The organism is Pseudonocardia halophobica, from assembly GCF_050948485.1.
Taxonomy (GTDB): Bacteria; Actinomycetota; Actinomycetes; order Mycobacteriales; family Pseudonocardiaceae; genus Pseudonocardia; species Pseudonocardia halophobica.
Genome location: NZ_CP192046.1, coordinates 3,059,241 through 3,116,911, shown reverse-complemented (window position 1 = coordinate 3,116,911; position 57,671 = coordinate 3,059,241). Strand labels below are relative to the sequence as shown.

General features: G+C 74.6%; 47 protein-coding genes, 1 pseudogene and 1 riboswitch (2 of these 49 cut by a window edge). Of the genes and pseudogenes, 24 read left to right on the top strand and 24 right to left on the bottom strand.

Annotation, left to right across the window (positions count from 1 at the left end):
• From ACQP04_RS15000 to ACQP04_RS14990, 3 genes are all read right to left on the bottom strand, one after another.
• Window positions 1–204 carry the 5' portion of a hypothetical protein gene (locus ACQP04_RS15000; RefSeq protein WP_433507645.1) on the bottom strand. It extends 1,617 nt beyond the left edge of the window, so only the first 204 of its 1,821 coding nucleotides appear in the window; the start codon lies at window positions 202–204; its stop codon lies beyond the left edge, outside the window.
• 7 nt (window positions 205–211) lie between these two features.
• The gene (locus ACQP04_RS14995) at window positions 212–541 is read right to left on the bottom strand and encodes a hypothetical protein (RefSeq protein ID WP_433507644.1); all 330 of its coding nucleotides are present in this window, start codon (window positions 539–541) and stop codon (window positions 212–214) included.
• 334 nt (window positions 542–875) lie between these two features.
• Window positions 876–962, bottom strand: coding sequence for a putative leader peptide (locus ACQP04_RS14990; protein WP_358212644.1), 87 nt, complete (start codon window positions 960–962; stop codon window positions 876–878).
• A gap of 487 nt (window positions 963–1,449) precedes the next feature.
• Window positions 1,450–1,563: riboswitch (SAM riboswitch) on the top strand.
• A 56-nt stretch (window positions 1,564–1,619) separates the two neighbouring features.
• Between ACQP04_RS14990 and ACQP04_RS14985 the strand changes: the two genes are divergently transcribed.
• Window positions 1,620–3,089 (top strand): aminotransferase class V-fold PLP-dependent enzyme, encoded by a 1,470-nt coding sequence (locus ACQP04_RS14985; protein WP_433507643.1) that lies wholly within the window; start codon window positions 1,620–1,622, stop codon window positions 3,087–3,089.
• Window positions 3,090–3,257: 168 nt separating this feature from the next.
• On the top strand, window positions 3,258–5,522 hold the full coding sequence (treS, locus tag ACQP04_RS14980; RefSeq protein WP_433507642.1) for a maltose alpha-D-glucosyltransferase: 2,265 nt from the start codon (window positions 3,258–3,260) through the stop codon (window positions 5,520–5,522).
• 423 nt (window positions 5,523–5,945) lie between these two features.
• On the opposite strand, the gene ACQP04_RS14975 is transcribed toward treS, so the two are convergent.
• The 5 genes from ACQP04_RS14975 to ACQP04_RS14955 all read right to left on the bottom strand — a co-directional run bounded on the left by ACQP04_RS14975 (window position 5,946) and on the right by ACQP04_RS14955 (window position 11,665).
• On the bottom strand, window positions 5,946–6,962 hold the full coding sequence (locus tag ACQP04_RS14975) for a ribose-phosphate diphosphokinase (protein ID WP_433507641.1): 1,017 nt from the start codon (window positions 6,960–6,962) through the stop codon (window positions 5,946–5,948).
• A gap of 23 nt (window positions 6,963–6,985) precedes the next feature.
• Window positions 6,986–7,936 carry a PfkB family carbohydrate kinase gene (locus ACQP04_RS14970; RefSeq protein WP_433507640.1) on the bottom strand — a complete coding sequence of 317 codons (951 nt, stop codon included), beginning with the start codon at window positions 7,934–7,936 and terminating at the stop codon, window positions 6,986–6,988.
• 17 nt (window positions 7,937–7,953) lie between these two features.
• The gene (locus tag ACQP04_RS14965) at window positions 7,954–8,358 is read right to left on the bottom strand and encodes an SRPBCC family protein (RefSeq protein ID WP_433507639.1); all 405 of its coding nucleotides are present in this window, start codon (window positions 8,356–8,358) and stop codon (window positions 7,954–7,956) included.
• 77 nt (window positions 8,359–8,435) lie between these two features.
• Window positions 8,436–10,055 carry a class I adenylate-forming enzyme family protein gene (locus tag ACQP04_RS14960; RefSeq protein WP_433507638.1) on the bottom strand — a complete coding sequence of 540 codons (1,620 nt, stop codon included), beginning with the start codon at window positions 10,053–10,055 and terminating at the stop codon, window positions 8,436–8,438.
• The gene (locus ACQP04_RS14955) at window positions 10,052–11,665 is read right to left on the bottom strand and encodes an FAD-dependent oxidoreductase (RefSeq protein WP_433507637.1); all 1,614 of its coding nucleotides are present in this window, start codon (window positions 11,663–11,665) and stop codon (window positions 10,052–10,054) included. The genes ACQP04_RS14960 and ACQP04_RS14955 overlap by 4 nt, the downstream gene beginning before the upstream one ends.
• A gap of 82 nt (window positions 11,666–11,747) precedes the next feature.
• Between ACQP04_RS14955 and ACQP04_RS14950 the strand changes: the two genes are divergently transcribed.
• From ACQP04_RS14950 to ACQP04_RS14940, 3 genes are read left to right on the top strand one after another with little or no spacing between them, the layout of a single operon-like run.
• Complete coding sequence (locus tag ACQP04_RS14950) at window positions 11,748–12,383, top strand: TetR family transcriptional regulator C-terminal domain-containing protein (RefSeq protein WP_433507636.1); 636 nt, start codon at window positions 11,748–11,750, stop codon at window positions 12,381–12,383.
• Window positions 12,384–12,392: 9 nt separating this feature from the next.
• Window positions 12,393–12,875: an HIT family protein gene (locus tag ACQP04_RS14945; protein ID WP_433507635.1), complete on the top strand. Its 483-nt coding sequence runs from the start codon at window positions 12,393–12,395 to the stop codon at window positions 12,873–12,875.
• A 22-nt stretch (window positions 12,876–12,897) separates the two neighbouring features.
• Window positions 12,898–14,892 (top strand): TPM domain-containing protein, encoded by a 1,995-nt coding sequence (locus tag ACQP04_RS14940; RefSeq protein ID WP_433507634.1) that lies wholly within the window; start codon window positions 12,898–12,900, stop codon window positions 14,890–14,892.
• A 172-nt stretch (window positions 14,893–15,064) separates the two neighbouring features.
• On the opposite strand, the gene ACQP04_RS14935 is transcribed toward ACQP04_RS14940, so the two are convergent.
• Window positions 15,065–15,718 carry a GntR family transcriptional regulator gene (locus ACQP04_RS14935; protein WP_037048022.1) on the bottom strand — a complete coding sequence of 218 codons (654 nt, stop codon included), beginning with the start codon at window positions 15,716–15,718 and terminating at the stop codon, window positions 15,065–15,067.
• 104 nt (window positions 15,719–15,822) lie between these two features.
• Here ACQP04_RS14935 and ACQP04_RS14930 point away from each other — a divergent pair, with 104 nt between their 5' ends.
• The 6 genes from ACQP04_RS14930 to ACQP04_RS14905 all read left to right on the top strand — a co-directional run bounded on the left by ACQP04_RS14930 (window position 15,823) and on the right by ACQP04_RS14905 (window position 23,791).
• Window positions 15,823–17,040 carry a sarcosine oxidase subunit beta family protein gene (locus ACQP04_RS14930; protein ID WP_433507633.1) on the top strand — a complete coding sequence of 406 codons (1,218 nt, stop codon included), beginning with the start codon at window positions 15,823–15,825 and terminating at the stop codon, window positions 17,038–17,040.
• A gap of 35 nt (window positions 17,041–17,075) precedes the next feature.
• Window positions 17,076–17,357: a sarcosine oxidase subunit delta gene (locus ACQP04_RS14925; protein ID WP_433502538.1), complete on the top strand. Its 282-nt coding sequence runs from the start codon at window positions 17,076–17,078 to the stop codon at window positions 17,355–17,357.
• Window positions 17,354–20,119, top strand: coding sequence for a 2Fe-2S iron-sulfur cluster-binding protein (locus tag ACQP04_RS14920; RefSeq protein ID WP_433507632.1), 2,766 nt, complete (start codon window positions 17,354–17,356; stop codon window positions 20,117–20,119). Before ACQP04_RS14925 ends, ACQP04_RS14920 begins: the two co-directional genes overlap by 4 nt.
• Entirely contained in the window at window positions 20,109–20,663 is a 555-nt protein-coding gene (locus tag ACQP04_RS14915; protein WP_433507631.1) for a sarcosine oxidase subunit gamma, read from the top strand. The genes ACQP04_RS14920 and ACQP04_RS14915 overlap by 11 nt, the downstream gene beginning before the upstream one ends.
• A gap of 19 nt (window positions 20,664–20,682) precedes the next feature.
• Entirely contained in the window at window positions 20,683–22,050 is a 1,368-nt protein-coding gene (locus ACQP04_RS14910; RefSeq protein ID WP_433508368.1) for an L-serine ammonia-lyase, read from the top strand.
• Between the two features lie 346 nt (window positions 22,051–22,396).
• Entirely contained in the window at window positions 22,397–23,791 is a 1,395-nt protein-coding gene (locus ACQP04_RS14905; protein ID WP_433507630.1) for an amidase, read from the top strand.
• 64 nt (window positions 23,792–23,855) lie between these two features.
• Here the strand turns inward: ACQP04_RS14905 and ACQP04_RS14900 are convergent, their stop codons facing one another.
• Window positions 23,856–24,902: an alcohol dehydrogenase catalytic domain-containing protein gene (locus tag ACQP04_RS14900; protein ID WP_433507629.1), complete on the bottom strand. Its 1,047-nt coding sequence runs from the start codon at window positions 24,900–24,902 to the stop codon at window positions 23,856–23,858.
• A 101-nt stretch (window positions 24,903–25,003) separates the two neighbouring features.
• A complete protein-coding gene (locus ACQP04_RS14895; RefSeq protein ID WP_433507628.1) occupies window positions 25,004–26,221 on the bottom strand; it encodes a CoA transferase in 1,218 nt (405 codons plus the stop codon).
• 112 nt (window positions 26,222–26,333) lie between these two features.
• On the opposite strand from ACQP04_RS14895, the gene ACQP04_RS14890 reads away from it, so the two are divergent.
• Both ACQP04_RS14890 and ACQP04_RS14885 read left to right on the top strand, forming a co-directional pair.
• The gene (locus tag ACQP04_RS14890; protein WP_433507627.1) at window positions 26,334–26,825 is read left to right on the top strand and encodes a nuclear transport factor 2 family protein; all 492 of its coding nucleotides are present in this window, start codon (window positions 26,334–26,336) and stop codon (window positions 26,823–26,825) included.
• Window positions 26,826–26,985: 160 nt separating this feature from the next.
• Window positions 26,986–28,701: a flavin-containing monooxygenase gene (locus ACQP04_RS14885; RefSeq protein WP_433507626.1), complete on the top strand. Its 1,716-nt coding sequence runs from the start codon at window positions 26,986–26,988 to the stop codon at window positions 28,699–28,701.
• Here the strand turns inward: ACQP04_RS14885 and ACQP04_RS14880 are convergent.
• Both ACQP04_RS14880 and ACQP04_RS14875 read right to left on the bottom strand, forming a co-directional pair.
• Window positions 28,698–29,636 (bottom strand): NADP-dependent oxidoreductase, encoded by a 939-nt coding sequence (locus ACQP04_RS14880; protein WP_433507625.1) that lies wholly within the window; start codon window positions 29,634–29,636, stop codon window positions 28,698–28,700. The two genes, ACQP04_RS14885 and ACQP04_RS14880, sit on opposite strands and share 4 nt — an antisense overlap.
• A gap of 63 nt (window positions 29,637–29,699) precedes the next feature.
• Window positions 29,700–30,605, bottom strand: a complete 906-nt coding sequence (locus ACQP04_RS14875; protein WP_433507624.1) for a TauD/TfdA dioxygenase family protein — start codon at window positions 30,603–30,605, stop codon at window positions 29,700–29,702.
• Between the two features lie 374 nt (window positions 30,606–30,979).
• On the opposite strand from ACQP04_RS14875, the gene ACQP04_RS14870 reads away from it, so the two are divergent.
• From ACQP04_RS14870 to ACQP04_RS14855, 4 genes are read left to right on the top strand one after another with little or no spacing between them, the layout of a single operon-like run.
• The gene (locus tag ACQP04_RS14870) at window positions 30,980–31,816 is read left to right on the top strand and encodes an LLM class flavin-dependent oxidoreductase (protein ID WP_433507623.1); all 837 of its coding nucleotides are present in this window, start codon (window positions 30,980–30,982) and stop codon (window positions 31,814–31,816) included.
• On the top strand, window positions 31,813–33,792 hold the full coding sequence (locus ACQP04_RS14865; protein WP_433507622.1) for a M13 family metallopeptidase: 1,980 nt from the start codon (window positions 31,813–31,815) through the stop codon (window positions 33,790–33,792). Before ACQP04_RS14870 ends, ACQP04_RS14865 begins: the two co-directional genes overlap by 4 nt.
• 7 nt (window positions 33,793–33,799) lie before the next feature.
• On the top strand, window positions 33,800–35,422 hold the full coding sequence (locus ACQP04_RS14860) for a site-specific DNA-methyltransferase (protein ID WP_433507621.1): 1,623 nt from the start codon (window positions 33,800–33,802) through the stop codon (window positions 35,420–35,422).
• Window positions 35,423–37,693: a DEAD/DEAH box helicase family protein gene (locus ACQP04_RS14855; RefSeq protein ID WP_433507620.1), complete on the top strand. Its 2,271-nt coding sequence runs from the start codon at window positions 35,423–35,425 to the stop codon at window positions 37,691–37,693.
• On the opposite strand, the gene ACQP04_RS14850 is transcribed toward ACQP04_RS14855, so the two are convergent.
• Both ACQP04_RS14850 and ACQP04_RS14845 read right to left on the bottom strand, forming a co-directional pair.
• On the bottom strand, window positions 37,665–38,639 hold the full coding sequence (locus tag ACQP04_RS14850) for an NADPH:quinone oxidoreductase family protein (RefSeq protein WP_433507619.1): 975 nt from the start codon (window positions 38,637–38,639) through the stop codon (window positions 37,665–37,667). The genes ACQP04_RS14855 and ACQP04_RS14850 overlap by 29 nt on opposite strands.
• A gap of 69 nt (window positions 38,640–38,708) precedes the next feature.
• Entirely contained in the window at window positions 38,709–39,194 is a 486-nt protein-coding gene (locus ACQP04_RS14845) for a peroxiredoxin (RefSeq protein WP_433507618.1), read from the bottom strand.
• A gap of 149 nt (window positions 39,195–39,343) precedes the next feature.
• On the opposite strand from ACQP04_RS14845, the gene ACQP04_RS14840 reads away from it, so the two are divergent.
• Window positions 39,344–39,817, top strand: coding sequence for a hypothetical protein (locus ACQP04_RS14840; protein WP_433507617.1), 474 nt, complete (start codon window positions 39,344–39,346; stop codon window positions 39,815–39,817).
• Between the two features lie 4 nt (window positions 39,818–39,821).
• Here the strand turns inward: ACQP04_RS14840 and ACQP04_RS14835 are convergent, their stop codons facing one another.
• Window positions 39,822–40,535, bottom strand: a complete 714-nt coding sequence (locus tag ACQP04_RS14835) for a DUF4253 domain-containing protein (RefSeq protein WP_433507616.1) — start codon at window positions 40,533–40,535, stop codon at window positions 39,822–39,824.
• Between the two features lie 224 nt (window positions 40,536–40,759).
• On the bottom strand, window positions 40,760–41,626 hold the full coding sequence (map, locus tag ACQP04_RS14830) for a type I methionyl aminopeptidase (RefSeq protein WP_433507615.1): 867 nt from the start codon (window positions 41,624–41,626) through the stop codon (window positions 40,760–40,762).
• A 267-nt stretch (window positions 41,627–41,893) separates the two neighbouring features.
• On the opposite strand from map, the gene ACQP04_RS14825 reads away from it, so the two are divergent.
• Complete coding sequence (locus tag ACQP04_RS14825) at window positions 41,894–43,183, top strand: DUF222 domain-containing protein (protein WP_433507614.1); 1,290 nt, start codon at window positions 41,894–41,896, stop codon at window positions 43,181–43,183.
• A 239-nt stretch (window positions 43,184–43,422) separates the two neighbouring features.
• Here ACQP04_RS14825 and ACQP04_RS14820 read toward each other — a convergent pair whose 3' ends face one another.
• The 3 genes from ACQP04_RS14820 to ACQP04_RS14810 are packed head-to-tail and all read right to left on the bottom strand — an operon-like array spanning window position 43,423 to window position 46,624.
• Entirely contained in the window at window positions 43,423–43,830 is a 408-nt protein-coding gene (locus ACQP04_RS14820) for an STAS domain-containing protein (protein WP_433507613.1), read from the bottom strand.
• Complete coding sequence (locus tag ACQP04_RS14815; RefSeq protein ID WP_433507612.1) at window positions 43,827–44,900, bottom strand: cobalamin B12-binding domain-containing protein; 1,074 nt, start codon at window positions 44,898–44,900, stop codon at window positions 43,827–43,829. The genes ACQP04_RS14820 and ACQP04_RS14815 overlap by 4 nt, the downstream gene beginning before the upstream one ends.
• Window positions 44,897–46,624, bottom strand: a complete 1,728-nt coding sequence (locus ACQP04_RS14810) for a PP2C family protein-serine/threonine phosphatase (protein WP_433507611.1) — start codon at window positions 46,622–46,624, stop codon at window positions 44,897–44,899. Before ACQP04_RS14810 ends, ACQP04_RS14815 begins: the two co-directional genes overlap by 4 nt.
• A gap of 91 nt (window positions 46,625–46,715) precedes the next feature.
• Here ACQP04_RS14810 and ACQP04_RS14805 point away from each other — a divergent pair, with 91 nt between their 5' ends.
• From ACQP04_RS14805 to ACQP04_RS14790, 4 genes are all read left to right on the top strand, one after another.
• A complete protein-coding gene (locus ACQP04_RS14805; protein ID WP_433507610.1) occupies window positions 46,716–47,645 on the top strand; it encodes an RluA family pseudouridine synthase in 930 nt (309 codons plus the stop codon).
• A gap of 266 nt (window positions 47,646–47,911) precedes the next feature.
• Window positions 47,912–48,598 (top strand): COG4315 family predicted lipoprotein, encoded by a 687-nt coding sequence (locus tag ACQP04_RS14800; RefSeq protein WP_433507609.1) that lies wholly within the window; start codon window positions 47,912–47,914, stop codon window positions 48,596–48,598.
• A gap of 96 nt (window positions 48,599–48,694) precedes the next feature.
• A complete protein-coding gene (locus ACQP04_RS14795) occupies window positions 48,695–50,467 on the top strand; it encodes an acyclic terpene utilization AtuA family protein (RefSeq protein WP_433507608.1) in 1,773 nt (590 codons plus the stop codon).
• On the top strand, window positions 50,464–51,966 hold the full coding sequence (locus ACQP04_RS14790) for a CoA transferase (RefSeq protein WP_433507607.1): 1,503 nt from the start codon (window positions 50,464–50,466) through the stop codon (window positions 51,964–51,966). Before ACQP04_RS14795 ends, ACQP04_RS14790 begins: the two co-directional genes overlap by 4 nt.
• A 61-nt stretch (window positions 51,967–52,027) precedes the next feature.
• Here the strand turns inward: ACQP04_RS14790 and ACQP04_RS14785 are convergent, their stop codons facing one another.
• The 4 genes and pseudogenes from ACQP04_RS14785 to ACQP04_RS14770 form a co-directional block, all read right to left on the bottom strand.
• Window positions 52,028–53,251: a cytochrome P450 family protein gene (locus ACQP04_RS14785; protein WP_433507606.1), complete on the bottom strand. Its 1,224-nt coding sequence runs from the start codon at window positions 53,249–53,251 to the stop codon at window positions 52,028–52,030.
• 119 nt (window positions 53,252–53,370) lie between these two features.
• A pseudogene (locus tag ACQP04_RS14780) lies at window positions 53,371–54,431 on the bottom strand (IS110 family transposase).
• Window positions 54,432–54,689: 258 nt separating this feature from the next.
• Window positions 54,690–56,300 carry a hypothetical protein gene (locus ACQP04_RS14775; protein WP_433507605.1) on the bottom strand — a complete coding sequence of 537 codons (1,611 nt, stop codon included), beginning with the start codon at window positions 56,298–56,300 and terminating at the stop codon, window positions 54,690–54,692.
• A 441-nt stretch (window positions 56,301–56,741) separates the two neighbouring features.
• Window positions 56,742–57,371 carry an L-threonylcarbamoyladenylate synthase gene (locus tag ACQP04_RS14770; RefSeq protein WP_433507604.1) on the bottom strand — a complete coding sequence of 210 codons (630 nt, stop codon included), beginning with the start codon at window positions 57,369–57,371 and terminating at the stop codon, window positions 56,742–56,744.
• An 88-nt stretch (window positions 57,372–57,459) separates the two neighbouring features.
• Between ACQP04_RS14770 and ACQP04_RS14765 the strand changes: the two genes are divergently transcribed.
• On the top strand, window positions 57,460–57,671 hold the beginning of the coding sequence (locus ACQP04_RS14765; RefSeq protein WP_433507603.1) for a mycothiol transferase. Its footprint extends 292 nt past the window's final position; the window shows 212 of its 504 coding nt (coding positions 1–212); the start codon lies at window positions 57,460–57,462; its stop codon lies off the right edge, out of view.

Sequence of the window (57,671 nt, the reverse complement as noted above, 5' to 3'; positions counted from 1 at the left end):
CGGTCGGGTGGAGGCGCCGCGCGAGTCCTCGGCGGCGTCGGTGTCGATGTTGTTCTCGACCCAGTAGTCCTTGCCGTCGGCCCCCTTCACGGCGGACTTGACGGTCTCGACGTCGGCATACGCGTCGCCGCCCGGCAGGGTGGTCACCCCGGCGACGACGCCCAGGGCCAGGAGCCCGAGCAGGATCTTCTTCGGTGCGCGCATCCCGGCCTCAGCTCGGCAGGAGTCGGCCGGGCGCGCCCACTGCCGACCGGGTCAGCCCGGCGATCGGGACGCCGGCGGGGGCGAGGTCGCGGCCCTGGTTCAGCAGGTCGCCCTGCTCGAACGCCGTGGACGACGGCTCCACGTACGGTGCCTCCGGCGCGGGGGCCGGCTCCTCGTCGTTGTGGGCCGTGAGCAGCGGCGCGAGGTCTAGCACCAGGTCCGGCGTGGCGGCCTGGGCCGGCCCGGTGAGGCCGACCACGGCGGCGGCCGCCAGGGTCGCGGACCCGGCGACCCGGGTCAGTGCCGACCGTGGTGGTCGGTATCGGTGTCGCGGCACGACAGTGTCTCCACTTCTTCTCGTCTGGGGAGCGGACGGCGGCGGACCGGCACCCGGGGACCAGCCGAGGGGTCCGATGTGGACGGACCTGCGACGGTGGGGCGGGCGGCGGTGGGCACGGCCTGGTGCACCGTCCGACGGACGGGCCGGGTCGGGTCGACGGGGTCGGTCCGACTGGGCCCGGTCCGGCGGCCCGGGTGGGCGGCACTCGTGCCGCGTGACGGCCGTGTCGGAGACGACGACCGGCGGGGACCGGACGGAGCCGGGCGGGCGGGGACGGGCGGTGCGCCGGAGCGAGGGTCGGCGAGGCGGTGGCCCGGGACGGGCCCGGGCCTCAGCTCACCGTCGCGCTACACAGCGCGCTCGCCACGCGACGCAGATCGACGTGACGTCGATAGGCGAAGCGGTCGGTGAGGCGCATGGCCGGAACTGTGTCATCCGGACGGAGCAGTGGAGATCACCGGGGTCGGACAGAGGGTCGTCCCACGGCCGTTCCGGACCCATTTCCGGTCCTTTCCCGTGGCCCAGGCCACTCGTTTCGGCGGTTCATCGGCGCCGGAACGGGTCCACGGCGACGTGTGACGGGGGCCGGATTGTTCACGCGATCGTGTCGACCTGGCCGGGAACCGATCACGTGTCAGCGGCTCGACCTGGCGGTTCTCCGACGCCCTCCCTCAACCGGGTGACGACGCCTCTCCCGTCGGCCATGGACGCAGAGTGACCAGCCGTCCCGGTTCGGAAAAAACGGGACGGAAATGCCGCGGAAATGGGCCGGGCCGCCCGAAGACCGGACATTCGACGCCGATCCGGAACGCGTGCGGCCGCAATGTCCGGTCATTCCGGCCGCGGTTTCCGCGGCCCGGATCACACTTGACCGTCCAGCGGATCGGCACCTACCGTCGTCGTCAGGTCAAGAGCGCCAGCGCCAAGCCCCGGCTCGCTGGCCGGCAACCCTCCTCCGCGGTGGGGTGCTCCGGGTGACGACCGGGCCGCCGCGGACCCGCGGCCGGCAAGCGCGGACCCTTCCGTCCGGCACCTCGTGCCGCACCGGGTCCAGAGTGATCCGGGAGGATCCACGATGTCCGACGTCCGCACCCAGGTCGACACTCGGGTCGACTCGGCGCCGCTCTGCACCGAGGTCCCGGGCTGCACGGCCGCCGAGGAGCCCACGCGCACCGCGACCGCCGCGACGACCCCGACCACCACCCTCACCACGACCCCGGCGCCGACGCCCCTGCCCGAGCTCGTCGGCACCGGGCTCCCGGTCCCGCTGGTCGACGGCCGCACCGTGCCGTACGCGAACCTCGACCTCGCCGCGAGCGCCCCCGCGCTGCGCGCGGTCGCCGACCACGTGGCCGAGCTCCTCCCCTACTACTCGAGCGTGCACCGCGGCGCCGGCTACGCCTCGCAGGTCTGCACCTCGGTCCTCGAGGGCGCCCGGGACACCGTGGCCCGGTTCGTCGGGGCGCGCGCCGACGACGTCGTCGTGTTCACCCGCAACACCACGGACGCGCTCAACCTGCTCGCCGGCGCCGTCCCCGGTGCCACGCTGTGCCTCGACGTCGAGCACCACGCCACGCTGCTCGCCTGGCGCGGCACCGACCACCGCGTGCTGCGGGCCCCGGACACCGTCGGCGAGACGCTCGATCTCCTGCGGGACGCGCTGACCGCCGAGCGGACCGCCCTGCTGGCGATCACCGGCGCCTCCAACGTCACCGGCGAGATCCTGCCGATCGACGAGATCTGCGCGATCGCGCACGCCGCCGGCACCCGGGTGGTGCTCGACGCCGCCCAGCTCGCCCCGCACCGCCGGGTCGACATCGCGGCGTCCGGTGTGGACTACGTGGTGCTGTCCGGGCACAAGCTCTACGCACCCTACGGCGCCGGCGCGCTGATCGGGCGGCGTGACTGGCTCGACGTCGCCACCCCGTACCTCGCCGGCGGCGGCGCGGTCCGGTCGGTCGGCGTCGAGGACCGCACCGCCGAGGTCAGCTGGGCCCCGGCGCCGCACCGGCACGAGGCCGGCACGCCGAACGTCCTCGGTGCCGCCGCCCTCGCCGCCGCCTGCCGCGCGCTGGACCCGGTGATCGACGAGATCGCCCCCGCCCACGAGCGCGCCCTGCTCGCGCGCCTGGTCAGCGGGCTGTCCGGGATCGCCGGCGTCCGTCCCCTGCGGATCTGGGCGGACGCGCCGGACCGGGTCGCGGTCGCGTCCTTCACGGTCACCGACGTCCCGGCCGGGCTCGTCGCCGCGGCGTTGTCCGCCGAGCACGGCATCGGGGTGCGCGACGGCCGCTTCTGCGCCCACCCGCTGCTCGCCCGCCTCGCCGGCGGCGCCGACGCGGTGCGCGTCAGCCTCGGCCTGAACACGACCGAGGAGGACGTCGACCGGCTGGTCGAGGCCGTCCGCACGGTCGCGACCGCGGGTCCGCAGTGGGACTACCGGGAGGTCGACGGCCGGTGGACCCCGACCCCGGACCCGCGCGACCTCGACCCGCTGCGGCTGGGCGCCGTGGCCGGGCCGGGCGGGGCGGCCTGCGGGCACTGATCCCGCCCGGCGGCAGGGTGCCCCGCCGCCGGGCGGCGGGACGCGCCGCTCGGCCTGTGCGGTCGGGTGGACGGGCGCATCGTCGGCGCGTCACCGTCGTGTCCCCGCACGGTCGGGTGGTACACCCACCCCGGGCGACGACCGGGTCGCGGCGAGCACGGAGAGTAGATGTCAGACGACGCAGCGCTGTCCGAGGGACAGGCCGGGGACGGTGCGGAGCAGCAGCCCCACGAGCCCAGTGAGATCACCTACGCGGAGCACCTCCATCCCGCGCGCCCACGGACCCTCCGCCATCGCGCCCGGGCCAAGTCGCCCGTCGTCCGGCGCTCGGTGGCGAAGGACGGCGCGGCGACCGGGGAGAACCCCGCCTACGTCTCCTGGCTGCTCAGCCAGTCGATGCTCGCCGACTCCAACGAGATCTCCCGGCAATTCTCCGGCCAGGGCACGATGTGGCAGAACCCCTTCGCCGACCCCGGCCCGCGCCAGGCCGTCGAGTCCGCGTCGGTGTGGTTCACGGCCTACCCGATCTCGCTGATCACCCGGCCCGGACAGTCCTTCCTGGCCTCGTTGGGCGACGAGGCGCTCTGGAACGCCTTCTGCACGATCGGCATCGAGGCGATCCACACCGGACCGGTCAAGCGCGCGGGCGGCATCTCGGGCTGGCAGTACACGTCCAGTGTCGACGGCCACTTCGACCGGATCGGCACGGAGATCGACCCCGCCTTCGGCACCGAGGCCGAGTTCCGCGCGATGTGCGGCATGGCCACGTGGTCCGGCGGCACGATCATCGACGACATCGTGCCCGGCCACACCGGCAAGGGCGCGGACTTCCGGCTCGCCGAGATGAAGTACGCCGACTACCCCGGCATCTACCACATGGTGGAGATCGAGGAGGAGGACTGGAACCTCCTGCCCGAGGTGCCGCCGGGCCGGGACTCGGTGAACCTCGACGTGCCCACCGAGGAGGCCCTGGAGAAGGCCGGGTACATCATCGGCCGGCTGCAGCGGGTGATCTTCTACGCCCCGGGCGTCAAGGAGACGAACTGGAGCGCGACCAAGCCGGTGGTCGGCGTCGACGGCGTGGCCCGGCGGTGGGTGTACCTGCACTACTTCAAGGACGGCCAGCCCTCGATCAACTGGCTCGACCCGTCCTTCGCCGGCATGCGGCTGGTCATCGGCGACGCCGTGCACTCGCTGGCAGACCTCGGGTCCGGCGCGCTGCGGCTCGACGCCAACGGCTTCCTCGGCGTCGAGAAGAGCGCCGAGGGCATGCCGGCCTGGTCCGAGGGGCACCCGCTCTCGTCCGCGGCCAACCACCTCATCGCCAGCATGGTGCGCAAGCTGGGCGGGTTCACCTTCCAGGAGCTGAACCTGACGATCGACGACATCCGCGCCACCTCCGAGGCCGGCCCGGACCTGTCCTACGACTTCGTCAACCGCCCCGCCTACCACCACGCGCTGGTCACCGGGGACACCGAGTTCCTGCGGCTGACCCAGCGGACCTCGCTCGAGCTGGGGGTCGACCCCGCCGGGCTGGTGCACGCGCTGCAGAACCACGACGAGCTGACCTACGAACTCGTGCACTGGGCCACGGGGCACCGCGACGACCTCTACCCCTTCGCCGGCGAGGAGCTCACCGGCGAGCAGCTCGCCGAGCGCGTGCGCGCGGACCTCACCGCCGCTCTGACCGGCGACGCCGCGCCGTACAACCGGGTGTTCACCACCAACGGCATCGCCTGCACCACGGCGACCGTCATCGCCGCGACGCTCGGGCTGTCCTCGCTCGACGCGATCACGGACGAGGACGTTCCCGAGATCATGCGGGTGCACCTGCTGCTGGCGATGTACAACGCCCTGCAGCCGGGCGTCTTCGCCCTCTCCGGCTGGGACCTGACGGGCATGCTCACCCTGCCGGCCGACGAGGTCGCCGAGCTGATCGCCGAGGGCGACACCCGCTGGATCCACCGCGCCGCGCACGACCTCATGGGCACCGCCCCGCAGGCGGTGAGGTCCGCGTCCGGGATGCCGCGCGGCCGTTCGCTCTACGGTCCCCTGCCCGAGCAGCTGGAGGACGAGCGCAGCTTCGCCCGGCAGCTGCAGGCGATCCTGGCCGTCCGGTCCCGCTACGGGATCGCCGTGGCGCGGCAGGTCGACATCCCGGACGTCTCGCACCGCGGCATGCTCGTGCTGGTCCACGAGCTCGACCCGGGCGAGGACGGCGGCCGCCGGATGCACGTCACGGTGCTGAACTTCGCCGCCGAGGCCGTGGTCGGCACCGTGCGCTCCGAGCACCTGGTGCCCGGCAGCCGGGTCATCGACATGTTCACCGACAAGGAGTGCGGCGTCGTCGACGACCTGCAGGCCTTCGTGGTGGAGCTCGAGCCGCACCAGGGGCACTCGCTGCTGCTGGAGGTCCCCGAAGACCCGCGCTGACGCGCCCGTGCGCGGCGGGTGGGTGCCACCCGCCGCGCGGTCAGGCCGCGGTCGTGCTGCGGAAGTAGTGCCCGTCCCCCAGGTCGTCGAGGAGACCGGGGTGCGTCGGCTCCCAGCCGGGCTCCGTGCGCGTCAGCTCGTTCGAGGCCGGGCAGTCGAGGGCGAAGAAGCCACCGAGCCAGCTGAAGTGCTAGGCGGACACCGGCACGACGGGCAGGTCGAGCCCGCGCCCGATGGCCTCGGCGATCCGCCAACCTCGAGCTGCAGGAGCGCGAGCTGATCAAGATGACCAGGCTGGCGACGGCCCTGACCGAAGGGCTGCGCGAGTCCGTCGAGCGGCTGCGCTCCCTCACGCGCTGACGCACCCGCGGCCGTGCGTGGGGCCCGAGCACCACTCCGCGCGCGGTGCGGCGGAGCCGCAGGTCAGAACGGGTGGTTCTTGCCCCCGAACACCTCGCTGACCGAGTCGTTGGTGAAGATCCGGCGGATCGAGTCGGCGAGCAGCGGCGCGCAGGACACCACGTGCACGGTGTCCGGGGCGCCCGGCCGCAGCGGGATCGTGTCGGTCACGACGATCCGCTCGAGGGGCGAGGCGGCGAGGTTCTCGTAGGCCTTCCCGCTGAACACCGCGTGCGTCGCCGCCGCGACCACCCGCTTCGCGCCCGCCCGGGCGACGGCCTCCCCGGCGGCGCGCAGCGTGCCCGCGGTGTCGATGATGTCGTCGACGATGATCGCCGTCCTGCCCCGGACGTCTCCGATCACCTGGCTGATCTGGGCGACCTGCTGCTGCGGCCGCTCCTTGTCGAGGATCGCCAGGCCCGCGCCCAGCCGCGTGGCGAACTGCTTGTTCAGCTTGACCCGCCCGGCGTCGGGCGCGACGACGACCAGGTCCTCCCCGGCCAGGCCCGCCGGCCCGGTGAAGTGGTCGGCCAGCATCATCAGCGCCGTCATGTGGTCGACCGGGACCTGGAAGAAGCCCTGCAGCTGCCCGGCGTGCAGGTCCATGGTCAGCACCCGGTCGACGCCGACGGCCTCCAGCGTCCGCGCCACGACGCGGGCCGAGATCGGCTCGCGCGCCGCCGACTTCTTGTCCTGCCGGGAGTAGCCGTACCAGGGCGTCACGGCGATCACGCGGTGCGCGCTGGCCCCGACGGCGGCGTCGATCATGACGAGCAGCTCGAGGAAGGCGTCGTTGGCGTTCACGCCGGTCGCGGCGTTGCCGCACATGGGCTGGACGAGGAAGACGTCCGCCCCGCGGATCGACTCCTCGAACCGGCAGTACACCTCGTCGTTGGAGAAGGTCCGGAGCGTGACGGGGCCGGGCGCGACCCCGAGCCGCGCGCCGATGGCATCGGCCAGCGCCGGGTTGGCCCGGCCGGAGAAGAGCATCAGCCGCGTGTCGTGGCCGAGGCGCAGCGAGGAGCCGTCCGAAGTAGTCACAACGGGGCGACGATAGTCCCGCGTCAGCCCCCGCGCCGCTCCGATCCGGCCAGCTCGTCCTCGATCCGCGGTGCGTGCGGCATGCCGCCGCGCGCCCCGCTCTCCGCGACCGACAGCGCGGCCGCCACCACCGCGCGCCGGACCGCCCGCGGCACCGTCTCCCCTGCCGCCAGACCGGCAGCCAGGACGCCGTTGAACGTGTCGCCGGCGCCGGTGGTGTCCCGGACCGCGGGCGCCGGATGGGCCGGGACGTGCTCGACACCGCCGCCGGGGTCGACGACGAGTGCCCCCTCGCCGCCCAGGGTCACCACGACCTCCGCGTTCGTCCGGCGGGCCAGCGCGGTCGCGCGCTCCTCGACCGAGCCGCCCGCGTCGCCGTCGGGCAGCAGGGCCGCCAGGTCCCGGATCTCGGTGGTGTTGGGGGTCAGCACCGGCCCGTGCCGCAGCAGCCGGCCGATCACCGGCAGCACGGGCGCCGGGTTCACGACGCACCGGATCCCTCGTGCCGCAGCGGTCTCGACCGCCGCGGCCACGGCCTCCTCGGGAATCTCCGTGCTGACCAGCACGCACCCGGCCCAGCCCGCCGATCCGGCGACGGCCGAACGCACGGCCTCCGGGTCGACGGCCATGTTGGCCCCGCCACCCACGGCGATCTGGTTCTCGCCGGCCGCGTCGACCACGATCAGCGCCACCCCGGTCGGCACGTCGTCCAGCACCGCGACCGCGCCGACGTCGATGCCCTCGGCACGCAGCTCGGCCACCGCACCGGACCCGACGTCGTCGGCGCCGACCGCTCCGACGTACCGGACCTCGGCGCCCGCGCGCGCCGCGGCCACCGCCGCGTTGGCGCCCTTGCCGCCGCCGAACCGCTCCACCCCGGGCCCGACCACGGTCTCGCCGGGGCCGGGCAGCCGCGGCGCCCGCACCACCATGTCGACGTTGACCGCGCCGACCACGAGGACTCGCGCGGGCACGGGCTCCGCGCGGCCGGTCACGGGCGGGAGAGCAGGCGGGCGAGGGTGTCGAGGTCGGCCTGCACCGCGGCGAGGTCCCGCTCCACGTCCACGTCGCTCATGTCGGGCCGTTGCCGGACCGTGAAGACGAGGTCGCAGCCGTCCTCGTTGGGCAGCACCCGGACCGGGTTGGAGACGACCTCCCCGCTGGGCAGCGTGACGTCGTGGTCGAGCACGCCGAACTCGTTGCGCGGGGCGAAAGTGATCTCCACCGTGCCCATCGGCGACTCGGTGATCCACCGCCCCTCGTGCAGCTCGACGCTCGACGAGGCGAGGCCGGCCGCCCACCGGGGCAGGTTGGTGGGGTCGGCGACGAAGGCGTAGACCTCGGCCGCGGGCGCCTCGATCCGGACGCCGAGGTGCCGGCTCGGGAGAGTGGACACGGGCATTCCTTCCGCTCGGGCCGCCCACCCTGCCACGCACCCCCGACAGGACCACCCGGCCGCCGCCGCGATCACCCCTACCCCACCCCCAGCTCCGCGGCCAGCTTCCGCCCCAACGCGACCTTCTGGATCTTGGTGGCCGACATCGGCCAGTCGTCGACGAACCGCAGGTACCGCGGCACCTTGAAGGAGGCGAGCGAGGCGCGGCAGTGGGCCAGCAGGTCGTCGGCCGTAGCCGTCGCGCCCGGCCGGAGCTCGACGAACGCCGCCGGCACCTCCGTCAGCCGCGGGTCCGGGACGCCGACGACGGCGACCACCGCCACGTCCGGGTGCCGCGCGAGCACGACCTCGACCTCCATCGAGGCGACGTTCTCCCCGCCGACCTTGATCATCTCCTTGATCCGGCCGCGGTAGCTCACCCGCCCGTCCGCGTCGACGAAGCCCAGGTCACCGGACCGGAACCAGCCGTCGGCAGCCGTGGTCCGGGCGGTCTTCTCCGGGTCGTTCCAGTAGCCGTCGAACAGCCCCGGCCCGCGCACGACGATCTCGCCCTGCGTCCCCGGCGGGAGGAGCTCGTCGTCGACGGGGTCCATCGCGGCCATCTCCATCCCGGGCAGCGGGCGGCCGTTGGTGCCGAGGCGGACGTCGTCGGGGTCGTCCGGCGAGGTGGTGGCGCCGATCCCGCCGACCTCGCTGCTGCCGTACGAGGTGAGCTGCACGGTCGACGGGGCCAGCGCCTGCAGGCGGCGGAGCGTCTCGGGCGGGCCGACGTTGAGCATCAGCCGCACCCCGGCGAAGACCGGGGCGAAGTCCGGCCGTGCGACCAGGGCCTCGATGATCGTCGGGAAGCAGGTGAACGCGATGGTCACGCGCTCGTCGCGGATCTGGGTGAGCGCCCGCGCCGGGTCGAAGCGGCGGTCGGTCACGAAGGTGCCGCTCGCGTCGAGGATCGCGAGCAGCGGATTGAGGAAGCTGAGGTGGAACAGCGGCAGGACGTCCCAGAGCACGTCCGCGGGGGTGCAGCGGAAGCGGGTCCGGCCCACCCCGACCCCCACGCCGACGACGGCCTCGTGGCTGAGCGGGCAGCCGCTGGGATGCGCCGTGGTCCCGGACGTGTAGACCATGAGCGCGGTCTGCCGCAGCGAGACCCGCTCGCGGAGCTCCCCGATCCGGGCGGCCGTCGCCTCCGGGTCCGGGCCGGCGAGATCGAGCGCGACGAAGCCGTCGACCGCGCCGACCGCGGCCGCGACCCGCAGCGCGGGCAGGCCGTCGAGCGCGAGGGCCGCGGGGTCGCCGTCCAGCCCGGCCGCCGCGCGGATCAGCTCCGGGTAGTCCGCGGGCGAGTCCGGGTGCCCCGTCACGACGACGGCCTCGATGCCGGCATCGGCCAGCACGTGCCGGACCTCGGGCACGGCGAACCGGGTGTTGATCGGCACCGCGACCGCACCCAGCGCCGCGCACGCGAAGAGGATCTCGACGCCCTCGGCCGAGCAGTCCGCCGCCACCGCCACCCGCGCGCGGGGACCGACGCCGAGGTCGAGCAGCTGCTCGGCGATCCGCTCGGCGCCGGCGAGGACCTCGGACCAGGGGGTGCGGCCGTCGGGCGTGACGATCCCGGCCGCCGGGTCGGCCGAGGCCGCGGCCCGTACGAGCAGGTCGGCGAGGGTGGGCAGCTCGCGCCAGGCCCGGCCCGTCATCGCCCCGCCTCGGCCAGTGCCGCGACGCGGGCGCCCGCGTGCCGCCCGGCCCGGTACCCGAACACCATGCCCGGGCCCAGCGTGCCGCCCGCCCCGCCGTAGACCATGCCCGTCACACCGGCCATGGCGTTGCCCGCGGCGTAGAGCCCCGGGATCGGCGCGCCGGCGAGGTCGAGGACCCGGCCGTCGACGTCCGTGCGCGGGCCGCCCTTGGTGCCCAGCGCCCCACTGTGGATCTCGACGGCGTGGAAGGGGCCCTCGGTCAGCGGGCCGAGGGTGGCACCGGGGCCCGGGTAGTGGGTCTGGTCGCCGTTCCAGCCGTCGTAGGCGCTGGTGCCGCGGCCGAAGTCGGTGTCGGCGCCGTCGGCGACGTGGGCGTTGAACCGGGCCACGGTCGCCGCGAGCTCCAGCGGCGGCACGCCGATCCGGCGGGCGAGCTCGTCGAGCGTGGCTGCGGTGGTCACCCAGGCCGGCGGCTCCGCGCCCGGTGGGAGCGACAGGAAGCCGTAGCGCCGCAGGTACTCGGCGTCGAACACGAGCCAGCAGGGCAGGTTGGCGTAGCTGAACGTGGTCGGGTCGAACTGGTGGAAGGCGCCGCCGAGGGCGTTGTAGTTGGCGGCCTCGTTGGTGAACCGCCGGCCGGTCCGGTTGACCATGATCGACCGGGGCAGCGACCGCTCGCGCAGGACCAGCTGGGCCCGCTGCCGGCCGAACGCCTCGTCGCCCGGGATCTCGACGGTCGGCACCCACCAGGCCTCGCGCATCGTGCCGAGCTGGGCACCGGCGGCCATCGCCAGGCGCAGGCCGTCGCCGGTGTTGGTCGGGACCGATGCCGGGCTGGTCATCGGGCCACGCAGGTAGGCCCGCACCAGCTCCGGGTCCCACTCGAACCCGCCCGTCGCCAGCACCACGCCCCGTCGCGCCCGGATCTCCGAGCCGTCGGCGAACCGGACGCCCTCGACGCCGTCGCCGAGGATCAGCGAGGTCGCGCGCAGCCCGGTCCGCGGCGCGATCCCGCGGTCCAGCAGCGCCTTGAGCAGCCCGCCGACCAGCGCGTGCCCGCAGCCGCGCAGGTCCCGCTCGCGGCGCTCGTCGCGGCTCGGCGGCCCCGGCCGCCCGCCGCCCATGAAGGTCTCGGTGAGCATCAGCCGCGGCAGCCGCTCCGGCATGACGACGCGGTCCGCCCACTCCCCCAGCTCGCGGAACGAGAACAGGTCGGGATCCAGTGAGCGGCCGCCGCCGGGCTTCCCGCCGGGGTGCTCCGGGTGATAGTCCGGGAGCCCGGGGACCACGTGGTAGCGCACCGGCGTGACCGCCTCGATCCAGCACACGAACTCGGGTCCGGTGTCGACGAACGCCTCGGCGAGCGCGGGCTCGATCAGCCCGTGGGACAAGGAGTCCAGGTAGGCCAGCGCGTCCGCGCGACCATCGGGCGTGGACTCGTGGGGGTTGGCGGGGATCCAGGTGGTGCCGCCGGAGAGGGCGGTGGTCCCGCCGACCCGCTCCCCCTTCTCGACGACGGCGACCTCGGCCCCCGCGTCGGCGGCGGCGACCGCGGCGACCAGGCCGGCCCCGCCGGTTCCGAGGACCACGACGTCCACGGTCTCCATGCACACCCTCCCTGCCGGTCCAACTGCCAAACGCCCGGTAGATGGCAGAAGTTTGTATAACGCGTGTTGTATCGTCCGTCAAATGCCCCGCCGCATCGACGCCGACGCCCGGCGCCGCGAGATCGCCGCGCTGGCCGCCGCGCTCGTCGCCCGCCGGGGCACGGACGGCCTGTCGCTGCGCGCCCTGGCCGCCGCGGCCGGGGCCAGCACGACCGTGATCACGCACTACTTCGCCGGCAAGAAGGAACTGCTGCAGAGCGCGTACCACGCCGCCGTCGACCAGGCCCGCGACCGTGTCCGCGAGGCGCCGGGCGAGGACGACCCGCGCCGGCTCGTCGCGCTGTGCGAGGCCGTGCTTCCGCTCGACGCGCCCCGGGCGGAGAACTGGCGGACCTGGCTCGCCTTCTTCGGCATCGCCGTCGGGGAGCCTGACCTGGGCGCGGTCCAGCGGCGGCGCGTGACCGGCCACCGCGACCTGATCGCCGACGCCGTGCGGGCCGGGCAACGGCTCGGGACCGTCGACGCCACGCGGGACCCGGACGAGGAGGCCCGCACCCTGCTGGCCCTCACCCACGGCGTCGCCGTGGAGGCGGCCTTCGACCCGGACGACTGGCCGGCCGCCCGGCAGCGCGCGCTCGTCGCGCGGCACGTCGCGGCGCTGGCGCACCCACCGTCCCGTGAGGACTCACCGGCTGCGCCGGCGCGCGAATCGTCCTAGCGTCGCACCATGAGCGACAGCGCTGACCCGTCGTCCGACACCCGGCTCGAGGCCCTCCGGCGCGGCGAGAAGCTCCCGAACCTGATCGCCGAGACGGCATCGGGGTTCGCGGTGTTCGGCGACCACCAGAAGCTCCCCGGCTACTGCCTGCTGATCCACGGGGCCGAGGTCGAGCACCTCGACGACCTCGAGGAGACCGAGCGGATCCGCTTCCTCTACGAGCTGTCGCTGCTCGGCCAGGCCGTGCGCACCGCGCTGCGGGACGACCCGCAGTTCCGCCGGGTCAACTACGAGGTCCTCGGCAACACCTGGCCGCACCTGCACGGGCACGTCCACGCGCGGTACGAGTGGGAGCCGGACGACTACAAGTTCCTGCCCGTCTGGCGCTACCCCGACCTGCGCGGCGCCGAGCACGCGGCCGGGACGCGGCACGAGGAGCTGAAGGAGCGGATCGCGCTCGAGCTGCGGGCGCTGCTCGCGGGCGGTCCGTAGCCCGCCGGGGCGGGGGTCCAAGATGGCGGGCGTCGCCCTGCCGAAGGAGATCACCGTGCGCCGGTTCGCCGCGCTCGCCGTCCTGCTCGTCCTGCCGTTCCTGGTGCTGCCCGGCAGCGCCGCCGCCGACCCGCCCTTCCGGGTGCCCGGTCCCGTCACCGACCGGGCCGGAGCGCTCGACGCCACCGGCCGCGCCCGGGTCACCGAGGCGGTCGACCGGCTGCGCGCCGAGCGCGGCTACGACCTGTTCGTCGTCTACGTGCGGTCCTTCGACGGCCGGGACGGGCAGCAGTGGGCCGACGCCACCGCCGTGGCCTCCCAGCTCGGGCGCGACCAGGTGCTGCTCGCGGTCGCGACGGACGACCGGGTCTACGGGGTGTCCGTCGACGACGGCTTCCCCGAGTCCGACGCGTCGATCCTGCAGATCCCCCGGGACAGCGTCGAACCGGCACTCGCGCGGGACGACTGGGCCGGCGCCGCCATCGGGCTGGCGGACGGACTGGGCGAGACCGGCAGCGGCATCGGAATCCCGTTGCTGGTCGGCGGCGGGGTGGTGGTCGCGGGCGGAGCGGCGTGGCTGGTGAGCCGGCGGCGTGCGCGTCAGACCCCGACGCAGGCGCCGGTCCCGGCCGGGCCGCCCGACCCCGCGCCCGGCGAGTCCACCGCGGACCTCGCCTACCGCTCCAGCCAGGCGCTCCTGCAGGTCGACGACGCCGTCGGCACCTCGGAGCGCGAGCTCTCGGCCGCCCGCGCCCACTTCGGCGAGGAGGCGGTCGCCGGGTTCGCCACGGCGCTCGAGGCCTCGCGGGCGGACATGCTCGCCGCCTTCGAGATCCGCCAGCGGCTCGACGACGACGTCCCCGAGACCGAGCCGGAGCAGCGCGCGATGCACGCGGAGATCATCCGGCTCGCGACGCAGGCCGACGACCGGCTCGACGACCAGGTCGAGGCCTTCGACCGGCTCCGCGCCCTGGAGGCCGACGCCCCCGGCTACGTCGACGGGATCGCCGCCCGGCTCTTCGGGCTCACGGCCCGGGTGCCCGAGGCCGAGCAGCAGTGGGCCGAGCTGGGCCGGCGGTGGGCACCGACGGCGCTGGAGCCGCTGGCGGAGAACCTGTCGCAGGCCTACGCGCTGCTCGCCGACGCGCAGAAGGAGCTCGACGAGGCGCGGGCCCGGCTCGGTGCGTCGCGGCCGGCGCTCGCCGTGGTCGACGGGCGGGCGGCGGAGGACGCGGCGACGCAGGCCGAGACCCTGCTCGACGGGATCGCCCGCCGCGGCACCGAGCTCACCAACGCGGCGGCCCGGGTGCCGGCCGCGCGGGCGGAGGTGGAGCAGGACCTCGCCGAGGCCTCGGCGCTGCCGGGGGTCGACCCCGGCGTACCGGCCCGCGCGCGGGCGGCGGTGGCGGCCGCGGACACGGCGGCGCGCGGGACGGCCGGGCTCCCCGACCCGATTGCGGCGCTGCACCTGCTCGACGAGGCGGCCGCCGCCCTCGATGCGGCGATCGCGGACGCCCGGGAGTCCGCGGAACGGACCCGCCGGGCGACGGCCGCGCTGGAGCAGGCGCTGGTCACGGCCCGGTCGGCGGTGGCGGCGGCGTCGGACTTCGTGTCCACGCGGCGCGGCGCGGTGGGCGCCCCGGCGCGGACCCGGCTCGCCGAGGCGCAGCGGCATCTCGCGGCGGCGACCGCGGGCGGCGACCCGGCGGCGGCACTGCACGAGGCGCAGCAGGCGGAGGCGCGGGCGCAGGAGGCCCTGCAGCTGGCGCAGGCCGACGTCTCGCGCTGGTCCGGTCCCTCCGGGGGTGGCAGCGGCTTCGGCGGGGAGCTCGGCGCGCTCGTGCTCGGCGGGATCCTGTCCGAGGCGATGCGGGGCGGCGGCTACCGCGGCGGCGGGGGTGTCGGTGGGGGCGGGTTCGGGGGCGGGTTCGGTGGCGGTCGATCCGGTGGCCGCGTCCCCGGCAGCTTCGGCGGCTCCTCCAGCCGCGGCCGTCGGGGCGGCGGCGGACGCTTCTGACGACCGCGACCTCCGCCCCTTGACCGAGCGGCGCTCTCGCTCACTAGGAATGAACGAGAGCGCCGTTCGCTCCCCGAGGGCCGCGGCGGTTCCGCGCGCGACGCAGCAAGACCGTCGCCGGGCGAGCGGCCCGTTCGCTCACAAGGTATGAGCGAGAGCGCCGTTCACCGGGTCACAGGAGGGCGCGGATCGCCTTCTCGAACCCGACGACGTGGGCGAGGGCCAGTTCCGCGGCCTTCTCCTCCTCGCCCGCGACCACGGCGCGGAGGAGGTCGGCGTGCTCGTGGACGTGTCCGGGCAGGGCGGGGAGCCGGTCGAGGAAGAGCACCCAGATGCGGGTGGCGAGATTGTCGAGCCGCACGCAGACGTCCTCGAGGTGCGGGTTGCCCGTGGCGCGGTAGAGCGCCCGGTGGACCTCGACGTCGGCACGCAGCAGCTCACGCGGGTCGCCCGAGGGGTCGAGCGCGGCGATCCGGTCGCCGAGGCGGCCCAGCTCCGCACGGTCGACCGAGCCCGCGTTCCGCGCGGCGGAGCGGGCCGCGAGCGGCTCCAGGTTCAGCCGGACCTCGGACAGGTTCGCCAGGTCGGTGATGTCGACGGCCGTCGCGAAGGTGCCCCGCCGCGGATAGGCGACGACGAGCCGGTCCCCCTCCAGCCGTTTCAGCGCCTCACGCACGGGCGTCCGGCCGGTGCCGAGCTCGGCGGCCAGCCGGTCGTCGTTGAGCGGGTCTCCGGGCCGGATCTCGAGCATGACGAGGCGATCCCGGATCGCCTCGTACGCGCGATCCGCCAGCGACCCCACTTCTCCCGCGGCAGCGACGCTCACGTTCCCTCCCCTTGACCGACCTCGATGGTATGCCTACCGTACCTCACGATTGATATACCAGTCTGCACGATCTCTTCGCGCAGACCGTCGGACGGAGTCCCTGCATGGCCGAGCAGCTGCCGGAGCACCCCGATTTCCTGTGGCGGACGCCGGAGCCGCGGAAGTCCTACGACGTGGTGATCGTGGGTGGGGGTGGGCACGGGCTGGCCACTGCGCACTATCTGGCGCGCAATCACGGGATCACGAACGTGGCGGTGCTGGAGAAGGGCTGGTTGGCCGGCGGGAACATGGCCCGCAATACCACGCTGATCCGGTCGAACTATCTGTGGGACGAGTCCGCGGCGATCTATGAGCACTCGCTGAAGCTGTGGGAGGGCCTGGAGGAGGATCTGGGGTATCCGATCCTGTTCTCCCAGCGGGGGGTGCTCAACCTGGCCCATACCGAGCAGGACGTGCGGGACTCGGTGCGCCGGGTGGAGGCGAACAAGCTCAACGGGATCGACGCGGAGTGGCTGGGCCCGGACGAGGTCGCCAAGCTCTGCCCGATCGTCAACGTCTCCGGCGAGATCCGGTATCCGGTGCACGGGGCGACGTATCAGCCGCGGGCGGGGATCGCCAAGCACGACTACGTGGCGTGGGGGTTCGCCCGGCGCGCCGACGCGGCCGGGATCGACCTGATCCAGGACTGCGAGGTCACCGGCTTCAGCACCGACGGGGACACCGTGACCGGGGTGCGCACCACCCAGGGCGAGATCGCCTGCGGGCGGGTCGCGTTGTGCGCGGCCGGGCACACCAGCGTGTTGCTGGACCTGCTCGGGGTGCCCGCCCCGTTGCAGTCGCACCCGCTGCAGGCGTTGGTGTCGGAGCTGCTGGAGCCGGTGCACCCGACGATCGTGATGTCCAACGCGGTGCACGTCTACGTGTCCCAGGCGCACAAGGGCGAGCTGGTGATGGGGGCCGGGGTGGACGCCTACAACGGGTACGGCCAGCGCGGGGCGTTTCACATCATCGAACGCCAGATGGCCGCGGCGGTGGAGCTGTTCCCGGTGTTCGCCCGGGCGCACCTGCTGCGTTCCTGGGGCGGGATCGTCGATGTCACCCCGGACGCGTCCCCGATCGTCGGGCACACCCCCTACGGCAACGTGTTCGTCAACTGTGGCTGGGGCACCGGCGGGTTCAAGGCCACCCCCGGGATCGGCTGGTGTCTGGCCGACACGCTCGCGCACGGGCGCCCGCACCCGTTCGTGGCCCCGTTCGCCCTGGACCGGTTCACCACCGGCGCCCTGGTCGACGAGCACGGCGCCGCCGCCGTCGCCCACTAACCCCCACCGAGCCCAGCAGTTCACGGAGACCCCTGATGCAGTTGATCCACTGCCCCTGGTGCGGCCCCCGCGAGGAGGTCGAGTTCTGCTACGGCGGCCAGGCCCACCGCACCTACCCGCACGACCCGGCCGCGTTGTCCGACGAGCAGTGGGCGCGGTTCGTGTTCTTCCGGGACAACCCCAAGGGCCCCTTCGCCGAACGCTGGAGCCACAGCGCCGGGTGCCGGCGCTGGTTCAACGCCGTGCGCGACACCCGCAGCTACCGCTTCCTCGCCACCTACAAGATCGGCGACCCCCGCCCGGAGGTGACCCCATGAGGATCGACGGCTACGGGCGCGTCATCGACCGCACCCGCACCCTGACCTTCACCTTCGACGGCCAGGAGTACACCGGGCATCCCGGCGACACCCTGGCGTCGGCGCTGCTGGCGAACGGCGTCCACCGGGTCGCCACCAGCGTGAAGCTCGGCCGGCCGCGGGGCATCACCGCCGCGTGGAGCGAGGACCCGACCGGGCTCGTCCAGGTCGAGGAGCCCTTCCCCGAGCCGATGCTGCTGGCCACCACGATCGAGCTGGTCGACGGGCTGGTCGCCCGGGGCCTCGGCGGCCGCGGCCGGCTGGCGGAGGTCCCCGACACCGCCCGCTACGACCGCCGGTACACGCACTGCGAGACGCTGGTGATCGGCGCGGGCCCCGCCGGCCTGCTCGCCGCCCGGACGGCCGCGCGCCGGGGCGACCGCGTGGTCCTCGTCGACGACCGGCCCGCCGCCGGTGGGTCGCTGCTCGGCACCGAGCGGATCTGCGGGCGCAGCGCCTACGAGTTCGTCGCCGACACGGTGGCCGAGCTGCGGGCGAACCCGGACGTCCGGATCCTGCCGCGCACGACGGCGTTCGGCCAGTACGACGACGGCTTCGTCCTCGCCCTGGAGCGCCGCACCGACCACCTGGCCGAGCCTCCGCGCAACGTCTCGCGCCAGCGGGTCTGGCGTATCCGGGCCGCCGAGGTCGTCGTCGCGACCGGGGCGCACGAGCGGCCGATCGTGATCGAGGACAACGACCGCCCCGGGGTCATGATGGCCGCCTCGGCCCGCGACCTCCTCCACCGGTACGGCGTGCTGGTCGGCCGGGAGATCGTCGTCTTCACGACCGACGACGCCGCGTACGGCGCCGCCGCCGACCTCGAGGCCGCCGGCGCGCGCGTGACGGTCGTCGACCCTCGCCCCGTGAGCAGGAGCGACCATCCGCACTCACGAGTGGTGGGGACGCGGGCCGACGCCTCCGGGCAGGTGTGCGCCGCAGTGCTCGACACGGACGAGGAACTCCCCTGCGACACCCTCCTGCTCTCCGGCGGCTGGAACCCCACCGCCCACCTGTTCTCGCACGTCCGCGGCGCGCTGCGGTACGACGCCGAGCTGGGCGCGTTCCGGCCGGGCGAGCCCCTCGACGGCGTCACCGTCGTCGGCGCGGCGAACGGGACGTTCGACCTCGCCGGCTGCCTGGCCGAGGGCAAGGGTGAGACCCCGGCGGCGCCGACGGTCGGCTCCGCAGGCTGCGCCTCCCCGCGGCCGCGCACCGGGATGGTCCTGTGGCGTACCGAGGGCGACGGGGCGAGGCAGTTCGTCGACCTGCAGCGCGACTCGACGGTCGCCGACATCGCGCGGGCCGTCGGCGCAGGCATCCGCTCGGTCGAGCACGTCAAGCGCTACACGACGATCGGCACCGCGCACGACCAGGGCAAGACCTCCGGCGTGATCGCCTCCGGGATCACCGCCGAGCTGCTGGGCGTGCCGGTGGAGTCCCTGGGCACCACCACCTTCCGCCCGCCGTACACCCCGGTCGCCTTCGCCGCGCTGGCGGGGCGCGACCGCGGCCGGCTGTTCGACCCCGAGCGCACGACGGCGCTGCACGGCTGGCACGTGGAGGCCGGCGCGGTGTTCGAGGACGTCGGCCAGTGGAAGCGGCCGCGGTACTACCCGCAGCCGGGCGAGGACATGGAGGCCGCAGTGCTGCGCGAGTGCGCGGCGGCCCGCACCGGCGTCGGCATCCTCGACGGCTCCACCCTCGGCAAGATCGATGTCCAGGGGCCCGACGCCGGCATCTTCCTGGACCGGATCTACACGAACATGATGTCGAGCCTGAAGCCCGGCCGGGTCCGGTACGGCGTGATGTGCGGGCTCGACGGCATGGTGATCGACGACGGCACGGTGCTCCGCATCGCCGACGACCGGTTCCTGGTCATGACCACCACGGGCGGTGCGGCGCCGATCCTCGACCACCTCGAGGAGTGGCTGCAGACCGAGTGGCCCGAGCTGCGGGTCTCGTTGACGTCGGTGACCGAGCAGTGGGCGACCTTCCCGGTCGTCGGGCCGCGGTCCCGGGACGTCGTCGGCGCCCTGGCCCCGCACGTCGACGTCTCGAACGAGGCCTTCCCGTTCATGAGCTGGCTCGACACCGAGGTGGACGGCGTGCCGGTCCGGTTGGCGCGCATCAGCTTCTCGGGCGAGCTGGCCTGGGAGGTGAGCGTCGACGGCTGGCACGCGGCGGCCGTCTGGCGGCGCCTCCTGGACCTCAGCGCACCGTACGGGATCACCCCCTACGGCACCGAGACCATGCACGTCCTGCGCGCCGAGAAGGGCTACCCGATCATCGGGCAGGACACGGACGGCACCGTCACGCCGCAGGACCTCGGCATGGACTGGGTCGTGTCGAAGAAGAAGCCGGACTTCGTGGGCAGGCGGTCCTTCGCCCGCCCGGCCAACGCCGACCCGCTGCGCAAGCAGCTCGTGGGCCTGCTGCCGGTCGATCCCGACCTGAAGCTGCCGGAGGGCTCGCAGATCGTCGAGCTGACCGACGCGCTGCCGCCGCCCCCGGTGCCCATGCTCGGCCACGTCACGTCGAGCTACCGCAGTGCCGCGCTCGGCCGGACCTTCGCGCTCGCCCTGGTCAAGGGTGGGCACGCGCGGATCGGCGAGCGCCTGACCGTGCCGGTCGACGGGGCGCTGGTGCCCGTCGAGGTGACCGGTTCCGTGCTGTTCGACCCCGAGGGGTCCCGTCGGGATGGTGAGCCGAGTGTCCACTGAGACCCCCCTGCGCCCGGTGGGGGCGCTCGACGGCTGGGCCGGCCGGTTCGCCGAGCTGCCGGACTCGGTGGCGCTGCTGGCCGAGCCGTTCCACGCGATGGTCGACGTCCGCACCGCGGACCCCGCCGCGCTGGAGGAGCTGGTCGGCGTCCCGCTGCCCGGGCCGAACGCGTGGAGCGGCGGCGAGCGCGTCACCGCGATCTGGCTCGGGCCGGACGAGTGGCTGCTGACCAGCCCCTTCCTCGCGCCGGCCGAGCTGGAGGCGGCGGTCCGGGCCGCCGGGGCGACCGGGGTCGACGTCTCCGCGCAGCGCACCACGGTCCGGCTCCGCGGCGCCCACGCCCGGGACGTCCTGGAGACGGGCTGCGCGCTCGACCTGCACCCGCGCTCCTTCGGCACCGGGTCGGCGGCCGTCACGCTGCTGGGCCAGGCCGGAGTCGTGCTGCTCGGCCTCGGCCCGTCCGACTACCGCCTCGTCGTGCGGTCCTCCTTCGCGACCTATGTCGCGGAGTGGCTGCTCGACGCCGCGAGCGAATTCCGATGAGGGGGCGGTGACGAGAGCCGTGACGGTCTCCGCGTTCGACCTGTTCAGCGTCGGCATCGGCCCCTCGAGCTCGCACACCGTCGGCCCGATGCGGGCGGCGCTGCGGTTCGTGGGGCGGCTCGACCGCGAGGGCCTGCTCCCCCGCGTCGCGCACGTGGAGGCGGAGCTGTTCGGCTCGCTCGGCGCCACCGGGAAGGGCCACGGCAGCATCGGGGCGGTGGTGCGCGGGCTGGCCGGGGAGGCGCCCGAGACCGTCGACCCGCGCAGCCCCACCGTCGACGACGTCTGGGACACCGGGCGGCTGCGGCTGCTCGGCCGGCACGAGATCGGCTTCCGGGCCGAGGACGTGGTGCTGCACCGGCGGCGGACGCTGCCCTTCCACCCCAACGGGATGCGGTTCACCGCGCACGGCGGGACCGGCACGGCGCTGCTCACCGCGGAGTACTTCTCCGTCGGCGGGGGCTTCGTGCTCGACGAGGCGCAGCAGGCGCTCCTGCCGCCCGAGCCCGAGGTCCCGTACCCCTTCGCGGCCGGCGCCGAGCTGCTCGCCCGCTGCCGCGAGACCGGGCTGCCGGTCAGCGGGATCGTGCTGGCCAACGAGTGCGCGCGGATGCGACGCCTGCGCCCGGACGTCGACCCCGAGGCCGAGGTCCGGCGCGGGCTCCTCGCGCTCTGGGCGGTCATGCAGGAGTGCGTGGAGCGGGGCTCGACGACCGGGGGCGTCCTCCCGGGCGGGCTGAAGGTCCGGCGCCGCGCGGCAGCCATGCGTGAGGCGCTGGAGGCCGAGCCCACCGTGGAGTCCGGCGAGTGGGTCACCCTCTTCGCCCTCGCGGTGAACGAGGAGAACGCGGCCGGCGGGCGGATCGTCACCGCCCCGACCAACGGCGCGGCCGGGATCGTGCCCGCCGTCCTGCACTACTACCGCCGGTTCTGCAAGGCCTCCTCCGACGACGGCGTGGTCCGGTTCCTGCTCACGGCCGCCGCCGTCGGCTCGCTGTTCAAGGAGAACGCCTCCATCTCCGGTGCCGAGGTCGGCTGTCAGGGCGAGGTCGGCTCGGCCTGCTCGATGGCCGCCGCGGGCCTGGCCGAGGTCATGGGCGGCACCCCGGAGCAGGTGGAGAACGCCGCGGAGATCGGCATCGAGCACAACCTCGGCCTGACCTGCGACCCGATCGGCGGGCTCGTCCAGATCCCGTGCATCGAGCGCAACGCCGTGGCGTCGATGAAGGCGATCACCGCGGCCCGGATGGCCGTGCGCGGCGACGGGCAGCACCACGTCAGCCTGGACAAGGCGATCCGGACCATGCGGATCACCGGCGCGGACATGAAGACCAAGTACAAGGAGACGAGCCGGGGCGGCCTGGCCCTCACCGTCGTCGAGTGCTGAGCCGTGGGTGGCGACGGTCGCCAGGGCGACCGTCGGCACTCACGGCCAGCGGTTGCGGTGCGCCGGTCCACGACGGACCGTGCTGCCATGCGTGATCCGGAGCCGCGCCCGCGAGAGCAGCGTGGCGAGTGCTCGGATGCCGTTCCTGGCGGCAGCTGGCCCAGGTCGTCACGCTCGTCGCCGGCGGGCTCGCGCTCGGGACGACCTACGTGTTCCCCCACGCCCTCGTCCGCTCTCCGTGATCTCCTACGAGGGGCTCGCGCAGCTCCTGCCGCTCGTGGTGATCGCGCTCGTCCGGCGCGGATGAGCCCGTCGCCGCCCGCTCCGGCATCGAGGAGGACCACCGTTGACCCGCAGCACCACCCGGCTCGCCGACCTGACCGCCCGCGAGCTGCTCGCGGGCTACCGCGCCGGCACCCTCTCCCCCGTCGACGTCGTCGACGACGTCCTGGCCCGGATCGAGGCCGACGAACCCCGGCTGCACGCCACCTACGCACTGGATCCCGACGGGGCGCGGGCCGCCGCCGCGGAGTCGGCCGGGCGTTGGCGGGCCGGGGAGCCGCGCCCGCTCGACGGCGTGCCGATCACGGTGAAGGACAACATCTCGACGCGCGGGGTGCCCACCCCGGTCGGCACGGCCGCGACCGAGCTGGTGCCGGCCGAGCAGGACGCCCCGGCGGCCGCCCGGGTCCGCGAGGCCGGGGCGGTGATCCTCGGCAAGACGACCATGCCGGACCTGGGCATGCTCGGGTCGTCGCAGTCGAGCTTCCACCCGGTGACCCGCAACCCGTGGGACCTGACCCGGACGCCCGGCGGGTCGAGCTCCGGTGCCGCCGCGGCCGCCGCGGCCGGCTACGGGCCGCTCCACCTGGGCACGGACATCGGCGGCTCGGTGCGCCAGCCCGCCGGGTGGAACGGCATCGCCGGGCTGAAGCCGACCTTCGGCCGGGTACCGGTGGTGCCGCCGTACGCGGGCCGGGTGGTCGGGCCGATGTGCCGCTCGGTCGCCGACGTCGCCCTGCTCATGTCGGTCGTCGCCGCGCCGGACGAGCGGGACCACACCGCGCTGCCCGGCGCCGACATCGCCTGGCCGGACGCACCGGGCCCGGTGCGGGGGCTGCGGATCGGGCTGCTCCCGGACGTCGGCGTCGGGCTCGCGACCGAGCGCGCGGTGCGCGAGGCCGTCGAGGGGGCGGCGCGGGCGCTCGAGGCCGCCGGCGCGGTCGTCGAACCGGTGGCGCCCTTCCTGACCCGCGACATGCTCGACGGCATGGACCGCTTCTGGCGGGCCCGCGCCTGGTCGGACCTCGGCGCCCTGCCCGAGGAGCGCCGCGCGAAGGTCCTGCCGGCGATCCTCGAGTGGGCCGCGCCCGGCGCGGACCTGAGCGGGGCCGAGGTCTTCCACGGCTACAGCCAGATGGACGCGATGGCCGTCGCCGCTCACCGCGCCCTCGCCGACCTGGACTTCCTGCTGCTCCCGACCGCGCCGATCCCGCCCTTCCCGGTCGAGTACGCGTCGGCCTTCGACGACCCGGCCCGGCCCTTCGAGCACATCGCGACGAGCCTGCCGTTCAACATGTCCGGCCAGCCCGCGATCTCGGTGAACTGCGGCTACACCGCGGGCGGGCTGCCGATCGGGTTGCAGATCGTGGGCCGGCGGTTCGACGACGCGGGCGTCCTGGCCCTCGCGATGGCCTACGAGGAGCTCCGCCCGCCGCAGCGCCCCTGGCCCGCCCGGTGAGCGAACGGCGCCCTCGCTCACAAGGTATGAGCGAGAGCGCCGTTCACCGGGTGGGGGTACGGGGTCAGGCGCGCTTGATCACCACCTTGAGCGCCTCGTTGGCGGCGGCGTCGGCGAACACCTCGTAGGCACGGTCGATCTCGTCCAGGCCGAAGGTGTGCGTGCCCATCTTCTCGGCGGGGATCTTGCCGCTCGCGACCATCTTCAGCAGCGTCGGGATGGAGACGGTGTCGACCAGGCCCATGGTGAGCGTGACGTTGTGGATCCACAGCTGCTCGAGGGGCAGCTCGACCGGCACGCCGTGCACGCCGATGTTGGCGATGTGCCCGCCGGGGCGCACCAGCGCGGCCGCGGTCCGCAGCGTCTCCGGGTAGCCGACCGCCTCGATCGAGACGTCGACGCCCAGGCCGTCCGTCAGCGCCTTGACCGCGTCGACGACGTCCGGGCCGGCCTCGACGGTGTCCGTCGCCCCGAACTCGACGGCCTTGCCCAGCCGGAACTTGTTGGTGTCCACGGCGATGACCCGCGACGCGCCCCAGAGACCGGTGGTCAGGATGGCGGCGAGCCCCACCGCGCCGGCGCCCACCACCGCGACCGTGTCCCCGGGCCGGACCTGACCGGCCAGCACGCCGACCTCGTACCCGGTGGGCAGCGAGTCGGCGAGGAAGATCGCCTGCTCGTCCGTGACGTCGTTCGGCACGGCGTAGATCGACGTGTCGGCGTAGGGCACGCGGACCGACTCGGCCTGCGTGCCGTCGACCAGGTGCCCGAAGATCCACCCGATGCCGCCGACGGTCTGGCAGTGCGACGGCATGCCGCGCTGGCAGTACTCGCACCGGCCGCAGCGGGTGATCGCCGGGACCAGCACCCGGTCGCCCTCCCGGAAACCCGTCACGGCCGAGCCCACCTCGGTGACCGTGCCGACGGCCTCGTGGCCGAGGATGCGGCCGTCGGTCACCGCCGGGACGTCGCCCTTGAGGATGTGCAGGTCCGTTCCGCAGATCGTGGTGGTGTCCACTCTGACCACGACGTCCGTCGGTTCCTGGACCGCCGCGTCGGGGACCTCCTCCCACGCCTTGGACCCCGGTCCGTGGTAGACGAGCGCCTTCATCCGTGCCCTCCCTCGGTCGATACCGCTGCAGGAGGACGTTAGTGGCGCCGGTCACATGCAGGTGTCTCAGTCTGCGACCGGCCCGGCTCGGCCGCCCGTCGTCAGCCGACCACTCCCCGGTCGTGCAGGCCGCCGATCTCCGCCGCGCCCAGGCCCAGGACCTCGGCCAGCACCTCGTCGGTGTCGCGGCCCAGCTCCGGGGCCTCCCCCGCCGGGCCGTGCTCCCCGCCCCACCGCAGCGGCGACCGCGCCGTGATCGACGCCGTGCCGTCCGGCAGGGTCAGGTCGGCCAGCACCGGGTGCCGCCCCTGCCGGTGCGCGCCCACCACCTCGGTCATCCCGCGGTAGCGGCCCCACAGCACCCGGGCGGCGTCGAGCTCGTCGGACACGGTCTTGAGGTCGCGCGCGGCGAACCAGGGCCGCAGCACCGCGGCGATGGTCTCGCGCAGCCGGTAGCGCTCCGACTCCTTGGTCAGGTCGGCGTCGAGGGCCTGCTCCAGCGCCGCGAACACCTCCTCGGTGCCGGTCACCTTCCGCAGCGCCGCCCACTGCCCCTCGGTCAGCGCCACCACCATCACCCGCGCCCCGTCCGAGCAGGCGAAGTCGACGCCGAAGGAGCCGTACACGTGGTTGCCGTGCCGCGGCCGCTCCCAGCCCCGTTCCGCGGCCTCCGACAGCCAGCCGAGGTTCGCCACGCCGGCCAGCGCGACGTCCGCCAGCGCCAGCTCCACGTACGTGCCGCGGCCGGTGCGCGAGCGGTCGTACAGCGCCGCGAGCACGCCCGTCGACACGCTCAGCCCGGTCACCAGGTCCCACGCCGGAAGGACGTGGTTGACCGGCGCGCCACCCTCCTCCGAGCCGGTGATCTGCGGGATCCCGACCTCGGCGTTGACCGTGTAGTCCACCGCCGGACGGCCGTCGGGGTAGCCCTGCACCCGCAGGTGGATCAGGTCCGGGCGGCGCGCGACCAGCACGTCGTTGGCCATCCAGCGGCGCCCGACGACGTTGTCCACCAGCACCCCGCGGTCCGTGCCCGGCGCGGTGATCAGCGCGGTCACCAGCTCGCGGCCCTCGTCGGAGCGCATGTCCACGGTGACCGAGCGCTTGCCCTTGTTCAGCGAGGCCCAGTAGTACGACTCCGCGTCGGCCGGGCCGGTCCCGTTGCCCACGACCGGCCAGCGCCGGTGGTCGGTGTTGCCGCCGATCGGGTCGATCCGGATCACGCTCGCGCCCAGCTGCCCAAGCGTCATGCCACCCGTCGGGCCGGCCACGAAGCTCGCACACTCCACGACCTGCAGGCCCTCCAGCGGACGGTTCATTCCGTTCCTCCCCGACTCGCGCTCGCCCGAGATCCTGCCTCCCGTGGACTCCGGGCGCAGGACCCCCCTAGGGTACGAACGATCGTTCGTACCCTCATCGTGGAGGTCAGCCGTGCCGGTCCCCGACGCCCTCGAAGCCCGCCTGCGCCGCCTGGAGGACGCGCACGAGATCGCCCAGCTGCGCGCCCGGTACTGCCAGTACCTCGACGACGGCCGCTGGCCCGAGCTGGCCGCCCTCTTCACCCCCGACGGCGTGTTCACCGGCCTCGCCACCGCGCGCGGCACCGCCGAGCTCGAGTCCTTCTTCGGCGCCCTGCAGGACGGCCCGCTGACGGCGTGGTGGCACTACAGCGCCAACGAGACCGTGGAGATCGACGGCGACACGGCCACCGGCGAGACCTGGCTGTGGCAGCCGTGCGTGGTCGACGGCGAGGCGCAGATCGCCGCCGGCCGCTACCGGGACCGGATCACCCGCGGCGCCGACGGGTCCTGGCGGTTCGCGGAGCGGGTGGTCACGTTCTTCTACTGGACCCCGCTCGCCGGGGGCTGGGACCGGGGGAAGGTCGGCTTCCCGCCCGCGGAGGCGGCTCTCGACCGGGGGTGAGTCCCCCGGCGGCCTGCGTCCGGATGCCCGCACGACCGCCGGATCGGCGGTCCCGGGGTCTTGCGGCCGACCTTACGATCGTTAGTCCGGTCATGTGACGCCGTCGTCACCTCGGCGGCGCCGTGTCGGGTCAACGGAGACCAACCGGACGAGGAGAACCATGTCCCACGCGCACACGGACCAGGTCCCGGAGGAGTTCGACGCCGTCGTCGTCGGCGCCGGGTTCTCGGGGCTCTACATGCTGCACCGGCTCCGCGACACCCTCGGCCTCTCCGCCCGGGTGTTCGAGGCCGGCGACGACGTCGGCGGAACCTGGTACTGGAACCGGTACCCGGGCGCCCGGTGCGACTCGGAGAGCTACTTCTACAGCTTCTCCGACAGGCTCTCGGAGGACCTGCTGCAGGAGTGGACCTGGAGCGAGCGTTTCGCGGCCCAGCCGGAGATCCTGAGCTACCTGCGCCACGTCGCCGACCGGTACGACCTGCGGAAGGACATCCGGTTCGGCACCCGGGTCGTCGCCGCGGAGTACGACGACGCGACCGGCCGGTGGACGGTCCGCACCGACGACGGCGCGCAGGTGACGGCCACCTTCCTGATCACCGCGGTCGGCTGCCTGTCGACGACGAACCTGCCCGAGTTCCCGGGCCGGGACAGCTTCCGCGGCGAGTCGTACCACACCGGCGTGTGGCCCCACGAGGGCGTCGACTTCACCGGCAAGCGGGTCGCGGTGATCGGCACCGGGGCCACCGCGGTGCAGGCCGTCCCGGAGATCGCCGAGCAGGCGGCACACGTGTACGTGCTGCAGCGCACCGCGAACTACGACATCGCGGGCGGCAACCGGCCGATGGACGCCGAGGACGGCCGGAAGATCAAGGCGGAGTACCGCGACATCTGGAAGGCGACGCGCGAGACGGCGTTCGGCTTCCCCTACGACGTCGCGCAGCGCACCGCGCTGTCGGTCTCGGACGAGGAGCGGCAGCGGATCTTCGCGGAGGCCTGGGAACGCGGCGGGTTCCGGCTCGGCACGACCTTCAACGACCTGCTGCTCGACGAGCAGGCGAACGAGACCGCCGCGGAGTTCCTGCGGGCCCGGATCCGCGAGCGCGTGCAGGACCCGGAGGTCGCGGAACTGCTCTCGCCCCGCGACCACCCGTTCTTCACCAAGCGACCGCCGCTGGAGAACGGGTACTACGAGACGTTCAACCGCGAGAACGTCACGCTGGTGAACGTCCGGAAGGCGCCGATCCAGGAGATCACGCCCGCCGGTGTGCGGACCGCCGAGGCCGAGTACGAGGTCGACGTCATCGTGTACGCCACGGGGTTCGACGCGATGACCGGGACGCTGTTCAAGCTCGGCATCCGCGGTCGGGACGGGCTCGGGCTCGAGGAGAAGTGGGCCGACGGACCGCACACCTACCTCGGGCTCGCCACCCACGGGTTCCCGAACCTGTTCATGATCACCGGCCCGCAGAGCCCGTCGGTGCTCAGCAACATGCCGGTGTCCATCGAGCAGCACGTGGACTGGATCACCGACTGCCTCCGCCGGCTGGAGGAGCAGGGGTACGACACCATCGAGGCCCTGCCCGCGGCGGAGGACGACTGGGTCTCCCACCACGACGAGGTCACCGCGACGACGTTGCTGCCGCGGGCGAACTCCTGGTGGGTGGGCGCGAACATCCCGGGCAAGCCGCGCCGGCTGTACCCGTACGCGGGTGGGGTGGGGGTGTACCGGCTGCTGTGCGACGAGGTCGCCGCGCGTGACTACGACGGGTTCGCCCGCGGCAAGAGCGGAGCGGCCACGAACGGCAGGTTCAGCGGGGTCGCGCGGGCCCGGTACATCGAGCTGGCCGAGGAGGCGGCAGCCGCCGCGTCCTAGAACTCCAGCACGAGCCGCCCCCGGGTCCCGCCCTCCGCCAGGCGGGCGTGGGCCTCGGGGGCGCGCTCGGCCGGGTAGGTCGCCGCGACCCGCAGCGTGACGGCGCCGGACTCGGCGAGCACGCGCAGCGCGTCGAGCCGCTCGCGGTCCTCGGCGATGTCCCGCACCCAGACCGGGTGCCAGGTGATGCCCCGCTCCTCCGGCCCGCGGTACCCGCGGACGGTGGCGATCCGGCCGCCGTCCCGGACCGCGGGCAGCAGCAGGTCGCCCTGCACCGAGCCGTCGGCCAGCGCGTCGACGCCCCGGGGGACCGCCTCGCGGATCCGCTCGGCCACGGCGTCGCCGCGCGGGACGACGACGTCGGCGCCGAGCTTGCGGACCAGCTCGACGTCGGCGTCGGAGGCGTCGGCGACCACCCGCAGCCCGGCCGCCTTCGCCAGCTGCACCACGTACCCGCCGTAGGCCCCGGCCGCGCCGGTGACGGCGAGGGTGGCCCCGGGCTCGGGGTCGAGCAGGTCCAGGGTCCGGCGCGCGGTCATCCCGTTCATCGGCAGCGTGGCCGCGTGGGCGTGGTCGGCCCCGGCGGGCGCGCGCACGACCGAGCCGACCGGCACCACGACGTACTCCGCGTAGGCGCCGTGCGCGCCGTCCGGCACCACGACCGCCATGACGGCGTCGCCGAGGGCGAGCCCGCCCTCCGCACCCTCACCGATCTCGTCGACGACGCCGGCGGCGTCCATCCCGGGCACGTACGGCGGCGGGTCCTTGCGCTGCCGCTCGGCCCGCGACCCGTCCCGGACGTAGGTGTCGGTGGGGTTGACCGCCGCCGCGTGCACCCGGATCCGGATCTGCCCCGGCCCGGCGTGCGGCTCCGGCAGCTCGACGACCTCGAGGGCCTCAGGCCCGCCGTACTGGTTCACCCCGATCGCGCGCATGCCCCGAGACTCCCATCCGCGCGTCGCGGCGGCGCGCCCGGGACCCCGAACGGGGGCCGCGTCTCAGCCGGCGTTCCGCAACACCTCGACGCCGACGGGCGCGTCGCCGCGCAGGGTCACGCGGTGCATCACGCGCCGGGCGTCGCCGTAGTCGCGGTTGGCGTAGTGGGCGGTGGCCCGGTTGTCCCACATGGCGACGTCGCCCTCGGCCCAGCGGTGCCGCACGATGTGCTCGGGCTTGGTGAGGTGCGCGAAGAACAGGTCGAGCAGGTACCGGCTCTCGGCGTCGGACACGCCGTCGATCCGCACGGTGAAGCCGGGGTTCACGAACAGCGACCTCCGCCCGGTCTCCGGGTGCACCCGCACGACGGGGTGGACCACCGGGTCGAGGCCGGTGACCGTCTCGCCGTCCCACTCGCTGCCCCGGCCCTGCCGGCGCTGGGCGAGGTAGTAGCCGAAGTCCTTGGTGCCGTCGTGCACGGCGTCGAGCTGCTCGGCGAGCCGCTGGACGGGCGGGGCCAGCGACTCGAACGCCAGTTCCAGGTCCGCCCAGTTCGTGTCGCCGCCCGCCGGCGGCAGCGTGACCGCACGCAGGATCGAACCCAGGGGCGGGCGCTTCATGAAGGTGACGTCGGTGTGCCAGACGTCGGCGTACCCGTCGTCGGCCGAGTCGAGCGCGTAGATCTCGGTGTGGTCGTCGTCGATGCCCGGCACCACGGGGTGCGACGCCGTGAGCTCGCCGATCCGGTTGCCGAGCCGGACCTGGCCGGTCGGGTCGAGGTCGTGCTGGCCGCGGAAGAACAGCACCTTGCGGGCGGTGAGCTCGGCCCGGATCGCGGCGACCTGCTCGTCGGAGGCGGAGGCGAGGTCGACGTCGTGGACGATCGCGCCGAAGCGCGGGCCGAGCGGCTCGAGGTTCAGGACCGCGGCGGCCGGGGTGGGCAGGGCGGACAGGGACGCAGGGGACATGACGAGGCTCCGGGAACGTCAGCGCGGCGCGCACGCCGCGACCGGGGATCGGGAGGGCGACGAGGTCGTCGACGGGCTGGGGCGTCCGGCGCCGGAACGGCACGGACGTGCGGTGAGGGCGGCCCGAGGCCGCGGCACTCAACCGAACCAGCAGCGCGTCGCCGACCCCGTCCAGAAGAGGTCGACGTCCACCGGACACAGGTCCACGTTCGTCCGACACAGGTCGACGTAGAGCCGAGCCACGAGTCGGAGTTCCGGGGTCACGATCGGATACTCGCGTCACACGGCCTCGTCGCGCAAGGCGATCGCGCGGGTGTCCGCCGTCACCCGCGAGGTTCGGCTACACAGTGTCAAGCCGTCGGTACTGTCCGTGCATGGAGCTGGGCTACCTCACACACGTCGGGGGCCTGGGCTCCCCGCGCGACGCCTACCGCGACACGGTCGAGCTGGCCGTCGCGGCCGAGGCCGCCGGGTTCACCTCCTTCTGGGTCGCCCAGCACCACGCGAGCGAGGCCCAGGGCTACCTGCCCTCCCCCTTCGTCCTGCTCGCCGCGGTCGCGCAGGCCACGAGCCGGATCCGGCTGGGGACGGGGGTGATCGCGGCGGCGCTGGAGGACCCGCGGCGGGTGGCCGAGGACGCCGCGGTGCTCGACGTGCTGTCCGGCGAGCGCCTGGAGCTGGGCGTCGGCGCGGGCTCGGACCCGGTGGCGTCGGCCCTGTTCGGCCGGGACCACGAGCGGCGGCACACCGACTGCGCCGCGGCCGTCGACGAGCTGCGGGAGATCCTCGGCGGCGTCGCGCTCGTGCCCGAGGCGCCCGGCCTGCTCGACCGGATGTGGTGGGCCACGGGCTCGCGCCGCGGGGTCGACGCGGCCGCCGCCCGCGGGATCGGCGTGATCAGCGGCCGGCCGCAGGGCGCGGCCCCGGACCTCGAGCGCTACTGGGCGCGGGCGGTCGCCGAGCCGCGGGTCGCGGTGTCCCGGCTGATCCGGGCGGGTGAGCCGGCCGCCGAGGTCGCCGCCCGGCTGCGGGCCGACGCCGCGCTGCCGTGGGCGAGCGCACTGCTGCTGCAGACCCAGCCGACCCGCACGGACCTGGCCGGCCACCTGCGCACACTCGCCGTCGCCGCCGAAGCCGTGTCCGCCGCTGGCTCCGCCGTGCACGAACCCGTGGCGGCCGGGCCGCGGCGGACGGCAGGATGGACGGCGTGACGACCTCCCCCGAGACAGCGAACGGGACCCGCCGCAGCGGTCTGGACCTGCGGTGGGTCGACCCCGGCACCCGCCCTCAGGACGACCTGTTCGGCCACGTCAACGGCGCCTGGCTGACCAGCCACGTGATCCCGGACGACCGCGCGCAGGACGGCGCGTTCCGCGACCTGCGGGACCGGGCCGAGGAGGACGTGCGGGCGATCGTCGAGGGCGCGGGCGACCTCGAAGGACCCGAGGCCCGGCAGATCGCCGACCTCTACGCCTCCTTCATGGACACGGACGGGATCGAGGCCCGGGGCGTCGAGCCGCTGCGCCCGCTGCTGGCGGAGATCGCGCAGGCCGCGGACAAGGCCGAGCTCGCCGCGGTGCTGGGCCGCCGGCAGCGGCACGGGCGCGCGTCCCTGTTCGGCGTCTACGTCGCGACGGACGCGAAGGACTCGGACCGCTACCTGGTGCACCTCTCGCAGTCCGGCCTCGGGCTGCCCGACGAGTCCTACTACCGCGAGGACGCCTACGCGGAGATCCGCGCCACGTACGTGACCCACCTGGAGCGGCTCGCCGGCCTGGTCGGGCTCGAGGACCCGGCGGGGCTCGCGGCGACGGTCATGGAGCTGGAGACCGCGCTCGCCGCCGTGTCCTGGGACCGGGTGACCAACCGGGACGCGGAGAAGACCTACACCCTGATGACCTGGCCCGCGGTGCAGGCCAATGCCCCGGAGTTCCCCTGGGAGTCCTGGCACGCGGCGCTGCGGGCGCCGGACGGGGCGTTCGACGAGGTCGTCGTCCGGCAGCCGTCGTTCGTGCTCGCCGCGGCGAAGCTCTGGGCGGAGCTCCCGCTCGAGCAGTGGCAGGCGTGGCTGTCGATCCGCACCGCGTCGGCGTCCGCGGACTACCTGACCGGGGCCGTCGTCGACGAGGACTTCGACTTCTACGGCCGAACCCTCTCCGGCACCCCGGCCCTGCGCGAGCGCTGGAAGCGCGGCGTGTCGGTGGTCGAGAGCGCGATCGGCGAGGCCGTCGGCAAGCTCTACGTGGAGCGGCACTTCCCGGCCTCGTCCAAGGAGCGGATGGTCGAGCTGGTCGCGAACCTCGTCGAGGCGTACCGGCAGAGCATCTCGGCGCTGGACTGGATGAGCCCGGCCACCCGCGAGCGGGCGCTGGAGAAGCTCGGGAAGTTCACGCCGAAGATCGGCTACCCGGACAAGTGGAAGGACTACTCGGCGCTCGAGGTGAAGGCGGACGACCTGCTCGGCAACGTCCTGCGCGCCGCCGAGTGGGACTTCGACTACGACCTGAACCGCATCGGCGGCCCGGTCGACCGGGACGAGTGGCTGATGACCCCGCAGACGGTCAACGCCTACTACCACCCGCGGATGAACGAGATCGTCTTCCCGGCCGCGATCCTGCAGCCGCCCTTCTTCGACCCCGAGGCGGACGACGCCGCCAACTACGGCGGCATCGGCGCGGTGATCGGGCACGAGATCGGCCACGGCTTCGACGACCAGGGCTCGCGCTACGACGGCGACGGCAACATGACCGACTGGTGGGAGGCCGCCGACCGGGCGGAGTTCGACCGGCGCAGCAAGGCCCTGATCGACCAGTACGACGGGCTCTCCCCCGCCGGGCTGCCGGAGCACAGGGTCAACGGCGCGCTCACCGTCGGCGAGAACATCGGCGACCTCGGCGGCCTCACGATCGCGATCAAGGCGTACCGGATCGCCACCGAGGGCACGGAGCCGCCGGTGATCGACGGGTTCACCGGGCTGCAGCGGGTGCTGATCGGCTGGGCGCAGGTGTGGCGGGCCGTGACCCGGGACGCGGAGGCGATCCGGCGGCTCACGATCGACCCGCACTCGCCGCCGGACCTGCGCTGCAACGCCGTCGTCACCAACCTCGACGCCTTCCACGAGGCGTTCGGGGTCCAGGAGTCCGACGCGCTGTTCACCGCCCCCGAGGCGCGCGTGCGCATCTGGTGAGCCGCGCGTGACCGTGACCGACGGGCCGGGTGAGCGCTTCGGCCTCACCTGGCCCGGCCGGGCGGAGTGCCTGCGGGTGATCGGCGAGCCGCCCACCGGTGCGCTCGAGCCGCTGCCGGCGGAGTCCGTCGACTGGGACACCACCGGCAACGTGATCGTCGAGGGGGACAACCTCGAGGTCCTCAAGCTGCTGTCCCGCGCCTACCACGGCGCGGTCAAGCTGATCACGATCGACCCGCCGTACAACACCGGCCGGGAGTTCCTGTACCCGGACGACTTCGCCGACCCCATGGCCGCCTACCTGCGCTTCTCCGGCCAGGTCGACGACCTCGGGCGGCGGGCGAACGCGGCCGTCGAGACCGCGGGGCGCCGGCACTCGCGCTGGCTGTCGATGATGTACCCGCGGCTGGTGCTGGCCCGTGAGCTGCTGCGGCCGGACGGCGCGATCTTCGTGACGATCGACGACACGGAGGTCGCGCACCTGCGGCTGATCATGGACGAGATCTGGGGCGAGGAGAACTTCGTCGCCACGGTGGCCTGGCAGAAGGTGTTCGCCAAGAAGAACCGGGCGTTGATCTCCGGCAGCCACGACCACGTGCTCGTCTACGCCCGCGACGTCGAGGCGTGGGACCGGCGGCTCCTCCCCCGCGGCGCGGCGCAGGAGAAGGCCTTCGGCAACCCCGACGCCGACCCGCGCGGGCCGTGGCAGAGCGTCTCCTTCTCGGTCCGGTCGGAGGGCGTGGAACGGGCCGGGACCTACCGGTACCCGGTCACGCTCCCGTCGGGCCGCGAGGTGTGGCCGCCCGCGGGCCGGCACTGGAACGGCGACCGGGTCCGCTACGGGGAGCTGCGCGCCGACGGGCGGATCTGGTTCGGCCGGGACGGCGACCACCCGCCGCGGGTCAAGGGCTTCCGCAGCGAGGTGCAGGCCGGGATCGTCCCGGACACCTGGTGGCGACACGACGAGACCGGGCACAACCAGGAGGCCAAGCGCGAGGTGGTCGCGCTGTTCGGTGCGGACGAGCCGTTCACCACGCCCAAGCCGACCCGGCTGGTCCGCCGGATGCTGCAGATCGGCACCGGCCCGGGCGATCTCGTGCTCGACTTCTTCGCCGGCTCGGGGACCCTCGGGCACGCCGTGTTCGCCGAGAACCTGGCCAGCGGCGAGGAGCGGCGGTTCCTGCTGGTCCAGCTGCCGGAGCCGACACCGGGCACCGCGTACTCGTCGATCGCCGACGTCACGCGGGAGCGGGTGCGGCGGGCCGGGGCGGCGCTGCGGCCGGACGCGAAGCCCGACGCGGACCTCGGCTTCCGGGCCTACCGGCTCGTCGCCGGGGCCGGCACCGACCTCACCGGCCTGATGCTGGGCGCCGGGCACCCGCTCACCGCGCCCGTCGAGGAGGTCGACCTCGCCGGCGTCGCGGGGTGGTCCGTCGCCGACGGCGCCCTGCTCGCCTGCTTCGCCCCGCTCACCGAGGCGGTGGTCGAGGCGATGCTGGCGCGCGAGCCCGCGGTGCTGGCCGTGACCGAGGAGGGCTTCGGCGGCGACGACGCCCTGCGCCTGCACACCCTGCACGCCGTCCGCGAACGCAACCGGCGGGGCGTCGACCTCGCGCTCCAGGTGGTGTGAGTGCTGCGCTTCGACGCGACGCTCCCCCACCAGGCCGCGGCCGTCGCCGCCGTCGTCGACCTCTTCGCCGGGCTGCCCCGCGCGCCGCACCCGGCCTTCACCGAGACCGGCGTGGCCAACCCGCCCGGGCCCGGCTTCGCCGCCCGGCTCCCGGCCAACCTCCGCGCCGTCCAGGAGCGCCACGGCCTGCCTCCGACCGGCGGCCGCACCCGCGACTTCGCCGTCGAGATGGAGACCGGGACCGGCAAGACCTACGTCTACCTGCGGACGGCGTTCGAGCTGCACCGCGCCCACGGCTTCCGGAAGTTCGTGGTCGTGGTGCCCAGCGTGGCCGTGCGGGAGGGCGTGCTGGCGAGCATCGAGGCCCTGCGCGAGCACCTCACCGCGCTGTACGCCGAGCCCTTCGACGCGGTGGCCTACGACGCCCGCCGGCTCGGCCGGGTCCGCCGCTTCGCCACCTCGGGCAGCGTCCAGTTCCTGGTGATGACGTTGCAGGCCTTCCGCCGTGACGTCGCGGGCCGGGGCGGGAATGTCGTCCACCGCGCGCAGGACCAGATGGCCGGGCGGCGGCCGATCGAGGTCGTCGCGTCGACCCGGCCGGTCGTGATCCTCGACGAGCCGCAGAACATGGAGTCCGACGGCGCGGCCGCGGCCATCGCCAAGCTGAACCCCTTCTGCACGCTGCGCTACTCGGCCACGCACCGGAACCCGCACCAGCTGGTGTACCGGCTGGACCCGGTCGAGGCGCGGGAGCAGGGCCTGGTCAAGGGCATCGAGGTGGCCTCGGTCGTGCCGGACGGGCGGGCGTCGGAACCCCTGGTCCGGCTGCTCGCGGTCGACGCCGGCCGCTCCCGCGCCCGGCTGACGATCCACCACGAGCAGCGCGAACGCACGCTCTGGGTGCGACTCGGCGACGATCTCGCCCCGCTGTCCGCCGGGCGCCGGGAGTACGCCCGCGGGTTCGTCGTCGCCGACATCGGGTTCCGGGAGCCGGCGGTGCGCTTCTCCGGCGGCCTGGTCGTGACGCCGTCGACCCCGGCCGGGACCTACGACGCCGGCGTGCGCCGGGCGCAGGTGATCGAGACGGTCCGCCGGCACCTCGACCGGGAGCGCGCGCTCGCGCCGCGCGGGGTGAAGGTGCTGTCGCTGTTCTTCGTCGACCGGGTCGCGAGCTACCGGGCGCCGGACGGCGGGCTCGGCGAGGCCGGGCGCTGGTTCGAGGAGGCCTACACGCGGCTCGGACCCGGCTACCCCGAGCTGGACCTGCCGCCCGTCGGGGCGGCGCACGGCGGCTACTTCGCCGGCGACCCGCGGACCGGGTACGTCGACGGCGGGGAGACGGACGCCTCGGCGTTCGACCTGATCATGCGGGACCGCGAGCGGCTGCTCTCGGCCGCCGAACCGATGCGGTTCCTGTTCAGCCACTCCGCCCTGCGCGAGGGCTGGGACAACCCGAACGTCTTCCAGATCTGCACGCTCAACGAGACCCGCTCCCCCGACCGGAAGCGCCAGGAGATCGGCCGCGGGCTGCGGCTGCCCGTCGACGCCGCGGGCCGGCGCGTGCGGGACCCGCGGGTGGCGCGGCTGACCGTGGTCGCCAACGAGGCCTACGACGAGTTCGCCCGCACCCTGCAGGAGGAGTACCGCGCGGACACCGGGCGCGAGATCGTCGTGCGGCGGGCCGGCGACCCCGACGCGGTGGTGCGCGGGGCCGCCTTCGCAGCGCTGTGGGCGCGGGTCGGGCTGGGCCTCCGGGCCCGGCTGCCGCTGTCCACCGAGGACCTGGTCCGTCACGCCGTCCGGGCACTCCGGGCGGCGGGGCCGATCACCTCGCCCCTCGTCCGGGTGCGGACGACGGACCACGCCACCGGCGAGTCCATGGCGGGGCCGGCCTACGCGCTCGAGCCGGGTGCGGGCCTCACCGAGGCGGAGGTGGTCGCCGAGGTGCAGGCCCGGACCGGGCTGACCCGCGCGACCGTGTGCCGGGTGCTCGGCGACGCCGGCCTGCTCGGCTGCGTCGGCGTCAACCCGACCGCCGTGCTCGACCGCACTGCGTCCGCGCTGCTCAGCGGCCTGCGGGCGCAGCTCCCGCCGGTGCTGGAGATCGTCGGCGGGGAGCTCCGGTCCGCCGACGGGGCGCGGGGCGAGCCGGTCGTGCTGCCGCGCGCCTTCACCGTCGACACCCCGTTCGGCCCGGTCGCGCCGCGGGCCGCACACGTCGACGGCGAGGCGGTCTACCTGCTCACGGGACCAGGACGTACTTCCCGGTGACCCGGCGCTCGGCGTAGAGCCGCAGCACCGCCCCGGCCTCGTCCAGCGGCGCGGTCGTGGGACGCGGCGGATGCAGCTCGTCGCGCCCGATCCGGCCCAGGACGTCGGCCAGCAGCGCGGCGTTGCCCTCCGGCCCGCCGACCTCGCGGGCCCAGTCGCCCCAGTCCACGCCGATCACCGAGCGGTTGCGCAGCAGCACGATGTTCGCGGGCAGGCGGGGGATCTCGCCGGAGGCGAAGCCGAGCACGCAGAACCGGCCGCCCGCGCGCAGCGCCCGCAACGACGACTCGGCCGCCGGCCCACCGACGGGGTCGATCACGACGTCCGCGCCGCCGTCCGTCGCGGTGCGGATCGCGTCCTTGAGGTCGGTGTAGTCGATCGTCACCTCGGCGCCCGCGGCCTTCGCCGCCGCCCGCTTCTCCTCGGACGACGCGACGGCCACCACCCGTGCGCCCAGGCTGCGGGCCACGTCGACGGCGGCCAGCCCGATCCCGCCGCCCGCGCCGAGCACCACGACCTGCTCGCCGGGCTCGATCGTGACCCGCCGCGTGACGGCGAAGACGAGCGTCGCGTAGCTCTCCATCGCGGAGGCGGCGACGGTGGCGTCGACGCCCGCAGGAAGCGGGACCGCGAGCGGGGCGGGGACGGTGACGTGCGAGGCGAAGCCGCCGAACCCGGTCGCCGAGGCGGCCACGGCCGTCCCCACCGGGCAGGTCTCCGCGCCCTCGCCGAGCGCGACGACCCGCCCCGCGACCGCCATCCCGGGCGTGAACGGCAGCGGCGGCTTCACCTGGTAGCCGCCGCGGACGATCAGGCCGTCCACGAAGCTGACGCCGGCCGCGCCGACCTCGATCAGGACCTCACCCGGCCCGGGGGCCGGGGTGGGCTCCTCGACCACCGTGAGCAGTTCCGGATCGCCGAACTCGGTGCAGACCACGCGCAGCATCGGTCCACCCTGGCCGATCGTCCCGCCGGTGTCCCCCGGCCGTGAGCACGGCCACGCCGCGGTCGCGCGTCAGAGGCTCTTCAGCACCGCGTCGGCCGAGCTGACGGTCACGTCGGTGGGCTTCTCCTCCACCCAGACGCTCTCGACCACGCCGTCCTTCAGCACGGCGGCGTAGCGCTGCGAGCGCAGGCCCAGACCGAACCCGGTGCCGTCGAGCGTCAGGCCGACCGCCTTGGCGAAGTCGCCGTTGCCGTCGCCGAGCATGAGGACCTTGTCCCCGACCTCGCGCGACCTCCCCCACGCGTCCATCACGAAGGCGTCGTTGACCGCCACGCAGGCGATCGTGTCGACGCCCTTCTCCTTCAGCTCGTCGGCACGCAGCACGTACTCGGGCAGGTGCTGGTCCGAGCAGGCGGGGGTGAACGCGCCGGGCACGCCGAAGAGCACCACGGTGCCCGAGCCCAGGACGTCCGAGCTCTGCACCGGCGTCGGAGCGCCGTTGCGGACGGTGATGAGGGTGACGTCCGGGACGGTGTCGCCGATCGAGAGGGTCACGCCGAGCTCCTCGCTGTCAGGGAAGGTGCGGACACCTCACGCTAGCGCCGGACCGGACCTCGTCGTCGGGTGAGTTGCGGGCTCCCCACCTTCCGGTGAGGCACCGGCCGGCGCGCGAGCCGGGCGCCGTCGTGGGGCACCCTGGTCGCGTGCCCCGCTCGCAGCCCGAACCGCCGCCCCGGCTGTCCCGCTACTGGAACGGCTACGTGTCGGCGTGCGAGGACTCCGTCGCCCGATTCCGGCGCATCGTGTCCGCCATCCCGGCGTCGCCCGCACGGGAGTGGCTCGCCCGGATCGCGACCCAGCTCGACACCGAGCTCGGCGCCGTCCGCAGGCTGGCCACGGTGGGCGACTCGATCGAGCCGGCGTGGTGGTGGGTGAGCGAGGCGCCGGCGAAGCGGATCTCGCAGCGGCTCGACGAGGCCCGGTCCTCCTTCGCCGACGCCGTCGCCCAGGCGGCCACCATCGCCGAGCAGGCCGCGCTCGACCCGGCGCACGCCGACGTCACCGCCCAGCTCGAGGTGCTGGCCCAGCAGGCGTCCGAGCTGGCGCTCGGGCCCGCCCCCGCCGAGCCCGAGCCGGAGGAACCGCGGCGCCGGTGGGGGCGCCGCCGGGAGGCGTGAGGAGTCAGTCCCACCAGAACCGCCACTGCCGCGCGCCGCGGATCAGGTCGGCGTAGCTGCGCAGGGTGAAGACCCGGCCGTCCTGCGGGTCCTGCTGGTCGGGGCAGAAGGCGAAGTGTTCGGCCGCGACCGTCTCGCACTCCGGGCGCGTCATCGGCGGGGCGGCGACCGACAGGAGCAGCGTGTCGGCGTCGAGCTCGACGAGGACGGCGCCGAAGCGCTCCTCCCAGCTGCGCAGCACGGCGGAGATCTCCGCGACGTGCTGGTCGTGGTTGCACGCGCCGCTCCAGTCGACCACCGCGGGGACGTCCGCCGGGCGCGCGGCGTCGACCACGGCGAGCGCCGAGCGCCACGCCCGTTCGCGGGCCCACCGGGCGGCGGCGACGACGGCGAGGTCGCCCTCCAGGGCGGTGGCGTTCCGGTCCGGTACCGGCAGCAGTCCGGGCCAGGCCGGCAGCGGTGCCGAGCAGGAGCAGGTCGGCGGGCAGGGCCCCGGCCAGGCCTGCTCGAGGAGTCGGGCCGGGTCGGCGCGCGCGACGTCGAGCAGCCGGGCCGTGCGCTCGGCGCTCGTGAGCGGCCCGACGCGGCCGACGATCCAGTTGGTGATCCACACGGGGCACCGCCCGGTCGTCGGGGCCGCGCGGAGCAGCTCCTCGTAGACGTCGGGGTTCGGCAGGTCGTGGAGGTCGAAGGGGAGGTGGGCGTCGATCGTCGTCATGCCGGGTTGGACGGGGGTGGTGACGATCCGGGTCCCGGGGCCGCCGAGTTGTTCGCATCTGTGAACGGACCGGGAGGGTAGGAGCGGCGCTCCGTGGTTCCTGTCGGTGTCCCGGGTCATGATCGGGTCTGAACCGGGCCGGGCTCAGGTCCCAGGGGACTTCCCCGGCAGTCCGGTGCTGCTGCACCACCACCTCACCCTCGCCGACGGCTCCGTCGCCGCCCTCACGATCTGTCCGTAGATCCGCTGCGGACGACGCATCTCGGCTGCGAGGCGTCGCGTGCGGAGAGGCGACCGGCGGGCCGGCCCCTGCTGGGCTCCTCCGATTCCCGTCGAGTGAGCACCAGCGGGGCGTCCTCGGTGATGGCGACCGTGTGCTCGGAGTGGGCCGTGCGCGAGCCGTCGGCCGAGCGGATGGTCCACCCGTCGGGGTCGTAGACGATCTTGTCGGTGGTGCGGGCGAACCAGGGCTCGATCGCGAGGGTCAGCCCCGGCCGGAGCTTCAGGCCGCGACCCGCCCGGCCCTTGTTGGAGACGTGGGGGTCCTCGTGCATGGTGCGGCCGATGCCGTGTCCCCCGAACTCGTCGTTGACCGGGTAACCGTGGTCCTGGGCCACCGCCGAGATCGCCGCCGAGATGTCGCCCAGGCGATTGCCCGGACGCGCCACCTCGATCGCCGCCTCGAGGGCCTCCTCGGTGGCACGGACGAGCCGCAGGTCCTCCGCGGCGGCGGTGCCGACGACGACGGTGCGCGCCGAGTCCGCCACCCAGCCGTCGACGCCGACCGCGAGGTCCGCGGTCAGCACGTCCCCGTCACGCAGCGTGTAGTCGTGGGGCAGGCCGTGCAGGACGGCGTCGTTGACGGCCAGGCAGATGACGTTGCGGAACGGGCCGCGCCCGAACGACGGGGCGTAGTCCCAGTAGCACGAGTCGGCCCCGCGCCGCTCGATCATGCCGCGCGCGTGGTGCTCCAGGTCCAGGAGGTTGACGCCCACGTCGGCGAGCCGGCCGACCTCGGAGAGCACCTCGGCGACGAAGCGCCCGGCCACGTGCATGCGGTCGATCTCCGCAGGCGTCTTCAGTTCGATCACGAGTACCTCACGCTCAGAGTGTCGGTATAGTTATACCGGCACCGTAACGCAGACCGGTATAGTAATACCAGTGGAGTCCTGGGCATGCTCCCCTCAGGACTGAGCAGATCACCGCCGCCGCTCGGCGAGACCGCTGTTGCGGCGAGCGGTCGCAGCCCGAAGGCTCCGCCGAGCTGGTGTTCTCCGTTGCAAACACTTCAGGTCGAGCAGCCTCTGACCTGCGGCGAGAGGTCACTGTTCGAACTTGTGTTCGACTATACTGTGGCAATGGATAGGGCCCGCGTCGACGCCGCGCACGGCCGCCTCACGAAGGCGGTCGACGAGTTGCGCGGTGCAGCGGGTCCGGCCGCGTCGGACGACGAGCTGGTGGCCGTCCTCGTCGCGGCCGAGGAGGTGCGGCGGAGTCTCGACCGGGTCGTGGTCGACGCCGTCGCCGATCTCCAACGCCGGGGTGTCTTCGCCGAACGTGGCTACCGCTCCCCCGCCGGCGCGTTGGGCGACCTGCTGGGCTGGGAGCGGTTCGAGGCACGCCGCCGGGTGGTCGCCGCCGATTCGGTCCGTCCGCGCGTCGGTCTCGACGGGAGGGGCCTTCCCGCACGGCTGCCGGCGACCGCGGAGGCGTTCGCTGCCGGAACCGCCGGCCTACGGCACGTCGAGGCGATCGCCAAGGTGCTCGACAGCGGCGCGGCCCGGCGGCTCTCGCCCGAGGTGTGGGCGGGCTCCGAGCTGGAGCTCGCCAGCAAGACCGGCGTGTACACGCCGAGCGAGCTCCTCGCCTGGGGCACCCAGCTCGTCGAGGTCCTCGACCAGGACGGTGCCGAGCCGAACGACGAGCCGCCGCCGCAGATCAACGAGCTGCGCCTGCGTCGCTTCGGCACGAAGCCCGGCTGGACCCTGACCGGCCGCTTCGACGACGCCGCGATGTTCGACGCGATCGCCGCCGCGGTCGACGCCGGCGCCGCACCCCGCGACGCGGACGACGAACGCACCACCCCCGAACGCCAGGCCGAGGCTCTCGCCGAGGTGTGCGGGTTGGTTCTCGAGCGCGGCCGGCTTCCCGAGACCGGCGGCCGGCGCCCGGTGCTGAACGTCGTGATCAGGCTCGACGACCTGGAGAACCGCTGCCGCACGGCCATGCTCGACTTCGGCGGCCAGCTGACCGCCCGGTCGCTCCGCATGCTCGCCTGCGACGCCTCCGTGCTCCCGGTCGTCCTCGCCGGCGACGGCGTCCCCCTCGACGTCGGCCGGATCACCCGCACCGTCCCGGACGGCCTGCGCCGGGCGGTCGCGATACGCGACCACGGGTGCGCGTTCCCCGGCTGCGACCGCCCACCTTCCTGGTGCGAGGTCCACCACGTCGAGGAGTGGCAGCACGGCGGCGCGACCGCCCTCGGCAACCTGGTGATGCTCTGCAAGGTCCACCACCGGCTGATCCACCACTCGGACTGGGAGGTGCGCCTCGCCGGCGGACTCCCCGAGTTCGTCCCGCCGTACTGGTTGGACCCGAGCCGCTCCCCACGACGACGACCAACCCCGCTCCTCCAGCCGACGGGCTGACGGCGGGGTCGGGCGCGCAACTGCCCGACCTCGCTCCCTCACGCCTGTCAGCAGGCGCGGATGACCCACTCCTCGTACGTCGCTCCCCAGCCCGAGTCCCGGTTGCCGGGGTGGGTGAGCGGGATCCATTCCATGTCGTGGCCGTCGGCGGTGGCGGCCCGCGGCCGCCCGTACCCCTCCCCGCGCTCGAGGAGCAGGCGATCGGCCCCGGTGGCTACGGCGAGGACGTCGTCGGCGCCCTACCCCACCTGCCCCTCACTCCCGACCCCGGAGGCCGGGTCGGCGGGGCGGAGGGTGAAGAGGATCTCGGCGCCGGTCACCCGCAGCACCCGGCGCAGCGTGCCGCTGGCGCCGGCGAGGGCGACGGTCCCGCCGCGGCGGGCGGCGCGGCGCTGCAGGCCGATGAGGGCCGCCAGGCCGGCGGAGTCGCAGAAGTCGAGGGCGGCGACGTCGATCACGAGGTCCGCGGGCAGGTCCGGGCCGGCGGCCTCGGCGACCTCACGGACGTGCTCCTCCAGGCTGGGCGCCGTGCCGAAGGTCAGGTCGCCGACGAGGACCAGGACGACCCGCGCGGCCTCGGCCCGCGCCTCCACGCGCAGCGGCTGGGGACGGGTGGGGTCGCGGTGCACGCCGGAGCTGGTGCTCATGCCGTGGCCTCCCTGACTGTGGCCGCGCCGTCGGTGGGCACGGCCGGACGGTCCTGCAGCTGCGCGGCACCGCGGCGCAGGCACTCCTGGGCGAACGGGAAGTCGTGCAGGCCGGTGTGGAACTCGGCGAGCACGGCGCGCGCCGGCCCCGTCCCCAGGCCCCGCGCGTCGAGGAGGTCGGCGAGCCAGCCCAGGTAGCCGGTGAAGACCTCGGGATCGGACAGGTAGACCGCGGCGGTGAGGAAGTCGACGGCGTGGGTCAGGTCGTCCTCCAGCCCCGCCTCCACGACGCCGCCCGGCGCGCCGAGCGCGGTGCGGCCGTCGAGCACCCGGGTGGCGGCGCGGACGAGATCACCCCGCCGCGCGCGCAGGCCCGCGTACTCGGGGCCGGGACCGCCGTCACCGACCTGGTCCGGCTCGGGTTCCGGCCAGGGCATCTCGTCGAGCAGCCGGACGGCCTCGACGGCGTCGGGCGCCCAGGCGTCGACGCCCAGCCTGCGGGCCCAGCGGCCGTCGGCCCCGAAACCCGGCCCGCCGGCCAGCACGGGTGTGCCGGTGCGCTGCGCCGCGACGATCGTGCGGTGCGCGGCGGGCAGGTGCATGGGCAGCGCGCAGCTCACCGCCACGACGTCCGGCCCCTCCTGGTGCAGGTAGCTCACTAGTCCCGCGGCGGGCACGCTCGCGCCGAGGAAGGTGACGTGCCAGCCCGCGAGCCGCAGCACCTCCGCCACGATCCGGCCGGGCAGGGCGTGCCACTCGCCGTCGAGACAGGCGAGGACGACGTGCCCGCGCGAGCCCCGCCGGGTCCGGCGGCCGAGGGCCGCGACCACCCGTTCGTTGACGGCGGTGGCGGCGTGCTCGCGCGCGACGCTCCACTCCCCGCGCTGCCAGCGCAGTCCGACCTCCTCCTGCGTGCCCGCCACCAGCCCGAGGAGGATCTCCCGGGCGGCCACGCCCGCGTCGACCAGGCCGAGGGCCACTGCGACGGCAGTGTCCTCGTCCGCCCGGCCGAGGGCGGCCATGAACTCCGCGCGGCAGGCGGCGACCCGCGGGTCGGACCCGGCGGTCATGCGTGCTCGTCCGCGACCGGGCCCGACCGATCGGGGAGCACCCGCGGCGCCTGGACGACGAGGACGGCGATGTCGTCGTGCGCGCCGGACGCGAGCCAGCGGGTGGTGTGCTGCTCCACCCGCTCGGCGATCGCGGGCGCGGGCATGACGTGCGCGCCGGCCAGCAGCCCCGCCAGCCGCGTCTCGCCGAGGGTCTCGCGGCCGTCGACGCCGCCGCGGGCTTCGCTGACCCCGTCCGTGTAGAGCACGCAGGCCTCGCCCGGCGCGAGCCGGACGGTGCGCGAGGCGAACCGGGCGGAGGGCACCGCGCCGACCAGCATGCCGCCGATCCCGATCTCCTCCACCCCGTCGCGGCGCACGACGAGCGGGGGCAGGTGCCCGCCGCCGGCCAGCTCCAGCTCGAGGCCGCCGTCGGCCAGCGGCGTGGCGGTGCCGAGCACGACGGTCGCGAAGCCCGGGTCGGCCTCGGGGTCCGCGGCCTCGAGCATGGTCTCGTTGAGCAGCCGGAGCAGGCTGACGGGATCGTGGTCGAGGCGGCGCAGGGCCTGGACGGACTGACGCAGCTGCCCGGTGCTGACGGCCGCGTGCACGCCCTTGCCGCACACGTCGCCGAGCACGAACATGGCCGAGCCGTCCGGCCCGACGAGCACGTCGTAGAAGTCGCCGCCGATGAGCAGGCCCTCCTCGGCCGGCCGGTACGCCGCACCGAAGACCATGCCGGGGACCCGCGGCAGCGCGGGCTGCTGCAGGCTCCGCTTGAGCACGGCGGCGGTGCCGGCCTGGCCCGCGTAGAGCGAGGCGGCCGCGAGCGCCAGCCCGGAGCGCTGGGCGAACTCCTCGGTGAGCGCCTTGTCGACGCCCTGGGCGGCGGCCGAGTCGGCCTCGTGGCGCAGCAGCACCAGCGCGCCGGCGGGGACGCCGTTGCCGGGCAGCGAGATCAGGGCCGCGGCGGACCGCGCGCCGGCCGCCCAGGGCTGCCCGGCGAGGTCCTCGGCGAGCAGCGGGCGCGGCCCGCCGGCGACGCCGGCCAGCGCGTCCCGCAGCTCGGCGGGCATGTCGGCGACGTCCGTGCGGCCGCTGCTGGCGACCCGGTCGCCGGTGCAGGCGTACCACTCCGACACCCCGCCGCGGACCGGCAGCACGACGACCGCGAGGTCCGCCAGCTCCGACGACGCCAGCTCCACGACCGCCCGTGCGGTTCGCCCGGGGTGCAGCGACAGCCCGAGGCGACGGCTGGCGGTGGCGAGGAAGCGCGAGCGGGCGCGCTCGGCGAGCAGGTTGTCCAGCCGCCTGCGGTGCTCGGTGACGTCCTCGACGTGCCAGGCGACCCAGCCGTCGGGCAGCTCCTGGCGGCGGGCCCGCAGCGCGCGGCCGGCCAGCTCGAGCTCGGCCGCACCGTCGCCCGGGCCGGCGCAGAGCCCGGCCGCGACGGGTCCGGGCAGCAGCTCGGCCTCGCGCACACCCGGCAGCAGACGGCGGGCGGCGGCGTTGGCCCGGCGGACGAGGCCGCGGTCGTCGAGGGCGAGGACGCCGAAGTCGGCGCCGTCGAGCAGCCGGTCGGCGAGGGTCGGGGCGGGCGTGCGCGGGGGAACGACGGCCGGCACCACCGGGTCGGCGGCCTTGACCGGGTTGTCGACGGATCCCCCGCCGATCCCCGCCGTCATCCGGCCCGCATCGGCGTCCTTGCTGCGGATGATCGCGCTCCCCCCTCCCGACACGGCCACGCGCAGGAACGGCGCACCCGCACGTGAGGTTAACCGCTGCCGCGGCGCCCGCGGGCGCGGACCGGCGGCGCCGCCTCCGTATCCTCGCCCGGTGAGACGACGCCGCCCGGCCCCGCTCCCGCAGCGGCACGGGCTCGACCCGGTCCGGCTGCGCACGCCGGACGAGGGCCCGTGGCGGACCATGCGGGAGCACCTGGTCGAGCGGCTGCCGCGGGTGGACCCGGGCCGGATCGAGGAGATGCTGCGCGAGGAGCGGATCGTCGACCTCGACGGGCCGCTCGCCGTCGACGCCCCGTTCGTGCCCGCCTCGTTCGTCTGGTTCCACCGGGACCTGCCCGACGAGGTGCCGGTCCCCTTCGAGATCGGGATCGTGCACCGCGACGACGACATCCTCGTCGTCGACAAGCCCCACTTCCTGGCCACGATCCCGCGCGGGCGGCACGTCCTGGAGACCGCGCTCGTGCGGCTGCGGCACCGGCTCGACCTGCCGCAGCTCTCCCCCGCCCACCGGCTCGACCGGGTCACCGCCGGGCTGGTGCTGTTCGTGGTGCGCCCCGAGCTGCGCGGCCGCTACCAGACGATGTTCCGCGACCGCCGCGTCCGGAAGACCTACGAGGCGGTCGCCCCGTACCGGCCGGACCTCGAGCTGCCCCGCACGGTGCGCAGCCGGATCGTCAAGGAGCGCGGCGTGATCCGGGCCTACGAGGTGCCCGGCGAGCCGAACGCCGAGACCCGCGTGGAGCTCCTCGAGCGCCGCGGCGACCTCGGCCGCTACCGCCTGCGGCCGCTCACCGGTCGAACCCATCAGCTGCGGCTGCACCTGGCCGGGCTCGGCATCCCGATCGTCGGCGACGACTTCTACCCCGACCTGCACGAGACCCCGCTCGACGACTTCTCCTCGCCGCTGCAGCTGCTCGCCCGCACCCTGGAGTTCACCGATCCGGTGAGCGGCGAGGAGCGGCGGTTCGACAGCCGCTCGACGCTGCGGGCCTGGCCGGAGAACGGTCCGGTGGGCGGGTGAGCGGCCGCCCGGGCCGGCGTCGTCATCGTTTCTGAGGACGGCCTACGGCGTTCGGAGCAGCGCCGGTGCGCGTCGGCAGCAGACGGCGGCCGCTCGGCGCGCCGGTCGCGTCGCGTGCCGTGATCGTCTCTCAGCGTGGCAACTCGGGACACCCGCGACTTCATAAGGTCGCCCTCAGCGGTTCCCGTCCTCGGCGCACCGCCCCCCGCCGCCGCGGGCGGGACCGCACGACTCGCTCCCCGCGAAGAACTGAAGGAACCACCGAGATGACGCTCCCCCGTCTCCTCCGGCACGCCCGCCTGCGCCCCGTCCTCATGGCGGCCGCTGCCCTCACCGCCGCGACCGCGCTGTCCGCCTGCGGGTCGTCCGGGTTCGTCGACGCCAGCGACGCGGTGCCCGCCGGCAGCTCGTCCGGCAGCACGTCCGGCGGCGCCAACGGCAGCGCGAACGGCACGACCGTCGCCCCGACCGGCGGCCTCGGCACCGGCGTGACCGCCGTCGGCACCGTGGTGACCACGGACGGCTTCACCGTCTACCGCTTCGCCAACGACCGCAACGACCCGTCCGCCGCCACGTGCACCGGCGACTGCGCCAAGAAGTGGCCGCCGGTGCAGGGCGACGGGCAGCCCGCGCTGCAGGGCATCCCGTCCGGCCTGGTCGGCACGATCGGTCGTCCCGACGGCACCCAGCAGCTCACGCTCAACGGCTGGCCGCTCTACCGCTACAGCGGCGACACCAGGCCCGGTGACTCGAAGGGCGAGGGCGTCGGCGGGACCTGGGCCGCGATGGGCGTCAACGGCACCCCCGCCGCCAACGGCCCGGGCGCGAGCCCGGCGGCCGCGCCGGCCGCCGTCCCGGCCGGGTCGCTGGGCGTGACGAGCCCGGCCGGCAAGGCCGCCACGACCGGCGGCGCCCCCGTGACGACCGGGGCCGCACCCGCCGCGGGCCACTGATCGGAAGGGGCCCGGGAGGGGCCGGGGCGCAGTCCGCATGCGACTGCATCACCGGCCCCTCCTCGAATCCCCGCGAGAGGGCTATCGTCGGTCCTCATGAACGAACGATCGGTGAGGATCGGGAACTTCTCGGGCTACCTCGGTGACCGGTTCACGGCCATCGACGAGGCGATGGCGGGCGACCCCGTCGACGTCCTCATGGGCGACTACCTCGCCGAGGTGACGCTCGCCGCGCTCGCGGTGACCTACGACCCGGCCCGCGGCGGCGGCTGGGTCGACTACTTCCGCAAACAGCTCCGCCCACATCTGGCCACGATCGCCGAGCGCGGCATCAGGATCGTGACCAACGCCGGCGGGTTCAACCCGGCGGGGCTCGCCGCGGCCCTGCGCGAGGACCTCGCCGAGGCCGGCGTCGACCTCACCGTGGCCCACGTCGAGGGCGACAACGTCCTCGACCGGCTCGGCGAGTTCCACACCGACGGGCACGCCATGGAGCACCTCGACACCGGTGCCCCGCTCAAGGACTGGGGCGTGGACCCGATCGCGGCCAACTCCTACCTGGGCGGGTTCGGGATCGCCGAGGCGCTGAAGGCCGGCGCGGACATCGTCGTCACGGGGCGGGTCACGGACGCCTCGCTCACCGCCGGTCCGGCCGCCTGGTGGCACGGCTGGACGCCCGACGACTGGGGCCCGCTCGCCGGCGCGATCACCGCCGGGCACATCATCGAGTGCGGTGCCCACGCGACGGGCGGCAACTTCTCGGGCTTCATGCAGGTCCCGGGCATGGTGAAGTGCGGCTTCCCGATCGCCAAGATCGCGGCGGACGGCTCGTCGGTGATCACCAAGCACGCCCGGGACGGCGGCATGGTCACCGTGGACACCGTGACCGCGCAGCTGGTCTACGAGATCCAGGGGCCGCGCTACCTCAACCCCGACGCCACGGTCCACCTCGACACCGTCCGGCTCAGCCAGGTGGGCAAGGACCGCGTGGCGATCGCGCCCGTCGTCGGCTCGCCGCCCCCGCCGACGGCGAAGGTGGCGGTGTTCGCGCAGATCGGCTGGCAGATCTCGCAGATGCTGTTCTGCACCTCGCCGAACGTCGCCGAGAAGGTGGCGCTGCTGCGCGACCAGCTCCGTGCCCAGCTCGAGGGGCACGTCGACCAGCTCGACGTCACCCCGCTCGGCACGGCCGCGGAGGACCCGCACTCGCAGTGGGAGGCCACGGTCCCGATCCGGGTCATGGCGACCGCCCGCGCGCCGGAGGCGCTGAAGCCGTTCCCCGCCGCCGTCGGCAGCCTCTACCTGCAGGGCTTCCCCGGCTTCCACCACGACGGCGGCGCCCAGCCGGTCCGCGAGCCGTGGCCCCGGATCGACTACTGGCCCGCGCTGCTGCCCGCCGAGCTCGTGCCGAACACCGCGGTGCTCGCCGACGGCACGCGCCTCGAGGCGCCGGTCTCCTCGCGCTGGGCGACGCCCGAGGAGCTCGAGCAGGGCCGCTCGCCGGAGCCGCCCGCCGCGTCGACCGCCGCGACGACCGGGGGCCGCCGGATCCCGCTCGGCGAGCTCACCTACGCCCGCGCCGGCGACAAGGGCGGCAACTCCAACGTCGGCATCTGGGCGCCCGACGCCGAGCACTGGGAGTGGCTGCGGTCCACGCTGAGCACCTCGGCCATCCGGGAGCTGCTGCCCGAGGCCAAGGACTGCGACGTCGTCCGGCACGAGTTCCCGTACCTGCGCGCCGTGCACGTCGTGCTCAAGGGGCTGCTGGGCACGGGCGGGTCGTCGAACCTGCGGGTGGACCAGATCGGCAAGTCCGTGGGCGAGTACCTGCGGTCCAAGCACGTCACGGTGCCGGAGGAGCTGCTGTGACCGCACTGCTCGGGCTGGGCGAGCGGATCGGGGCGGCGGTCACGAACCCGGCCACCGATGACGCGTTCGACGTCCACGGCGCGCTCGACGCCCTGCTCGGCGGGATCGGCCTGGCCGCATCGGACGCCGGCGGGCGGGTCACGTTCCTCGGCGCCGACCCCGTCGTCCCCAGCGCGTTGCGGCTCGGCGGGGCGGCGGCCCTGGCGCTGGCCGCGAAGTCGGTCGCCCTCGCGGCGCTGCACCGCGACCGCGGCGGCGCCGGGCAGGACGTCACGGCCGACCTGCGCAGCGCCCCGCACCGGCTCTGCCCCTTCTACGACCGGCGCTGGGAGCTGCTCAACGGCTATCCGGCGGCGTCGGCGGCGAACCCGTCGCCGGCGTTCGGGTTCCGCTTCTACCGGGCCGGCGACGGCCGCTGGGTCATGCCGCTCAACGGTTATCCCGCGCTGAAGGTCGCCACGCAGCGGCTGCTCGACTGCGCCGACACCCCGGAGGCGGTCGAGCGGGCGGTCGCCCGGTGGGACGCCGCCGAGCTGGAACGCGCCGGCGCCGAGGCCGGCGTCGTCATGCCGCTGGTCCGCACCACCGCCGAGTTCCTCGCCACCGAGCAGCACGCCGCCCTCGAGGACACCCCGCTGATCGAGATCACGCGCATCGGCGACGCCGACCCCGAGCCGCTGCCGGGCGGCGCCGAACAGCCGCTCGACGGCGTCCGCGCGCTCGGGATGGGGCACGTGATCGCCGGCGCGGGGACGGGCCGCACGCTCGCGCTGCACGGCGCCGACGTGCTGAACCTGTGGCGGCCCACCGAGTTCGAGCACGACACCACGTACGTGACCGCGAACGTCGGGGTCCGGTCCGCGACCGTGCACCCCGCCCGCGGCGACGGCCCACGGATCGTGCGGGAGCTGCTCGCGGGTGCGGACGTCTTCTACGCCAACCGTCGGCCGGGCTACCTGGCGTCGATCGGGTTGTCGGCGGAGGAGGCCGCAGCGGTGCGGCCCGGCCTCGTCCACGCCACGAACACGCTGAACGGCGAGCGGGGACCGTGGCGCGACCGCGTCGGCTTCGACCAGACGGCGGGCGCCCTCACCGGCATGTTCGACCTGGAGGCGGGCGGGATCTCGCCCGAGGTGGAGCCGCGGCTGTCGCCGATCCTCGTGGTCAACGACTACATCGTCTCCTGGCTGACCGCGGCGGGGATCGTCGCGGCGCTGCGGCGGCGCGCGGTGGAGGGCGGCAGCTGGAAGGTCCACGTCTCGCTGACCCGGGTGGCGCTGTGGATCCTCGAGCTCGGCGTGTTCGACCTCGGCTACGCCCGGTCGGTCGCCGGGACCGGGGAGGAGCACGCCTACCTCGATCCCGAGACCTTCACCGCGGACACCCCGCTCGGGCTGTACCAGGGCGTGACCGACCAGGTCCGGATGTCCGGCACGCCGGGGCGCTACCGCACGGTCCTCGTGCCGCGCGGCAGCTCCCGGCCGGCCTGGCTCACCTGATCGTCTCCGCAGGTCACCCGGGGTCGTGAGCGCCGACTGCCCCTCCAGGGGCAGTTGCCGCTCACAGGTGGACGGGGAGGCTGCCCAGGCCGTGGATCAGCGTGGACTGCCGCCAGCCGAGCGTCTCCGGGTCGCCGGCGAGGGCGAGGCCGGGGAACCGCTCGAGCAGGGTGCGGAAGGCGATCTCGCCCTCGAGCCGGGCCAGCGGGGCGCCCAGGCAGTGGTGCACCCCGTACCCGAAGGCGACGTGCCCGCCCGCGTCGCGCGTGACGTCGAGCGTCGCGGCGTCGTCGTACCGCCCGGTGTCCCGGTTGGCCGAGACCAGCGAGATCAGCACGACCTCGCCCTCGGGGACCGTGGTGCCGCCGATCTCCACCGGCTCGGTGGTGTAGCGGAAGGTCGCGAGGTTGATCGGGCCGTCGAAGCGCAGGAACTCCTCGACGGCGTTGGGCACCAGGTCCGGGTCGGCGCGCAGGAGGGCGAGCTGGTCCGGGTGGCGCAGCAGCGCGAGCGTGCCGTTGCCGATCAGGTTGACCGTGGTCTCGTGCCCGGCGACGAGCAGGAGGAACGCCATCGACGTCGCCTCGCGCGCCGAGAGCGTGTCCCCGTCCTCCGACGCCTTCACGATCGCCGACAGCATGTCCTCACCCGGGTTCGCGGCCTTGTCGGCGACGAGCCGGGCCAGGAACTCCGCCATCGCGCCGGCCGCGGCGCCGCGCTCCTCCGGCGGCGCGGCCGAGAGCAGTGTGGTGGTCCAGCCGCGGAAGTCGTCCCGCTCCCCCTCGGGCACGCCGAGCAGCTCGCAGATGACGGTCATCGGCAGCGGGTAGGCGAACTCGTCGAGCAGGTCGACCGTGCCCTCCCGGGCGGCCTTCGCGGCCATCCGGTCCGCCAGCCCGTGCGCGATCTCCTCGATCCGCGGCCGCATCCGCGCGATCGCCCGCACGGTGAACGCCCGGTTCACCAGCTTGCGCAGCCGCGTGTGGTCCGGCGGGTCGGTGTTCAACATGTGCCCGGCGAGCGAGTCGGCGAACTGCATCCGCCGCTCCGGCGCCACCGAGCGGCGCTCGAGGATCTCTCCGAACTTCGCGCCGTCCTTGGACAGCCGCGGGTCGTTCAGCGCGGGCCGCGCGTCCTCGTAGCGGGTGACCACCCAGGCCTGCAGGCCCATCGGGGTGTTCACCCGGACGACGGGCGCCTCCCGGCGCAGCGTCCGGTACAGCGCGTCCGGGTCGTCGAAGAACTTCCCGTCCAGTTCGACGACCTGGGTCCCCGCGTTCGTCATCGCGTCCTCCCCCGGCCGGGCTCGCCCCGGCCCGGGGCCCACGCTAGGCCGCTCCGCCCTGAGACGTCCTCAGAACGGACAGCCCGCGGGCCCTCGTCGGACGGATGCTCCTATGGATGTCAAGCGACGGCTGGGGCGTCGTGGGATGTGAGTAGTTCTTGGTAGATCTCTCGGGCGATGTAGCGCTTGAGGCAGCGGATGATCTCTTTCTTGGACATGCCCTCGGTGGTGCGGCGGTCGCGGTAGGCGCGGGTGCGTGGGTCCCACCGCAGTCGGCAGAGCACGATCCGGTAGAGCGCGGCGTTGGCTTGCCGGTCCCCGCCACGGTTGAGCCGGTGCCGGTGGGTGCGTCCGGAGGAGGCGGGCAGTGGTGCTGCCCCGCAGAGCATGGCGAACGCCGCCTCGGAGTCGAGCCGTTCGGGGTTCTCCCCTGCGGTGACCAGCAGCTGTCCGGCGACCTCGGTGCCGACCCGTTCAACGCGACCAGGCCCGGGTTGATCGCGGCGACCAGCGGGCCCAGCAGTGCGTCGAGTTCGGCGATCTCGGCGGTGAGGCGTTGGTGGCGCTGAGCGAGGCTGCGCAGCGCGATCAGGGTCGCGGTGGCGGGGTCCTTGGCCCGGCTGTGGTCAGGGCGGCGAGTCGCGCAGTGGGTGATCAACCGACGGGTGGTCAGTCCGCGCAGTTCGGTGCGCAGTGTCTCCGGAGCCGTCACGACCAGCGATTTCATCTGGGTCTGTGCTTCGGCTCGGTTGCTGATGGCGCTGCGTCGAGCGACTCGCAGCGCGCGTAGTGCTTCCACCTGTCCGTCGCGGTGTTTCGGGGTGCCGGTAGCGCGTCCGGACAGCGCGGCGCGAGCGGCGGCCTCGGCGTCGACCGGGTCGGACTTGCCCTGCCAGCGGCGGGTCTTGCGGTCGGGGCGGTCGACCTCGACCACCTCGATCCCGGCGGCGTGCAGGTGGCGTGCCAGGCCTGCGCCGTAGACACCGGTGCCCTCGACCCCGACCCGTAGTAGCAGTCCGAAGCCCTGCAACCAGGCCAGCAGACTCCGATAGCCGGACGGCGTGGTCGGGAACTGGCGGTGGCCCAGTAGCCGGCCCGCGGAGTCCAGCACCGCAGCGGTGTGGGTGTCCTTATGAGTGTCGATCCCACCGGTGACCTGCAGCTCATGGGCGGAGCCCATCGCAGAACGGGTGGGCTGTGTCATCGTGGTCACTGTCGTCCTGTCCTTCGAGCGTGCAGGGCGGCACGCACCAGCCGGGCTGGCGGACAAGACAGTGATGGGTGCCTGCTGGCACAGGCTCCTATGAGGTCACGACGCCGTCTGGTGAGTGCAAGCGAGCCCCGCAGTCAGCCGAACGACAGATCCACTTCAGGACCCGGGGTCAGTCAGCGCTTGGGTCAGAACGACCGGCTGCGGGGCTCGCCTACATCCTCACTGTCAGCGCTCGTCGCCCCACAGGCCCTCGCCGGTCCACGGGTCGCGCGACTCCTCGTACCGGCGCTCCAGCGTGGGGCCGGGTACCGGGCCCTGCACCGGCGAGTCGGCATCGGACCCCGGCTCGCCCGACTGGTACGACGGCTCGTCCTCGGGATCGGCCGCGCGGTGCCGGCCGGCCTCCAGCCCGCGCTGGTAGGTCGACAACCGGTTGCGCACGCGGTCCGGCTGCCGCTCGGCGGAGGCCTCCCCGCCGGCCGATGCCCCGGCCGCGCCCCGGCGGCTGCGCAGCGGCGGCGTGACCATCTGCCGGCCGGGCCGGCGCCGCGGGAGGCCGCTCCCGGTGGTCGGCAGCTCGGTCTCGGCCCGCGCCGCGCGCTCGGCGGCGGCGCGCCACTCGTCGTCCCCCGAGCCGGCCCAGTCCCCGCCGGCCCAGTCCCCGCCGGTCGAGTCCCCGCCGGTCGAGGTCCCGCCGATCGTGGTGCTCGAGCCGAGCCAGCTGTCCGCGAGCCCGCGTCCGTTGCCGTTGTGGCCGTTCGTGTGCCCGTTGACGCCGTTTCCGCTGTGGCCGTTCAGTCCGTTGCCCTGCGACCAGCCGTTGGTGGCCGGGGCCGGGTCGTCGTTCGTGCGGAACCACGCCGAGGCCACGGCGGCGAAGATCGGGGTGCCGGCCAGGTCGTCCTCCGGCCGGGAGAGCCCGGCGTCGAACGAGCCGAACAGCTCGTCGACCGAGGCGGGCGCGGGAGCGGAGCCGGCGCGCACCGGCTCCCACGTGATCTCCGACGACTCCTCGCGCGACTCGCGGGGTGCGGGGGCGGGCGACGGCACGGGGGCCGGGGGGGCCTCGCGCGGGACCTGGACGCCCGCGGCCGGCTCGACCAGCGCCCGCGGGAAGCGGACCAGCGCGATCGTGCCGAAGCCCGGGGTGGCGGGGCCGCCGAGCGGGGCCTGCAGCTCCAGGCGGGCGCCGCAGCGGCGGGCCAGCCGCGCGGCCAGGTGCAGGCCGAGCCGCTCCGGCGGGATGGGCGCGCTGGCGCCCCCGGCGATCTCGTTCTCCAGCGCCGCGGCCTCCTGCCAGGGCAGCTCGACGCCCTCGGCCTGCAGCTCGATCGTGACGCCCCCGTCGCCCGCCCAGCGGCCGACCAGCTCGATGCGGCTGCTCCGCGGCACCGTGCGCTCGGCGTGCGCGACCAGCTCGGCGAGCACCTGCCCGGCGCCCACGGCGCTGCCGGCGGCGAGCGAGGCCGACGGGGCGGGCGGGACCGACACGCGCTGCGGCTCCTCGGCGCCGGCCGCGGTGTCCGCGAGGATCCGGCCGATGCCGGTGGGGACGGGGCCGCGCCGCTCGGGGCGGCCGCCGACGAGGCTGAGGACGCTCTCGCCGTCGCGCAGCAGGCGCCGGGCCCCGGCCGCGATCTCGGCACCCTCGGGCGAGTCCGGGCCGAGCCGCTCGGCGACCGAGAGCTGCCGCTCGGCGTGGCCGCAGATCCGCCGCGCGAGGCCCGCGAGCAGCAGGTCGGGCCGGTCGTCGGAGGCGCCGACGCCGCCGCCGGTGCCGGTCGCACCCCCGCCCGGCTCGTCGAGCCAGGAGGCGGACGAGACGTCTCGCTCCACGCTGTCCTCCGCTGGTCCGTACCCCGATCCGGCCGGGACGCCGCACGGACCCGGCCGCCCGCCCGCGACCGCCCGCCGAAGCAGGCGGGCGCCCTCGGGCCCCGCGTCCGCCGGGGGAGCTGCGACCCGACATCTGTAGGTCCACGGGACATTACCCGGCGGTCCGGCGCCCGGCCGCCCGTCGGGCGGGCGTGCGATGACCGGTCGGCGGGAGGTGGACCGGCGGCGATCGGCAAGCCGACACGCCGGACCGGGGGGAGTGAATCCTCCGGCGGCCGGTCGTCGCACGGATGCGGGCACGGACGCGGTCCGGCGGGAGGAGAGGGGCGGAGCACGGAACAGGCGCCCCGTCCGCGACGCTGCGGCGGTGCGCCCGGTCACAGAGGCTAGGTCAGCACCTGCCCGGTCGTCCAGGGTCCGGCGCGGACCGGTTTCCCGGGATCACTCGAATCGGGACGGATCACCGGCGCCCTTGCGGACGATCTCGGGCTCCGGACCGGAGAGATCGACGACGGTGGTCGGCTCGGTGCCGCACTCGCCCGAGTCGAGGACGGCGTCGACGGCGTGGTCGAGCCGCTCCTTGATCTCCCAGCCCTGGGTCGGCGGGACGTCCGGCTCCGGCGAGTCCGGCAGCAGCAGCGTCGACGAGAGCAGCGGCTCGCCGAGCTCGGCGAGCAGGGCCTGCGCGACGAGGTGGTCCGGGATGCGCACGCCGACGGTTCTCTTCTTCGGGTGCAGCAGCCGCCGCGGCACCTCCTTGGTGGCCGGGAGGATGAACGTGTACGGCCCGGGCGTCGCCGCCTTGACCGCGCGGAACACCGCGTTGCCGACCTGCACGAACTGGCCCAGCTGCGCGAAGTCGCTGCAGACGAGGGTGAAGTGGTGGCGGTCGTCGAGCCGGCGGATCGCGCGGATCCGGTCGAGGCCCTCCTTGTTGCCGAGCTGGCAGCCGAGGGCGAAGACCGAGTCGGTGGGGTAGACGATCAGGCCGCCGCCGCGGACGATGTCCACCGCCTGGCCGATCGCGCGGCGCTGCGGGTTGTCCGGGTGCACGTCGAAGTACCGGGCCACCGCAGCAGCCTATCGCCGGAATGCGCAGCGGGGCAGGGATCACCTAGCGTCGACGGGAGCCGGACCGCCGACCCCCCTGGAGGACGCCGTGACCCCCGCCGAGTTGCTCACCGACGCCTTCGGCCGGATCTCGGAGGGCGTGCCCGCCGTCGTCGACGGCCTGTCCGAGGAGCAGCTCGCGCTGCGCCTCGACGGCGACGGCAACTCGATCGCGTGGCTCGTGTGGCACCTGACCCGGGTGCAGGACGACCACCTCGCCGACGCCTTCGGCACCGAGCAGGTCTGGCTCGCCGACGGCTG

Coding starts and splice junctions, on each gene's coding strand:
- ACQP04_RS14875 (WP_433507624.1), bottom strand. CDS start 30,605: ATGTCCCCTGCGTCCCTGTCCGCCCTGCCCACCCCGGCCGCCGCGGTC.
- ACQP04_RS14940 (WP_433507634.1), top strand. CDS start 12,898: ATGGCGGGCGTCGCCCTGCCGAAGGAGATCACCGTGCGCCGGTTCGCC.
- ACQP04_RS14955 (WP_433507637.1), bottom strand. CDS start 11,665: ATGGAGACCGTGGACGTCGTGGTCCTCGGAACCGGCGGGGCCGGCCTG.
- ACQP04_RS14985 (WP_433507643.1), top strand. CDS start 1,620: ATGTCCGACGTCCGCACCCAGGTCGACACTCGGGTCGACTCGGCGCCG.
- ACQP04_RS14895 (WP_433507628.1), bottom strand. CDS start 26,221: ATGAACCGTCCGCTGGAGGGCCTGCAGGTCGTGGAGTGTGCGAGCTTC.
- ACQP04_RS14880 (WP_433507625.1), bottom strand. CDS start 29,636: ATGCGCGCGATCGGGGTGAACCAGTACGGCGGGCCTGAGGCCCTCGAG.
- ACQP04_RS14885 (WP_433507626.1), top strand. CDS start 26,986: ATGTCCCACGCGCACACGGACCAGGTCCCGGAGGAGTTCGACGCCGTC.
- ACQP04_RS14785 (WP_433507606.1), bottom strand. CDS start 53,251: ATGACGAACGCGGGGACCCAGGTCGTCGAACTGGACGGGAAGTTCTTC.
- ACQP04_RS14835 (WP_433507616.1), bottom strand. CDS start 40,535: ATGACGACGATCGACGCCCACCTCCCCTTCGACCTCCACGACCTGCCG.
- ACQP04_RS14820 (WP_433507613.1), bottom strand. CDS start 43,830: ATGAGCACCAGCTCCGGCGTGCACCGCGACCCCACCCGTCCCCAGCCG.
- ACQP04_RS14795 (WP_433507608.1), top strand. CDS start 48,695: ATGAACGAACGATCGGTGAGGATCGGGAACTTCTCGGGCTACCTCGGT.
- ACQP04_RS14850 (WP_433507619.1), bottom strand. CDS start 38,639: ATGCTGCGCGTGGTCTGCACCGAGTTCGGCGATCCGGAACTGCTCACG.
- ACQP04_RS14925 (WP_433502538.1), top strand. CDS start 17,076: ATGCAGTTGATCCACTGCCCCTGGTGCGGCCCCCGCGAGGAGGTCGAG.
- treS (WP_433507642.1), top strand. CDS start 3,258: ATGTCAGACGACGCAGCGCTGTCCGAGGGACAGGCCGGGGACGGTGCG.
- ACQP04_RS14960 (WP_433507638.1), bottom strand. CDS start 10,055: ATGACGGGCCGGGCCTGGCGCGAGCTGCCCACCCTCGCCGACCTGCTC.
- ACQP04_RS14870 (WP_433507623.1), top strand. CDS start 30,980: ATGGAGCTGGGCTACCTCACACACGTCGGGGGCCTGGGCTCCCCGCGC.
- ACQP04_RS14900 (WP_433507629.1), bottom strand. CDS start 24,902: ATGAAGGCGCTCGTCTACCACGGACCGGGGTCCAAGGCGTGGGAGGAG.
- ACQP04_RS14930 (WP_433507633.1), top strand. CDS start 15,823: ATGGCCGAGCAGCTGCCGGAGCACCCCGATTTCCTGTGGCGGACGCCG.
- ACQP04_RS14950 (WP_433507636.1), top strand. CDS start 11,748: ATGCCCCGCCGCATCGACGCCGACGCCCGGCGCCGCGAGATCGCCGCG.
- ACQP04_RS14990 (WP_358212644.1), bottom strand. CDS start 962: ATGCGCCTCACCGACCGCTTCGCCTATCGACGTCACGTCGATCTGCGT.
- ACQP04_RS14945 (WP_433507635.1), top strand. CDS start 12,393: ATGAGCGACAGCGCTGACCCGTCGTCCGACACCCGGCTCGAGGCCCTC.
- ACQP04_RS14920 (WP_433507632.1), top strand. CDS start 17,354: ATGAGGATCGACGGCTACGGGCGCGTCATCGACCGCACCCGCACCCTG.
- ACQP04_RS14815 (WP_433507612.1), bottom strand. CDS start 44,900: ATGACCGCCGGGTCCGACCCGCGGGTCGCCGCCTGCCGCGCGGAGTTC.
- ACQP04_RS14800 (WP_433507609.1), top strand. CDS start 47,912: ATGACGCTCCCCCGTCTCCTCCGGCACGCCCGCCTGCGCCCCGTCCTC.
- ACQP04_RS14825 (WP_433507614.1), top strand. CDS start 41,894: ATGGATAGGGCCCGCGTCGACGCCGCGCACGGCCGCCTCACGAAGGCG.